Origin of the sequence: Pseudomonas sp. GV071, from assembly GCF_003050835.1 — a bacterium.
Taxonomy (GTDB): domain Bacteria; phylum Pseudomonadota; class Gammaproteobacteria; order Pseudomonadales; family Pseudomonadaceae; genus Aquipseudomonas.
The window spans coordinates 57,672-114,519 of sequence record NZ_QAOJ01000002.1 but is presented as its reverse complement, the minus strand read 5'-3'; the positions used below and the strand labels follow the sequence as shown (position 1 = coordinate 114,519).

49 protein-coding genes, 1 pseudogene and 1 riboswitch (2 of these 51 only partly in view) are annotated in these 56,848 nt (G+C 61.6%); of the genes and pseudogenes, 27 read left to right on the top strand and 23 right to left on the bottom strand.

The features are described 5' to 3' along the window. Positions 1–935 carry the 3' portion of a PilT/PilU family type 4a pilus ATPase gene (locus tag C8K61_RS04425; RefSeq protein WP_108094991.1) on the top strand. Its footprint begins 211 nt before the window's first position, so 935 of the gene's 1,146 nt are visible here — the last part of the coding sequence; its start codon lies beyond the left edge, outside the window; it ends in the stop codon at positions 933–935. 49 nt (positions 936–984) lie between these two features. Here C8K61_RS04425 and C8K61_RS04420 read toward each other — a convergent pair whose 3' ends face one another. Further along, entirely contained in the window at positions 985–1,587 is a 603-nt protein-coding gene (locus C8K61_RS04420) for a C40 family peptidase (RefSeq protein ID WP_108094990.1), read from the bottom strand. A gap of 285 nt (positions 1,588–1,872) precedes the next feature. Between C8K61_RS04420 and C8K61_RS04415 the strand changes: the two genes are divergently transcribed. After that, the gene (locus tag C8K61_RS04415; RefSeq protein WP_108094989.1) at positions 1,873–2,277 is read left to right on the top strand and encodes a TM2 domain-containing protein; all 405 of its coding nucleotides are present in this window, start codon (positions 1,873–1,875) and stop codon (positions 2,275–2,277) included. A 61-nt stretch (positions 2,278–2,338) separates the two neighbouring features. On the opposite strand, the gene C8K61_RS04410 is transcribed toward C8K61_RS04415, so the two are convergent. The 7 genes from C8K61_RS04410 to gshB all read right to left on the bottom strand — a co-directional run bounded on the left by C8K61_RS04410 (position 2,339) and on the right by gshB (position 8,281). Continuing rightward, positions 2,339–3,610 (bottom strand): dihydroorotase, encoded by a 1,272-nt coding sequence (locus C8K61_RS04410; protein WP_108094988.1) that lies wholly within the window; start codon positions 3,608–3,610, stop codon positions 2,339–2,341. Continuing rightward, positions 3,610–4,638 (bottom strand): aspartate carbamoyltransferase catalytic subunit, encoded by a 1,029-nt coding sequence (locus C8K61_RS04405; protein ID WP_108094987.1) that lies wholly within the window; start codon positions 4,636–4,638, stop codon positions 3,610–3,612. The genes C8K61_RS04410 and C8K61_RS04405 overlap by 1 nt, the downstream gene beginning before the upstream one ends. Before the next feature lie 10 nt (positions 4,639–4,648). Beyond that, a complete protein-coding gene (gene pyrR / locus C8K61_RS04400) occupies positions 4,649–5,164 on the bottom strand; it encodes a bifunctional pyr operon transcriptional regulator/uracil phosphoribosyltransferase PyrR (RefSeq protein WP_108094986.1) in 516 nt (171 codons plus the stop codon). 32 nt (positions 5,165–5,196) lie between these two features. Beyond that, entirely contained in the window at positions 5,197–5,634 is a 438-nt protein-coding gene (ruvX, locus tag C8K61_RS04395) for a Holliday junction resolvase RuvX (RefSeq protein ID WP_108094985.1), read from the bottom strand. Continuing rightward, a complete protein-coding gene (locus C8K61_RS04390; protein WP_108094984.1) occupies positions 5,631–6,200 on the bottom strand; it encodes a YqgE/AlgH family protein in 570 nt (189 codons plus the stop codon). The genes ruvX and C8K61_RS04390 overlap by 4 nt, the downstream gene beginning before the upstream one ends. A gap of 64 nt (positions 6,201–6,264) precedes the next feature. After that, positions 6,265–7,158, bottom strand: a complete 894-nt coding sequence (locus tag C8K61_RS04385) for an energy transducer TonB (RefSeq protein WP_108094983.1) — start codon at positions 7,156–7,158, stop codon at positions 6,265–6,267. Between the two features lie 169 nt (positions 7,159–7,327). Then, complete coding sequence (gene gshB, locus C8K61_RS04380; RefSeq protein WP_108094982.1) at positions 7,328–8,281, bottom strand: glutathione synthase; 954 nt, start codon at positions 8,279–8,281, stop codon at positions 7,328–7,330. 245 nt (positions 8,282–8,526) lie between these two features. On the opposite strand from gshB, the gene pilG reads away from it, so the two are divergent. From pilG to C8K61_RS04335, 9 genes are all read left to right on the top strand, one after another. Next, complete coding sequence (pilG, locus tag C8K61_RS04375) at positions 8,527–8,934, top strand: twitching motility response regulator PilG (RefSeq protein WP_108094981.1); 408 nt, start codon at positions 8,527–8,529, stop codon at positions 8,932–8,934. A gap of 46 nt (positions 8,935–8,980) precedes the next feature. Then, entirely contained in the window at positions 8,981–9,346 is a 366-nt protein-coding gene (gene pilH, locus C8K61_RS04370; RefSeq protein WP_108094980.1) for a twitching motility response regulator PilH, read from the top strand. A gap of 41 nt (positions 9,347–9,387) precedes the next feature. Continuing rightward, positions 9,388–9,924 carry a chemotaxis protein CheW gene (locus C8K61_RS04365; RefSeq protein WP_108094979.1) on the top strand — a complete coding sequence of 179 codons (537 nt, stop codon included), beginning with the start codon at positions 9,388–9,390 and terminating at the stop codon, positions 9,922–9,924. Between the two features lie 84 nt (positions 9,925–10,008). After that, positions 10,009–12,057, top strand: coding sequence for a methyl-accepting chemotaxis protein (locus C8K61_RS04360; RefSeq protein WP_108094978.1), 2,049 nt, complete (start codon positions 10,009–10,011; stop codon positions 12,055–12,057). Positions 12,058–12,101: 44 nt separating this feature from the next. Next, positions 12,102–12,998, top strand: a complete 897-nt coding sequence (locus C8K61_RS04355) for a protein-glutamate O-methyltransferase CheR (protein WP_371919967.1) — start codon at positions 12,102–12,104, stop codon at positions 12,996–12,998. A 25-nt stretch (positions 12,999–13,023) separates the two neighbouring features. Further along, positions 13,024–20,838 carry an Hpt domain-containing protein gene (locus C8K61_RS04350; protein ID WP_108094977.1) on the top strand — a complete coding sequence of 2,605 codons (7,815 nt, stop codon included), beginning with the start codon at positions 13,024–13,026 and terminating at the stop codon, positions 20,836–20,838. Further along, positions 20,835–21,854 carry a chemotaxis protein CheB gene (locus tag C8K61_RS04345; protein ID WP_108094976.1) on the top strand — a complete coding sequence of 340 codons (1,020 nt, stop codon included), beginning with the start codon at positions 20,835–20,837 and terminating at the stop codon, positions 21,852–21,854. Before C8K61_RS04350 ends, C8K61_RS04345 begins: the two co-directional genes overlap by 4 nt. Before the next feature lie 21 nt (positions 21,855–21,875). Next, positions 21,876–22,352: a chemotaxis protein CheW gene (locus tag C8K61_RS04340; protein ID WP_108094975.1), complete on the top strand. Its 477-nt coding sequence runs from the start codon at positions 21,876–21,878 to the stop codon at positions 22,350–22,352. Between the two features lie 177 nt (positions 22,353–22,529). Next, positions 22,530–23,060 (top strand): bacterioferritin, encoded by a 531-nt coding sequence (locus C8K61_RS04335; protein WP_108094974.1) that lies wholly within the window; start codon positions 22,530–22,532, stop codon positions 23,058–23,060. A gap of 143 nt (positions 23,061–23,203) precedes the next feature. Here the strand turns inward: C8K61_RS04335 and C8K61_RS04330 are convergent, their stop codons facing one another. Further along, complete coding sequence (locus C8K61_RS04330) at positions 23,204–23,923, bottom strand: 16S rRNA (uracil(1498)-N(3))-methyltransferase (RefSeq protein ID WP_108094973.1); 720 nt, start codon at positions 23,921–23,923, stop codon at positions 23,204–23,206. 687 nt (positions 23,924–24,610) lie between these two features. Here C8K61_RS04330 and C8K61_RS04325 point away from each other — a divergent pair. Beyond that, the gene (locus tag C8K61_RS04325) at positions 24,611–25,915 is read left to right on the top strand and encodes an OprD family porin (RefSeq protein ID WP_108094972.1); all 1,305 of its coding nucleotides are present in this window, start codon (positions 24,611–24,613) and stop codon (positions 25,913–25,915) included. Between the two features lie 91 nt (positions 25,916–26,006). On the opposite strand, the gene C8K61_RS04320 is transcribed toward C8K61_RS04325, so the two are convergent. Next, on the bottom strand, positions 26,007–27,410 hold the full coding sequence (locus C8K61_RS04320; protein WP_108094971.1) for an adenosylmethionine--8-amino-7-oxononanoate transaminase: 1,404 nt from the start codon (positions 27,408–27,410) through the stop codon (positions 26,007–26,009). 216 nt (positions 27,411–27,626) lie between these two features. Between C8K61_RS04320 and C8K61_RS04315 the strand changes: the two are divergent. From C8K61_RS04315 to C8K61_RS04305, 3 genes and pseudogenes are all read left to right on the top strand, one after another. Beyond that, positions 27,627–29,114 (top strand): annotated as a pseudogene (locus tag C8K61_RS04315) (flavin monoamine oxidase family protein); the annotation flags it as partial. A gap of 219 nt (positions 29,115–29,333) precedes the next feature. Further along, entirely contained in the window at positions 29,334–29,888 is a 555-nt protein-coding gene (locus tag C8K61_RS04310) for a cytochrome b (protein ID WP_108094969.1), read from the top strand. 30 nt (positions 29,889–29,918) lie between these two features. Then, positions 29,919–30,503 carry a YceI family protein gene (locus tag C8K61_RS04305; protein ID WP_108094968.1) on the top strand — a complete coding sequence of 195 codons (585 nt, stop codon included), beginning with the start codon at positions 29,919–29,921 and terminating at the stop codon, positions 30,501–30,503. Between the two features lie 193 nt (positions 30,504–30,696). Here C8K61_RS04305 and C8K61_RS04300 read toward each other — a convergent pair whose 3' ends face one another. From C8K61_RS04300 to ahcY, 5 genes are all read right to left on the bottom strand, one after another. Then, positions 30,697–32,655: a DEAD/DEAH box helicase gene (locus tag C8K61_RS04300; protein WP_108094967.1), complete on the bottom strand. Its 1,959-nt coding sequence runs from the start codon at positions 32,653–32,655 to the stop codon at positions 30,697–30,699. A 166-nt stretch (positions 32,656–32,821) separates the two neighbouring features. After that, positions 32,822–33,553 carry a DUF3142 domain-containing protein gene (locus C8K61_RS04295; RefSeq protein WP_108094966.1) on the bottom strand — a complete coding sequence of 244 codons (732 nt, stop codon included), beginning with the start codon at positions 33,551–33,553 and terminating at the stop codon, positions 32,822–32,824. 4 nt (positions 33,554–33,557) lie between these two features. Next, positions 33,558–35,657, bottom strand: a complete 2,100-nt coding sequence (locus C8K61_RS04290) for an outer membrane assembly lipoprotein YfiO (RefSeq protein ID WP_108094965.1) — start codon at positions 35,655–35,657, stop codon at positions 33,558–33,560. Between the two features lie 81 nt (positions 35,658–35,738). After that, a complete protein-coding gene (gene metF / locus C8K61_RS04285; RefSeq protein ID WP_108094964.1) occupies positions 35,739–36,584 on the bottom strand; it encodes a methylenetetrahydrofolate reductase [NAD(P)H] in 846 nt (281 codons plus the stop codon). Between the two features lie 114 nt (positions 36,585–36,698). Beyond that, a complete protein-coding gene (ahcY, locus tag C8K61_RS04280; RefSeq protein WP_108094963.1) occupies positions 36,699–38,093 on the bottom strand; it encodes an adenosylhomocysteinase in 1,395 nt (464 codons plus the stop codon). Between the two features lie 21 nt (positions 38,094–38,114). Further along, a riboswitch (S-adenosyl-L-homocysteine riboswitch) is annotated at positions 38,115–38,249 on the bottom strand. Positions 38,250–38,435: 186 nt separating this feature from the next. On the opposite strand from ahcY, the gene C8K61_RS04275 reads away from it, so the two are divergent. From C8K61_RS04275 to C8K61_RS04265, 3 genes are all read left to right on the top strand, one after another. After that, positions 38,436–38,840: an acyl-CoA thioesterase gene (locus tag C8K61_RS04275; protein WP_108094962.1), complete on the top strand. Its 405-nt coding sequence runs from the start codon at positions 38,436–38,438 to the stop codon at positions 38,838–38,840. A gap of 103 nt (positions 38,841–38,943) precedes the next feature. Then, positions 38,944–39,330, top strand: coding sequence for an MAPEG family protein (locus C8K61_RS04270; protein ID WP_108094961.1), 387 nt, complete (start codon positions 38,944–38,946; stop codon positions 39,328–39,330). A 112-nt stretch (positions 39,331–39,442) separates the two neighbouring features. Next, the gene (locus C8K61_RS04265; RefSeq protein ID WP_108094960.1) at positions 39,443–39,892 is read left to right on the top strand and encodes a cytochrome c; all 450 of its coding nucleotides are present in this window, start codon (positions 39,443–39,445) and stop codon (positions 39,890–39,892) included. Here the strand turns inward: C8K61_RS04265 and C8K61_RS04260 are convergent, their stop codons facing one another. The 5 genes from C8K61_RS04260 to C8K61_RS04240 form a co-directional block, all read right to left on the bottom strand. After that, a complete protein-coding gene (locus C8K61_RS04260; protein WP_108094959.1) occupies positions 39,893–40,297 on the bottom strand; it encodes a DUF1090 domain-containing protein in 405 nt (134 codons plus the stop codon). A gap of 109 nt (positions 40,298–40,406) precedes the next feature. Continuing rightward, entirely contained in the window at positions 40,407–42,092 is a 1,686-nt protein-coding gene (gene ligB / locus C8K61_RS04255) for an NAD-dependent DNA ligase LigB (RefSeq protein WP_108094958.1), read from the bottom strand. Positions 42,093–42,217: 125 nt separating this feature from the next. Next, positions 42,218–43,624 (bottom strand): ATP-binding protein, encoded by a 1,407-nt coding sequence (locus tag C8K61_RS04250; RefSeq protein WP_108094957.1) that lies wholly within the window; start codon positions 43,622–43,624, stop codon positions 42,218–42,220. Positions 43,625–43,795: 171 nt separating this feature from the next. Next, positions 43,796–44,986 carry a methionine adenosyltransferase gene (gene metK / locus C8K61_RS04245; protein WP_108094956.1) on the bottom strand — a complete coding sequence of 397 codons (1,191 nt, stop codon included), beginning with the start codon at positions 44,984–44,986 and terminating at the stop codon, positions 43,796–43,798. A gap of 19 nt (positions 44,987–45,005) precedes the next feature. Further along, the gene (locus C8K61_RS04240; RefSeq protein ID WP_108094955.1) at positions 45,006–46,031 is read right to left on the bottom strand and encodes a metalloregulator ArsR/SmtB family transcription factor; all 1,026 of its coding nucleotides are present in this window, start codon (positions 46,029–46,031) and stop codon (positions 45,006–45,008) included. Positions 46,032–46,218: 187 nt separating this feature from the next. Between C8K61_RS04240 and tkt the strand changes: the two genes are divergently transcribed. The 7 genes from tkt to fba all read left to right on the top strand — a co-directional run bounded on the left by tkt (position 46,219) and on the right by fba (position 52,754). Further along, a complete protein-coding gene (gene tkt / locus C8K61_RS04235; RefSeq protein WP_108094954.1) occupies positions 46,219–48,216 on the top strand; it encodes a transketolase in 1,998 nt (665 codons plus the stop codon). Between the two features lie 95 nt (positions 48,217–48,311). Beyond that, on the top strand, positions 48,312–49,370 hold the full coding sequence (epd, locus tag C8K61_RS04230) for an erythrose-4-phosphate dehydrogenase (protein WP_108094953.1): 1,059 nt from the start codon (positions 48,312–48,314) through the stop codon (positions 49,368–49,370). A 26-nt stretch (positions 49,371–49,396) separates the two neighbouring features. Beyond that, positions 49,397–50,569 carry a phosphoglycerate kinase gene (locus C8K61_RS04225; protein ID WP_108094952.1) on the top strand — a complete coding sequence of 391 codons (1,173 nt, stop codon included), beginning with the start codon at positions 49,397–49,399 and terminating at the stop codon, positions 50,567–50,569. An 8-nt stretch (positions 50,570–50,577) separates the two neighbouring features. Continuing rightward, entirely contained in the window at positions 50,578–50,832 is a 255-nt protein-coding gene (locus C8K61_RS04220) for a hypothetical protein (protein WP_108094951.1), read from the top strand. A 157-nt stretch (positions 50,833–50,989) separates the two neighbouring features. Continuing rightward, positions 50,990–51,190: a hypothetical protein gene (locus C8K61_RS04215; RefSeq protein ID WP_108094950.1), complete on the top strand. Its 201-nt coding sequence runs from the start codon at positions 50,990–50,992 to the stop codon at positions 51,188–51,190. 61 nt (positions 51,191–51,251) lie between these two features. Beyond that, positions 51,252–51,584, top strand: coding sequence for an MliC family protein (locus C8K61_RS04210; RefSeq protein ID WP_108094949.1), 333 nt, complete (start codon positions 51,252–51,254; stop codon positions 51,582–51,584). A 105-nt stretch (positions 51,585–51,689) separates the two neighbouring features. Further along, entirely contained in the window at positions 51,690–52,754 is a 1,065-nt protein-coding gene (fba, locus tag C8K61_RS04205) for a class II fructose-bisphosphate aldolase (protein WP_108094948.1), read from the top strand. A 105-nt stretch (positions 52,755–52,859) separates the two neighbouring features. On the opposite strand, the gene C8K61_RS04200 is transcribed toward fba, so the two are convergent. Next, a complete protein-coding gene (locus C8K61_RS04200; RefSeq protein WP_108094947.1) occupies positions 52,860–53,570 on the bottom strand; it encodes a polysaccharide lyase family 7 protein in 711 nt (236 codons plus the stop codon). Positions 53,571–53,835: 265 nt separating this feature from the next. On the opposite strand from C8K61_RS04200, the gene C8K61_RS04195 reads away from it, so the two are divergent. Then, positions 53,836–54,363: a M48 family metallopeptidase gene (locus C8K61_RS04195; protein ID WP_108095386.1), complete on the top strand. Its 528-nt coding sequence runs from the start codon at positions 53,836–53,838 to the stop codon at positions 54,361–54,363. On the opposite strand, the gene C8K61_RS04190 is transcribed toward C8K61_RS04195, so the two are convergent. After that, positions 54,360–54,602 carry a DUF2789 domain-containing protein gene (locus C8K61_RS04190; protein ID WP_108094946.1) on the bottom strand — a complete coding sequence of 81 codons (243 nt, stop codon included), beginning with the start codon at positions 54,600–54,602 and terminating at the stop codon, positions 54,360–54,362. The genes C8K61_RS04195 and C8K61_RS04190 overlap by 4 nt on opposite strands. Positions 54,603–54,845: 243 nt before the next feature. Between C8K61_RS04190 and C8K61_RS04185 the strand changes: the two genes are divergently transcribed. Further along, the gene (locus tag C8K61_RS04185) at positions 54,846–55,703 is read left to right on the top strand and encodes an HDOD domain-containing protein (RefSeq protein WP_108094945.1); all 858 of its coding nucleotides are present in this window, start codon (positions 54,846–54,848) and stop codon (positions 55,701–55,703) included. A gap of 147 nt (positions 55,704–55,850) precedes the next feature. On the opposite strand, the gene yccS is transcribed toward C8K61_RS04185, so the two are convergent. Continuing rightward, positions 55,851–56,848, bottom strand: the end of a protein-coding gene (gene yccS / locus C8K61_RS04180) for a YccS family putative transporter (protein ID WP_108094944.1). The gene runs 1,198 nt beyond the window's last position; only the last 998 of its 2,196 coding nucleotides appear in the window; its start codon lies off the right edge, out of view; it ends in the stop codon at positions 55,851–55,853.

The following is a 56,848-nucleotide window of genomic DNA, read 5'->3' as shown; positions in this document are numbered from 1 at the left end:
TCGCCATCAGCGCCCGTGGCATCGGCCGTTTCCGCGTCAGCGCCTTCTACCAGCGCAACCTGGCCGGCATGGTGCTGCGGCGCATCGAAACCAATATCCCGACCCTCGAAGACCTCAAGCTGCCGGAGATTCTCAAGAAGCTGGCGCTGACCAAACGCGGTCTGGTGCTGTTCGTGGGCGCGACCGGTACCGGTAAGTCCACCTCGCTGGCGGCGATGATCGGCTACCGCAACAAGAACAGCAGCGGCCACATCATCTCCATCGAAGACCCGATCGAATACATCCACCAGCACCAGAGCTGCATCGTCACCCAGCGCGAAGTGGGGATCGACACCGAGTCGTTTGAAGTGGCGCTGAAGAACACCCTGCGTCAGGCTCCCGATGTGATCCTCATCGGCGAGGTGCGGACCCGCGAAACCATGGACCACGCCGTGGCCTTCGCCGAAACCGGGCACTTGTGCCTGGCCACCCTGCACGCCAACAACGCCAACCAGGCGCTGGACCGGATCATCAACTTCTTCCCCGCCGACCGTCAGCAGCAGGTGTGGATGGACTTGTCCCTGAACCTCAAGGCCATCGTCGCCCAGCAACTGATTCCGACCCCGGACGGCAAAGGCCGCCGCGCGGTGATCGAGGTGTTGATCAACACCCCGCTGGCCGCCGACCTGATCCGCAAAGGTGAAGTGCACGAGCTGAAAGCGCTGATGAAGCGCTCCACCGAGCAAGGCATGCAGACCTTCGACCAGGCGCTTTACCAGCTCTACAGCCAGGGCGAGATCACCTACGAGGATTCGCTGGCCTACGCCGACTCGGCGAACGACCTGCGTCTGATGATCAAACTGGGCTCGGAAACTGACGGTGATCACCTGACTACAATGTCCCAAGGCCTGTCGCTGGAAACCAGCGAAGAAGACAGCGGCCGGCGGTTTCGCTAAACGTTTTCGCGGGACAAAAAAAGGGCTGCCGTTGGCAGCCCTTTTTCATTTAGCGGGCGGTCACCCGTAGCTGTGGCTCGGTGCTGGGCAGCACGCGTTTGGCCAGGGCGTAACGGGTTTTCCAGTAAGGCTTGTCCAGGGTGTCGATGGTCACGGCCTTGCCGCGCCGTGGCGCGTGGATGAAACGGTCATTGCCCAGGTAGATCGCCACGTGATTTACCCGCCCACCGCGGATATTGAAAAACAGCAGATCACCTGGCTTCAGCGCATTGCGCGCGACTTTTTTGCCGTCGGTGCGGGCCATGGCGTTAGAGGTGCGGGAGAGGTCGACCGAGTCGATATCGTCGAAGGCATAACGCACCAGACCGCTGCAATCGAAGCCCTTCTCCGGCGAACTGCCGCCCCAGCGATAGCGCACACCGAGGGTGTTCACCGCACGGCCAAGGACTGTGCTGCTGTTTTTCGCCGCTTCACTGTGAACCGCCGGCGTGGTGCTGGAAACGCTGCCGGACGTGACGCCAGAGGCGGCGGTGTGCCCGCTGGCATGGGCGGGCAACGGCTGGTAACGGGTGCTCGCCACGCTGTGGGAGGCGGCGACTGCAAGGGGTAAACACAGGCAGATGGAAAGCCAGGTTTGCTGGATGGAACGCATACGGCAAAGCTCTTGTTTTCACGAATGCGCAACTTTATAACAGCTTTTTTGTTCATTTTTTGACCATTGGTCGATTGGAACTCTGGTCCGACGAACGAAAGGCAGTGATAAACACCTGCTTTTTGCAGCTTTGTAGTGACTAATCCTGAGCGTTTCGCTGCCCTGAAAAAGCCCCGAGTGGCCTTCGATACCTGCCGTAACGATTGCGCCAGGGTTTAGCTGGGCGAGCCGGCAACCCTTGGCTCAAGTCCGGGTCCAATCAGCCATCGTTACCTGGAGGCACACATGAACGTACGTCAGGACACCCACAGCAAATTCATGGGCTATCTGCTGTGGATATTCGGCTTTCTCGGCTCCCACCGCTTCTACTACGGCAAGCCCGTAACCGGGACCATCTGGTTCTTCACCTTCGGTCTGTTTTTCATCGGCTGGATCATCGACCTGTTTCTAATTCCAGCCATGGATGACGAGGCTGATCTGCGGTTTACCGCGGGTGAGCTGGATTACAACATCGCCTGGATCCTGCTGACCTTCCTGGGCGTCTTCGGCGTGCACCGCATGTATCAGGGCAAATGGATTTCCGGCTTGCTCTATCTGTGTACCGGCGGCCTGTTGTTTGTGGGAGTGCTCTACGACTTCTGGACCCTTAACGATCAAGTGTCGGTACGCAACGCTGTGCAGCGCCTTTGAGGTAAGCCCAGCCAATAAAAAGCCCCGCCAATTGGCGGGGCTTTTTATTGGGCGACACGCATCAAGCCTGGTAGCTGATATGCCCATCCACCAGGGTGTAGCGCACCGCGCCCGGCAGGCAATGGCCAATGAACGGGCTGTTCTGGCCTTTGGAGAACCAGGTTTCGCCGGCCAGGGTCGAGGCTTGCGGGTCGAACAGCAGCACATCTGCCGGGGCGTCTACGGCCAGTTGGCCGGCCGGCAAACGCAAGGCTGCAGCGGGCCCGGCGCTGAGGCGGGCGAGCAGGGTGGGCAGGTCGAGCAAGCCGTCCTGCACCAGGCTCATGGCCAGCGGCAGCAACAACTCGACGCTGCTGATACCCGGCTCGGTGGCACCAAACGGCGCCAGCTTGGCGTCGGCTTCGTGGGGCTGGTGGTGGCTGGCGATTGCCTGGATCACCCCGGCCTTCACTGCGGCGCGCAGGCCGTCGCGGTCGGCGGCGGTGCGTAGCGGCGGTTGCACGTGGTAGAGGCTGGAGAAGTCGATCAGCGCTTCATCGGTGAGAATCAGCTGATACAGCGCCACATCGGCGGTCACCGGCAGGCCGCGCGCCTGGGCGTCGGCGATCAACTGCGCGCCACGGGCGCTGGTGAGCTGGCTGAAGTGCGCACGTACGCCGGTCTGTTCCACCAGCAGCAGGTCACGGGCCACTGCCACCGTTTCTGCGCTTTCCGGAATGCCCGACAGGCCAAGGAAGCTGGCGGTAGCGCCTTCATGGGCCAGGCCGCCTTCGGCCAGGTCGTGGTCTTGCGACTGCAGCACCACGGTCAGGTCGAAGGTGGCGGCATATTCGAAGGCGCGGCGGCGGGTGCGGTTGTTGCGGAAACTCTCCAGGCCGTCGCCGAAGGCCACGCAGCCGGCGTCGCGCAGGGCTACCAGCTCGGCCAACTGTTCGCCGGCCAGGCCTTTGCTCAGGGCGCCAATCGGGAACACCTTGGTATGCCCGGCGCTGCGGGCGCGGTCGAGGATCAGCTCGGCGACTGCCGGGGTGTCCAGGATCGGTTTGGTGAACGGTGGGCAGCACAGGCTGGTGATGCCTCCAGCCGCAGCGGCCAGGGTTTCGCTGGCGATGCTGCCTTTGCGGCTGTAGCCCGGCTCGCGCAGGGCTACGTTGAGGTCGACCAGGCCTGGGCTGGCGATCAGGCCCTTGGCGTCGATGCTTTTGTCAGCGGCAAAGCCCGCTGGTTTGCTGCCGATGCCGGCGATCTTGCCGTCAGCGATAAACAGGTCGCAGACCTGGTCCAGGCCGCTGTTCGGGTCGATCACGCGGGCGCCGAGGATTTCGATGCGCATCAGTTTTGCTCCTCAGCAGCAGTGTTCGCTTGGGCTTCCTGGTTCAGCAGGCGCTGGGTGGTCTGGCCGCTCATGGCCATCGACAACACGGCCATGCGGATGGCGATGCCATAAGTGACCTGGTTGAGAATCACTGATTGCGGGCCGTCGGCCACTGCCGATTCGATTTCCACGCCGCGATTGATCGGCCCCGGGTGCATCACCAGGGCATCGGGTTTGGCCAGTTTCAGCCGTTCGCTGGTCAGGCCGTACAGGCGGTAGAACTCGCCTTCGCTGGGTAGCAGGCCGCCGGTCATGCGCTCACGCTGCAGGCGCAGCATGATCACCACGTCGACGTCTTTCAGGCCTTCGGCGAGGTCGGTATAGATGTTTACCCCGTACTGCTCAATGCCCACCGGCAACAGGGTTTTCGGACCGATCACGCGGATATCCGGGCAGCCCAGGGTTTTCAGCGCGAGCATGTTCGAGCGCGCCACCCGTGAGTGCAGAATGTCGCCAACAATGGCCACCGAGAGGTTTTCGAAGCTGCCCTTGTGGCGGCGGATGGTGAGCATGTCGAGCATGCCCTGGGTCGGGTGCGAGTGACGGCCGTCGCCACCGTTAATGATCGCCATGTCCGGGCACACGTGCTCGGCAATGAAGTGCGCGGCACCGGAGTCGGCGTGGCGCACGACGAAAATGTCGGCGGCCATGGCTTCGAGGTTGCGCAGGGTGTCGAGCAGGGTTTCGCCCTTGCTGGTGGAGGAGGTCGACACGTTCAGGGTGATGACGTCCGCCGACAACCGCTGGGCCGCCAGTTCGAAGGTGGTGCGGGTGCGCGTGGAGTTCTCGAAGAACACGTTGCACACGGTCTTGCCGCGCAACAGTGGGACCTTTTTCACCGCGCGGGCGCCGACTTCGAGGAAGGAGTCGGCGGTGTCGAGGATTTCAGTCAGCAACTCGCGAGGCAGGCCATCGAGCGAGAGGAAGTGGCGCAGTTGGCCCTGATCGTTGAGCTGCAGCGGGCGCTTGGCGTCGGTCGGCGTCATGGGGGAAGTCTCAGTGGGCGGCGGAGGCGGGAGCCTGGTGCTCAAGGGTGAGCGGCGCAGGGCCGAGCAATTTTACCCGCTCGTTGGGCGCAAGCTCCAGGGTGGCGCCGACCACATCCGGACGAATCGGCAGTTCGCGCGAGTTGAGGTCGAGCAGGCTGACCAGGGTCACGCTGGCCGGGCGGCCGTAGTCGAACAGCTCATTGAGCGCGGCGCGGATGGTGCGCCCGCTCATCAGCACGTCATCCACCAGCACCAGGTGCTGGCCTTCGATTTCGAAAGGCAGCGCCGAGGGGCGCACTTGCGGGTGCAGGCCGTTCTGGGTGAAGTCATCGCGATAGAACGAAACGTCGAGAATGCCCAGCTCGGTGTCGCGTGCCAGCTCTTTCAGCAGGGCCTGAGCGACCCACACGCCGCCGGTGTGAATACCGATGAAACGTGGCTCACTGATCTGCCGCTTGGCCAGGTGCTCGGTCAGCGCGGCGGCCATTTGTGGCAGCAGCTCGGCGGGGTTGGGTAGCTTCATGGTCTCTCCTTGAATCGCAAAAACGCAGAACGTCAGGCGCCGCTGTGTTCGGCCAGCCAGCCTTCGAGCAGCAGCGCGGCGGCGAGGGCGTCCACCGGATTGTCTTTGTAGCCGCCGCGTTGGCCTTGTTGCAGGCGCTCGCCTTTGGCGGCGTAAGTGGTCAGGCGTTCGTCGTGGGTGTGCACCGGCAGGTTGAAGCGGCCATTGAGGCGGCGGGCGAATTTTTCCGCGCGCTCGCTCATTTCGCTGGGGCTGCCGTCCATGTTCAGCGGCAGGCCGACGACAATGGCGTCCGGCTGCCATTCGCGCACTAGGGCTTCGACTTTCTGCCAGTCCGGTACGCCGTTTTGCGCTTTTAGTACGCACAGCTCGCGGGCCTGGCCGGTGATCACCTGGCCGACGGCGACGCCGATCTGCTTGGTGCCGTAATCGAAGCCCAGCAGCAGGCGCAGGGGTTTGTCGGCCATCAGGCGTGCCCGGCTTGTGAAGTCAGCAGGCTGAGGTTGACCCCCAGGCGCGCAGCGGCAGCCGCCAGCCGCTGGTCGTAAGGCACGTCAAAGAGGATGTGCGCGTCGGCTGGGCAGGTCAGCCAGGTGTTGCTGATCAGCTCGTCTTCCAACTGGCCGGCTTCCCAGCCGGCATAGCCGAGGGCGATCACGTGTTTGTCCGGGCCATGGCCGTCGGCGATGGCGAACAGCACGTCTTGCGACGTGGAGAGTGCCAACTCGCCGAGCTCCAGGGTGGCTTGGAATTGCAGGCCGGTCGGGTGCAGAACAAAACCGCGATCGGTCTGCACCGGGCCGCCGGAAAAGATCGGCAGGCTCTGGCAGAGGGCGGGCGGCAGGGTGTCGGGGCGCAGTTGCTCGAGCACGTCGGCGAGGTTCAGGCCGTTGGGGCGGTTGATTACCAGGCCCATGGCGCCTTCTGCGTTGTGCTCGATGAGGAAAGTGACGGTCTGCGCGAAGTTCGGATCGGCCATGTGCGGCATGGCAATCAGAAAGTGGTTTTTCAGGTAGCTGGGGTTGGCGTCTTTCATGGCGCGTAGTGTCGCCGCTGGTTGGTGGCCCTGACAAGCCGAGCGGGCCAATTGCTGGTGCCGGCTACTTGCTCGACAGCTTGTCGCCGCGCTCGAAGCGCCAGGTGCGGATGATTTCCAGGCGATCGATGTCCGACAGGTCGCCGGTGAACGGCGAGAACGGCGCTGCCAGCCGCACGATGCGCAGCGCCGCCTGGTCCAGCAGCGGCTGGCCGGACGACTCCAGCACCTGAACTTCATACAGGCTGCCGTCGCGGTTGATCGATACCAGCAGACGCAGGCTGCCGTAGATGCGCTGGCGGCGGGCTTCGTCCGGGTAATTGAGGTTGCCGACGCGCTCGACCTTCTTGCGCCACTCGTCTTTGTACCAGGCGCCCTTGTCGCGCATGGTCGAGGCAGCGTTCAAACGGTGGATTTTCGGCCGCTTGGCGTATAGCTGTTGTTCCTGGGCGAGCTCGGCTTCCAGGCCGGAGATCTCCGCCGACAGCTGTTCGCTATCAAAGGCCGGGGCCTTGCGGGCATCGGGCTGCGGCTTGGCTTCTTCGCGTTTGACCGGGGTTTTCTGCTGCTTGGGTGCAGTGGTGGCCACCGCCGCCTTCGGCGCTTCCTGCTTGGTGGCGGGTGCCGGAGCGGTGGGCAGGGTGATGCGTTTGACTTCTTTGTCCTGGAACAGCGCCTGTTCGGTGGTTTTTGGCGCCGCTTTTTTATCCAGGGTGCCGCTGCCTTGCTGGTTGTCCTGAGCCAGGTAGTCCGCCTCTTTGGGCGCCTCCTTGCTCTTGAACGTCGACAGGGTGATTTCCAGGGTCTTGCTGATCTGGCTGGGTGGCACCAGGGTGAAGCTGACGCCGAGAATCAGTGCCGCGTGCAGGGCGGCGGCGAGGAACAGGGTAAAGCCCAGCCTGTCCGCAGGGCGGACGCCGTAATCAGCGAGTTCGGGCGGAAGGGCGGGTGAGTTCATCGCACAAATGGGGTCGGTTCAGGTTGCCGCGCAGTCTGCCGAGGGCTCAGGCAAAAGTCCATGAAGCACTACGCGCCTTGGTGACGCACTGGGCATTTCTGCGCTGTGGGTCTCGTGCCGCTCTGCTACGCCGGTTTTTATTGCCAGGCATAGCAAAGCGGCCGAAGCCTTAGCGGGCGTCGAGTTGCGCGGCGATGGCGGCCATCAGTTGCTCGCCGATGCCGGTGTTGAAGGCATTGTCGATTTCACGGATGCAGGTCGGGCTGGTGACGTTGATTTCCGTCAGGTAGTCGCCGATCACGTCCAGGCCAACGAACAGCAGGCCCTTCTCGCGCAGGGTCGGGCCGACTTGGGCAGCGATCCAGCGGTCACGCTCGGTCAGTGGGCGGGCTTCGCCGCGGCCACCGGCGGCGAGGTTGCCACGGGTCTCGCCGGCTGCCGGAATGCGTGCCAGGCAGTAAGGCACCGGCTCGCCATTGATCATCAGGATGCGTTTGTCGCCGTCCTTGATCGCCGGCAGGTAAGCCTGCGCCATGATCTGCTGCTGGCCGAGGTTGGTCAGGGTCTCGAGGATCACCGACAGGTTCGGGTCGCCTTCGCGGTGGCGAAAGATCGAGGTTCCGCCCATGCCATCCAAGGGTTTGAGAATGATGTCACGGTGCTCTTTGGCAAACTCGCGCAGAATATCGGCGCGGCGGCTGACCAGTGTCGGCGGCGTGCAGTGCGGGAATTGCGTGGCAAACAACTTTTCGTTGCAGTCGCGCAGGCTCTGGGGGCGGTTGACGATCAACACCCCGGCGCGCTCGGCTTGCTCCAGCAGGTAGGTGCTGTAGACAAACTCCATATCGAAGGGCGGATCCTTGCGCATCAGGATCACATCCAGTTCGGTCAGAGGCGCGTCAGCTTCATCGCCCAGCTCGAACCAGTGTTGCGGATCAGCGAAAACTTTAAGGGGGCGCATGCGCGCCTTGGCAACTCCGGCGACCTGGTACAGATCGTGCTGTTCCATATAGAACAATGACCAACCACGGGCCTGAGCGGCCAGTAGCATGGCCAACGAGCTGTCCTTCTTATAGGAAATGCCCGCAATTGGGTCCATGACTATGCCGAGGCGAACGCTCATGGGGTGAATCCTCCGCAAAACGAATGCGACAGCTGAAATGTGTCGCGACTAGACTGTGTGGCGGCAGAGTGGCGCTGGCGACCACTTCGGTCAAGGAAAAACCTTACGCTTCTGGGGCTTATAGATTGCTTCTAGAGAGTGTGCTAAAAAGGCCTACGATTGGGTCGCAGCCCGTAGCTGGTAGGCCTCAGGCGCACTGAAAACGTAGAAAAATAACGACTCATCGAGGCGATGGTAGGGCGAACATGGAACAGCATTCCGAAGGATTAAGGGTCATGGTCATCGACGATTCGAAAACGATTCGTCGCACTGCTGAGACCCTGCTGAAAAAGGTGGGTTGTGAGGTGATCACGGCCGTCGATGGTTTCGACGCGCTGGCGAAGATCGCTGATACACACCCCAATATCATTTTTGTCGACATCATGATGCCGCGGTTAGATGGCTATCAGACCTGCGCCCTGATCAAAAATAACAGTGCTTTCAAGTCCACCCCGGTAATCATGTTGTCCTCTAAGGACGGTCTGTTCGATAAGGCCAAGGGCCGTATCGTGGGTTCCGATCAGTACCTCACCAAACCTTTTAGTAAGGAAGAGCTGCTCGGCGCCATCAAGGCCCATGTCCCAGATTTCACCCCGGTGGAACAAGCATCTTGACGTTCGACCGCTAGGGCGGTGACGCAAACTTCCATAGGGATACACCATGGCTCGCATTCTGATTGTTGATGACTCCCCCACCGAGATGTACAAGCTGACCGCCATGCTCGAAAAGCACGGTCACCAGGTACTCAAGGCGGAAAACGGCGCTGATGGCGTGGCACTTGCCCGTCAGGAAAAGCCCGACGCAGTGTTGATGGATATCGTGATGCCGGGCCTCAATGGCTTCCAGGCCACCCGTCAACTCACCAAAGATGCTGATACCAATCACATTCCGGTGATTATCGTCACCACTAAAGACCAGGAAACCGATAAGGTCTGGGGCAAGCGCCAGGGCGCGCGCGACTACCTGACCAAACCGGTGGACGAAGACACGCTGCTGAAAACCTTGAATGCGGTGCTGGCGGGCTAAGCCGCCACCACGCACATAAAAACTAGAAGGTTCAGGCCGACATGTCGGATGTACAGACTCCCTTTCAGCTCCTCCTCGAAATCGACCAGCGTTGTCGACTGCTGGCTGCCGGCTTGCCGTCGCAGCGGGCCGTGGTGCAGACCTGGAGTGGAATCGGCTTTCGCATGGGCGAGCGCCTGTTCGTAGCACCGATGGGTGAAATCGGCGAAGTGCTGCACGAACCACGGTTCACCTTGTTGCCTGGCGTGAAAAGCTGGGTCAAGGGTGTAGCCAACGTACGTGGACGCTTGCTGCCGGTAATGGATATGTGTGGCTACTTCGGTACCGAGCTCTCGCCTTTGCGCAAGCAGCGGCGGGTGCTGGTCGTAGACCATCAAGATGTTTTCGCTGGCCTGACCGTCGATGAAGTGTTTGGTATGCAGCACTTCCCGGTGGACAGCTTTACCGAGCAGTTGCCAGCGCTCGAAGCGGCTATTGAGCCCTTCATACATGGGGTTTTTCAACGCGAACAGCCTTGGCTTGTGTTCAGTCCTCACGCACTGGCACAACATCCGGGCTTCCTCGACGTTGCGTTCTGATTGATTAGGTTGGGTCGGCATTTGCCGGCCCTTTGGCGTTACACGGGAAAACGTAGTGCGGTGGGTCCAGGCGGGGGCCAAATAATGAAAAAATTGAACGCAGGCAATCTATTGGCTGGAGTGCGTAGTAGCTCGTTGATCGCGGGACTGTTTATCGTCCTGATCGTTTCGATCGTGTTGCTCTTCGCCAACTTCGCCTACATCAACACCCAGTCGAACTACGACAAGGAATACATCAGCCACTCCGGTGAGCTGCGTGTACTGTCCCAGCGTATTGCGAAGAACGCCACGGAAGCGGCCGCGGGTAAGACAGAGGCCTTCGCCCTGTTGAAAGACGCGCGCAACGACTTCGAAAAGCGTTGGAGCTTCCTGGTCAGTGGTGACAACACCACCGGCCTGCCGCCTGCGCCAGCCATCGTCAAACCAGAAATGGACGCGGTGCAGCAAGACTGGGACAGCCTGCGTAAAAACGCCGACGCCATTCTCGCCAGCGAACAAACCGTACTGTCCCTGCACCAGGTAGCCGCCACACTGGCCGAAACCATTCCGCAACTGCAGGTGGAGTACGAAGAGGTCGTCGACATTCTGCTGGAAAGCGGTGCGACCGCTGCCCAGGTATCGGTTGCCCAGCGTCAGTCGCTGTTGGCCGAACGTATCCTCGGTTCGGTGAACAAGGTACTGGCCGGTGACGAAGACTCGGTACAAGCCGCCGACATGTTCGGTCGTGACGCCAGCCTGTTCGGTCGCGTACTTAAAGCGATGATCGAAGGCAACGCTGCCATGAAGATCACCAAGGTCAGCGACCAGGAAGCCCTGGAGCGTCTGTCCGAGATTTCCGAGCTGTTCGAATTCGTCTCCGGTTCGGTGGACGAGATTCTCGAAACCTCGCCTGAACTGTTCCAGGTACGTGAATCGGCCAGCAGCATCTTCACCGTTTCGCAGACCCTGTTGGACAAGGCCTCGCAACTGGCTTCCGGTTTCGAAAACCTGGTCGGTTCGCGTTCGATGAACACCCTGGCCGGTTATGTACTGGGCCTGCTGGCCATCGCCTCGATCGTTCTGATCGGTCTGGTAATGGTCCAGAGCACCCGCAGCCGATTGGCTGAAACCGCCGAGAAAAACGAACGTAACCAGGCGGCGATTCTGCGACTGCTCGATGAAATCGCCGACCTCGCGGACGGTGACTTGACCGTAGCCGCGACCGTAACCGAAGACTTCACCGGCGCCATCGCTGACTCGATCAACTACTCGATCGACCAACTGCGCGACCTGGTAGCCACGATCAACTTGACTGCCGTACAGGTGGCCGCCGCCGCCCAGGAAACGCAGGCAACGGCAATGCACCTGGCCGAAGCATCCGAACACCAAGCGCAAGAAATTGCCGGTGCATCGGCGGCGATCAACGAAATGGCCGTGTCCATTGACCAGGTATCGGCGAACGCCTCGGAATCGTCCGCGGTAGCAGAACGTTCCGTAGCCATCGCCAACAAGGGTAACGAGGTGGTGCATAACACCATCACCGGCATGGATAACATCCGTGAGCAGATCCAGGACACCTCGAAACGTATTAAACGTCTCGGTGAATCGTCCCAGGAGATCGGTGACATCGTTAGCCTGATTAACGACATCGCCGACCAAACGAACATCCTCGCACTGAACGCCGCGATCCAGGCCTCCATGGCTGGTGACGCCGGTCGAGGCTTCGCCGTGGTAGCGGACGAGGTACAACGCCTCGCAGAACGTTCCTCCGCTGCAACCAAGCAGATCGAGGCGCTGGTTAAAACGATTCAGACCGACACCAACGAAGCGGTTATCTCCATGGAGCAGACCACTTCCGAAGTAGTGCGCGGTGCGCGCCTGGCGCAAGACGCCGGTGTGGCACTGGAAGAGATTGAAAAGGTATCCAAGACCCTCGCGGCCTTGATCCAGAACATCTCCAACGCCGCCCGTCAGCAAGCCTCCTCCGCTGGCCATATCTCCAACACCATGAACGTGATCCAGGAGATCACCTCGCAGACGTCCTCGGGTACCACCGCTACCGCCAAGAGCATTGGTAACCTGGCCAAGATGGCCAGTGAGATGCGTCGTTCGGTTTCTGGTTTTACCCTGCCAGAAGCAGCGGACCAGGCCTGATCGAGGGGAGCGCGATGACCTGTTAGGGTCATCGCCACTGGGCCATGAGCGAGGGCGACGGCATGCAACCGAGCGGGGCGCCGGGTGGGGCTTGGTCTCTCAAGCCTCTCGTGGACATGACACCGGCGGAATTCCACGACTGGCAAGCGCTGCTCGAAGAGCGCACCGGCGTGGTGATCAACGAACAGCGCCAGGCTTTTTTGCAGACCAACCTCAGCGCGCGCATGCGTGAGCTGGAGGTGCCGGACTATGCCAGCTATTACCGGCAAGTTACCGATGGTCCGCGTGGCGCGGTGGAGTGGTCGACCCTGCTGGATCGTTTGACCGTTCAAGAAACCCGTTTTTTCCGCCATCGCCCTTCGTTCGAAGTGCTTGAGCAATACCTGGCGCTGCGCCTGGCGCGCGCCCAACCCGGCGAGCAGCCGTGGGCGCTGTGGAGTGTGGGTTGCTCCAGTGGTGAAGAACCGTACTCCCTGGCGATCAGTGCCGCGGAGGTGTTGCGTGATAGCGAGATGCCCGACCACTTCGGTGTGACCGGTACCGATATCAGCATGAATGCCCTGAGCAAGGCGCGAGAGGCCGAATACGCCGCGCGCAAGTTCGAGCAGATGGATATAGACCTGTGCGAGCGCTACTTCGACGCGCAGGACGATGGTCGTTTGAAAGTAATACCGAGTCTGGCGGCGCGTGTGTGCGTGGCCAGGCTCAACGTGCTGGAGTTGGCGAAAGCGCCGATGGCCGGCATGGATGTCATTTTCTGTCAGAACTTGCTGATCTATTTTCGTCGCTGGCGTCGCCGCGAGATCCTCAACCGCCTGGCTGAACGCCTTGCGCCCGGTGGTCTGTTGGTAGTCGGTGTCGGTGAAGTGGTCGGTTGGCAGCACCCGGACCTGGAGCCGGTGGCCGACGAGCGAGTGCTGGCTTTTACCCGAAAGGGGTAACGTGCGGTTTATGAGTGGAGTTGCTATGGGTGATCGGCACGATTATGTCGCCCTGGAGTGGGTTAAAGGCGAGATCGCAGAAACCCTGAAACAGGCACGGCAGGCCCTTGAGGCGTTCGTTGAGAACCCCGAGGACTCGACGCGCATGCGTTTCTGCCTGACCTATGCGCACCAGGTACACGGCACTCTGCAGATGGTGGAGTTCTACGGCGCAGCCTTGCTCGCCGAAGAGATGGAACACCTCGCCCAGGCGTTGATGGAAAACCGCGTGAGCAACCAGGGCGAAGCTCTGGAAGTGCTGATGCAGGCCATTCTGCAACTGCCGGTTTACCTCGACCGCATTCAGACTGCCCGCCGCGACCTGCCGATGGTGGTGTTGCCGCTACTGAACGACCTGCGTTCGGCCCGTGGCGAAAAACTCCTGTCGGAAACCAGCCTGTTCTCCCCGGACATGACCGTGCGTCAGCCGGCGTTGTCGGCTGATTCCCTGGCACAACTGCGTACCGCCGAACTGCCGGTACTGCTGCGCAAACTGCGGCAGATGTTGCAGATGGCCCTGATCGGGGTGATCCGCAACCAGGACCTGGGCACCAACCTCGGCTACATGGCGCGTGTTTTCGCCCGCCTTGAAGTGCTGTGCAAAGACGCCCCGCTGGGCCCGCTGTGGCAAATCGCGTCGGGCATTGTTGAAGGCCTGTCCAACGGCAGCGTGCTCAACGGCGCGTCCGTGCGCACCCTGCTGCGCCAGGTCGACAAAGAACTCAAGCGCCTGCTGGAACAAGGTGCCGACGGCATCAACCAGGCGGCGCCGGATGAGCTGACCAAGAACCTGCTGTTCTACGTCGCCAAGTCCACCACCCAATCGCCACGCATCCGCCATCTGAAGGAACAGTACCGCCTTGATGAAGCGCTGCCCGACGACGATATCGTCGACGAAGAGCGCGCTCGCCTGGCCGGCCCTGACCGTGACGCCATGCGTTCGGTGGTTGCTGCCCTGTGCGAAGAGTTGGTGCGGGTCAAAGACAGCCTTGATCTGTTCGTGCGCAGCGACCGTAGCAAGGTGGCCGAGCTCGACAGCCAGTTGGCCCCGCTCAAGCAGATCGCCGACACCCTGGCGGTATTGGGTTTCGGCCAGCCGCGCAAAGTTATCCTCGACCAGATCGACGTGGTCCATGGCCTGTCCCTCGGCCAGCGTGAGCCAAGCGATGCGGTGCTGATGGATGTTGCCGGTGCCCTGCTGTATGTAGAGGCCACCCTGGCCGGCATGGTCGGCCCCGCCGACGATGGCCGCCGCGAGGAAAGCCACCTGCCGACCACCGACGTCGGCCAGATCCACCAGTTGGTGATCAAGGAAGCGCGTAACGGCCTGGAACAGGCCAAAGACGCGATCATCGAATTCATTGCCTCGCAGTGGAACCACGAGCACCTGGCCCGCGTGCCAGAGCTGCTGACCCAGGCCCGTGGTGGCCTGGCGATGATTCCGCTGGAGCGTGCCGCAGCCTTGCTGCAGGCCTGCAACCGTTATATCCAGGAACAACTGCTGGCGCGCAAAGCCGTGCCGAACTGGCAGAGCCTGGACACCCTGGCCGACGCCATCACCAGCGTCGAGTACTACCTCGAGCGCCTGAGTGAAGACCACGCTGCCCAAGGCGACCTGATTCTCGACGTCGCCGAGGAAAGCCTGGAAACCCTGGGTTACCCGCTGAAAGAAAAGCCGTCGATCCTTGATCGCGTTGAGCCTGAGGCGGAAACCTTCGCGCCGCTGGCCGACCCGATGCACGAGATCGAAGTGCTGGCCGACGAGCCTGAAGTGGCTGCTGAGCCTGCCTTTGAAGCCGAGCCATCGTCGTTCGAATCCGACTTCGGCGTGATCGAAGAAAGCTTCAGCCTCGAGGACCTGCCGGTCGCTGACACCCAGCCTGTGGCTGACAGCGGTGACGTGGGTGGCATCGAATTCTCCCTCGACGATCTGCCAGTCCCCCAGCCCGCTGATGAAAGCGAACTGAGCCTGGAGTTCGGCGAGCTGCAAAGCGCCGAGCCGCTCGCCGCCGACGGTGACGAGCTGCTGAGTCTTGAAGACAGCTGGACCCTGGAAGAGCTGCCCGCTGCGCCGGGCGACGTGGTCGAGTTGAGCGCATTTGACGAGGTGCAGGATCTCTCAGCATTGCCGAGCCTGGACCTCAACGACGAGCCGCTGACCGTCAGCGAAACGGCTACCGAGTGGAACCTCGACAACAGCCTGGAGCTACGTGATCTCCAACAGGAAGTGCCGGAAACCCCGACCTTCTCGCTGGAAGACGCCGGCCTCGAAGAGCTGAGCCTCGACGACCTGAACGAAGATTTGAACGACAACCCAGCTGACTGGAACGAAGCCGAACTGGCCGAGCTGGAATTGCCCGAAGTCGACCTGCCGGGCGTAGAGCCGGAAGCTCCGGTTGCTGCTCCGGTAGAAAAACCGCTGTCGATGGCCGACGTCATGGCCGCTCCGGTGCAAGCGATCAACCCGCCTGCCCAGGACGTACCGCCCAGCCTGTTGCCGCCACCGGAAGGTGAAGAACCGATCGACGAAGACCTGTTGGAGGTCTTTATCGAAGAAGTTGGCGAGGTGCTGGAAACCATCGCCGAGTACCTGCCGCAATGGCGCGCAGATACCGACAACAAAACAGCTCTGGCCGAAGTACGTCGTGCCTTCCACACCCTCAAGGGCAGTGGTCGCATGGTTCGCGCGTTGATCATCGGCGAGCTCGGCTGGGCCATCGAAAACCTGCTCAACCGGGTGCTCGACCGCAGCATTCAGCCAGGCGAAGAAGTGCAGCAAGTGATCGCCGACGTGGTCGCGCTGATGCCGGCCTTGGTCGACGAGTTCGCCGCCAAGGCGCAGCGCCAGCGTGATGATGTCGACGCCCTGGCCGCAACCGCCCATGCCCTGGCGCGAGGCCAACTGAGCCCAAAACCTGAAGCCCCGGTGCCCGCGCCAGTCGCTGACGCCGTGGGCGCACCTGTTGCGAGCGCGCCTGCTGCTTCGGCGGCAGCCGACGTTGAGGCGCTGGACCCGCAGTTGATCGAGATTTTCCGCAACGAAGCGGAAACCCACCTGGACACCCTGGTCGGTTTCCTCGCCGATTGCGCCCAGGAACTGCCGCAGGAAATCACCGATAACCTGCAGCGCGCCTTGCACACCCTCAAGGGCAGCGCGCACATGGCCGGCATTCTGCCGATTGCCGAAATCGCTACCCCGCTGGAAAAGCTGGCGAAGGAATTCAAGACCAACCTGATCCCGATGGACCTGGCTGAAGCGGAGCTGCTGCATACCGCCGAGCAATTGTTCCGTCGTGGTCTGGAACAGCTGGAGACCAGCCCGCTGGCTCCGATTGATGGCGCTGCCGAGTTCCTCGAACGCGTCAACAAGCTGCACCAGGAACGTTTGGACAGTGCCCAGGCGGCCCGTCAGGACCTGCAAGGCAGTGACCAGCGCGACCCGCAACTGATCGGTATCTTCCTCTCTGAAGGCATGGACATCCTCCTGGATGCCGAAGACCTGCTGCGCAAATGGCGTGAGCACCCGTCCGAGCGCCAGGAGCTGAGTGCCCTGCTGGACGAGCTGACCACCCTTGGCCGTGGCGCCGAGATGGCCGAACTGCCGCAAATCGATGAGCTGTGCGAGGCCTTGCTGGACCTCTACGGTGCCGTCGAAGAAGGCAGCCTGGCCGTTAGCGAGCGTTTCTTCAGTGAGGCCGAAAGCGCCCACGAAGCGTTGATCAGCATGATGGACCAGGTGGCTGCCGGCCTGCAGGTGACTGCCGAGCCGCAACGTGTCGAAGCCCTGCGCCAACTGCTGGGCGAAGCCCTCGACCCGCAAACCCTGGCGCTGTTGAGCCCTGGCGGTGAAGCCGGGTTGAACATCGTTGAACTGGACGCCGCCACCTCTGACCTGCAGATGGCCGAGTGGGACAACCAGCCGGCCAACGACGAGCCTGAGCACGAGTACGACCTGTCGGCCTTCGATTCCTTGCCGAACGTCGAAGAGCTGCCAGCCATTGAAGAGCTGCAGGTGGACGACGTGTTGCCGGCGGTCGAAGATCTGGCCGCTATCGAGCCGGCACCAGAACCGCTGGCGCCTGCTCCTGAGCCGGTACCGGCAGCGGTGGTCGACGCCGACCCGTTGGATGCCGAGATGGTGGAAATCTTCCTCGAAGAGGCGGTGGATATCCTCGAAAGCTCCGGCCAGGCCCTGGATCGTTGGCTCGGTGAGCCGGACAACAACCTGGCGCTGTCCTCCCTGCTGCGCGATTTGCACACCCTCAAAGGTGGCGCGCGCATGGCCGCCATTCGCCCCATCGGCGACCTGGCCCACGAGCTGGAAACCCTTTACGAAGGCCTGGTAGACCGCCGCTACAGCTACTCGCCGGTACTCGCCGGGCTGCTGCAGCGTAGCCACGACAAACTGGCGGTGTTGCTCGACCAGTTGCAGGCCAACCAGCCGCTGCATGACCCGGCTGCGTTGATCCAAGACATTCGCAGCTTCCGCCAGGGCGGTGCGCAGAGCCTGTCCGCCGCCGCGGTGATTCTCGACGACTTCGAAGAACCACTGGAGTTGGTTGAGCTCGAGCTGCCCAGTGCAACGCCGAGCGCCGAAGCCGAGCTGATTGCAGCCGAAGACGAACTGGAAGCGCTGCCGCTGGTTGAGCCGGTCGAAGACCAGCTGGACCCGGAAGAGATCAGCTTCGAAGACGTGGCTGCCACCCCGGAACTCAGTGCTGAACAACTGCACGACGCGTTGCCCGAAGCCGAAGGGTTCGAGCTGGACGCAGCATTGCCTGAGCTGGAGATCGACGAGCCAACGTTCGAGGAACTCGCGCCAGAAGCACAAAGCGTCGAGCTGAGCGACCTTGAAGTCGAGCCGAGCGTTGCGCCAGAACCTGAACCAGAGCCGGTTGTTTACACCGCGCCTGAGCCGGTGGTCTATGAAGCGCCAGCGCCGACAGCGTTGGATGACGAGCGCGACCCGGAACTGGTGGAGATCTTCCTCGAAGAAGGTTTCGACATTATCGACAGCTCCAGCGCCGCCCTGCAGCGTTGGAAAGATGACCTCGACAACAGCCTCGAGCTGGAGTCCCTGCAGCGTGACCTGCACACCCTCAAGGGTGGCGCACGGATGGCCGAGATCCGCGAAATCGGTGACCTGGCCCACGAGCTGGAATTCCTCTACGAAGGTTTGGGCGACGGCCGCCTGCGCGCCAGCCCGGGTCTGTTCGGCTTGCTGCAAAGCTGCCATGACCGCCTGGCTGAGATGCTCGAAGCGGTGCGCGACAAGCGCCACGTGCCGAGCGGCGAAGACCTGATCGAAACGATCAAACGCTTCCGCGCCAACCCCGATGAGCAACTGAGCATGCCGTCCAGCGTGCATCTGGTCGCCGCGGCTGATGAGCCGTCGGTGGACGACGCTGAAGACGACGACATTCTGGATATCTTCCTGGAAGAGGCCGACGACCTGCTGGAAAGCATGGAAAGCGCCATCGGCCGTTGGGAAGAAAAGCGCGATGACGGCGACGCGGTCGACGACATGCTGCGCATCCTCCACACCCTCAAAGGCGGTGCGCGCCTGGCCGGGCAGAAGACCCTTGGCGACCTGACCCACAACCTCGAACAGCACCTGACCGAAGCGCAGCAACAAGGCGCGCCGTGGCCGGAAAGCCTGTTCCTCGATGTGCAGTCCGGTTTCGAAGGCCTGCAAGGCGAGCTCGACCAACTGCGTCAGCGGGTCAACGACAGCATTGCCGCTGATCTGGCCGATGCCGAAGCCCGTCACGACGTGCCGGCGCCAGAAGCCCCGGTGGCCAACAAGTTGCCGGCGGTGCACACCCTGGCCAACCCGATTGTGGCCGCCAGTGAGTTCTCCTCGGCACCCGCTGCGGCCAAAGTGCTGCCGTTCGTGCGCCGTGCCCAGGAAGCAGCGCTGGACGCTGCATCGCGCCGTGCCCCGCAAGAACTGGTTAAAGTGCCGGCGGACTTGCTCGAAGGCCTGGTCAACCTGGCCGGTGAGACGTCGATCTTCCGTGGTCGCGTCGAGCAACAGGTGAGTGACTTCGGTTTCACCCTCGGTGAGATGGAAGCGACCATCGACCGGGTGCGCGACCAGTTGCGCCGCCTCGACATCGAAACCCAGTCGCAGATCATCAGCCGCATCCAGCTCGAAGCCGAGCGTGTGGGTTACGAAGACTTCGACCCGTTGGAAATGGACCGTCACTCGCAACTGCAGCAGCTCTCGCGTGCGCTGTTCGAGTCGGCCTCCGACTTGCTGGAACTGAAAGAAACCCTGGCCGCGCGCAACCGCGATGCGGAAACCCTGTTGCTGCAACAGGCGCGGGTAAACACCGAACTGCAAGAAGGCCTGATGCGTACGCGCATGGTGCCGTTCGATCGTCTGGTGCCGCGTCTGCGCCGGATCGTCCGCCAGGTGGCGAGTGAGCTGGGCAAGCAGGTCGACTTCGTGGTCGGCAACGCCGATGGCGAGATGGACCGTACCGTTCTCGAACGTATCGTTGCGCCGCTGGAACACATGCTGCGTAACGCGGTGGACCACGGTATCGAGCCGAGCGATGTGCGTCGTGCTGCGGGCAAGAGCGAGCAGGGCAACATTCGCCTGAGCCTGGGCCGTGAGGGTGGCGATATCGTCCTTACCCTGGCCGACGACGGTGGCGGCATCAAGCTTGAAGCGGTGCGCCGTAAGGCCATCGAGCGCGGCATGATGGACGCCGGTTCGGACCTGACCGATTACGAAGTGCTGCAGTTCATTCTGGAAGCCGGCTTCTCCACCGCCGAGAAGGTCACGCAGATCTCCGGCCGTGGCGTCGGCATGGACGTGGTGCACTCGGAAGTGAAGCAACTGGGCGGTTCGATGAGCATCGAATCGACCCCGGGCGAGGGCACCACCTTCCGTATCCGCCTGCCGTTCACCGTGTCGGTGAACCGCGCGCTGATGGTGCTTTCCGGTGAAGACCTGTACGCCATTCCGTTGAACACCATCGAAGGTATCGTGCGGGTTTCGCCGTACGAGCTGGAAGCCTATTACGCACCTGACGCGCCGCGTTTCGAATACGCCGGTCAAGCTTACGAGCTGCGTTACCTGGGTGACCTGCTGAACAACGGCCAGCAACCAAAACTGGTTGGCCAGAGCCTGCCGTTGCCGGTGATTCTGGTGCGTTCCAGCGACCACGCCGTGGCGGTGCAAGTGGACTCCCTCGCCGGTTCGCGCGAGATCGTGGTGAAGAGCCTCGGCCCGCAGTTCGCCGGTGTGCACGGAATTTCCGGCGCCACCATCCTCGGTGACGGTCGCGTGGTGGTGATTCTCGACCTGCTGGCAACCATCCGGGTTCGCCACGCGCACCTGCTCAACCAGTTGCAGACCCGCTCCGTCAGCCGTACCGCGCTGCCAGCCGAGCTGGAAGTGGAACGTCCGACCCTGGTGATGGTGGTCGACGACTCGGTAACTGTACGTAAGGTCACCAGCCGTCTGCTGGAACGTAACGGCATGAACGTGCTGACGGCCAAGGACGGGGTGGATGCCATCTCGCTGCTGCAAGAACACAAGCCGGACATCATGCTGCTGGACATCGAAATGCCGCGCATGGACGGTTTCGAAGTGGCCAACCTGGTGCGCCACGACGAGAACCTCAAAGACCTGCCGATCATCATGATCACCTCGCGTACCGGTGAAAAACACCGTGAGCGGGCGATGAACATCGGCGTTAATGACTACCTCGGCAAGCCGTACCAAGAGTCGCTGCTGTTGGAAACCATCACCAAACTGGTGGCTGAACACCCGGTTAAACGCATATGACCGATAAAGTCACCGCGCGCATCGCCGTCCTCGCCGACACCTCGCTGCAGCGCCATGTGCTGCAGCAGGCGCTGACTGGCAGTGGCTACAACGTGGTGCTCAATACCGATCCGGCGCGTCTCGACGCCGAAGCCCTGGCCGCCTGCGAAGCCGACCTGTGGCTGGTGGACCTGGCGCAGTCGGACGACTCGCCGCTGGTCGACACCCTGCTGGAGCACGCCAACGTGCCGGTGCTGTTTGGCGAAGGCCATGCCCCGGAACGGCATTCGGAAAACTACCCGCGCTGGGAACGGCGTCTGGTGGGCAAGCTCAAGCGTCTGGTCGGCGATCCGACTCAGGCGGTGGGCCCCAGCCTGCAGGCCTTGTTTGACGAAGCGCAGCGCCCGGCGCGGCTGGATCTGCCGTCCGCCTTGGCCAACACGCCATTGGCGGCCGGTGCGCCGGCCCGCCAGGTGTGGTTGCTGGCGGCTTCCCTCGGTGGCCCTGCGGCGGTGAAGGCATTTCTCGATGCCTTGCCCGGTGGCCTGCCGATCGGTTTTATTTATGCCCAACACATCGATGCCAGCTTTGAAGCAACCTTGCCTCAGGCCGTCGGCCGCCACAGCCAATGGCATGTGAACCCGGCACGCCAGGGCGACCCGGTGCGCTGCGGTGAGGTGGTGGTGGCGCCGATCCAGTACGAACTCGGCTTTGCCGACGACGGTGCAATGCAGATTGCCGACCGCGGCTGGCCAGAACCCTACAGCCCGTCCATCGACCAGATGATGCTCAACCTGGCCCAGCATTTTGGTGCCATGAGCGGCGTGATCGCCTTCAGTGGTATGGGCAGCGACGGCAGCGCCGCCGCCGCCTATGTGCGTCGTCAGGGCGGCGAGATCTGGACCCAGCGTGCCGAAAGCTGTGCCTGCGCTAGCATGCCCGACAGCCTGCGCGAAGGTGGCTACAGCGCCTACAGCGGCGACCCGCGTGAGCTGGCGGAAACGCTGGTCAATCATTTAGCTGCGCAGTGCGCCTGATAGCGCCGACAGGATTTCCCCATGAGCCAAGCCGTCACCACCACTAACACCGCCACCGCGACCAGCATCACCGGTCTGCTGGTGCCGTTGGCCGACCGTACCCTGCTGCTGCCCAACGTGGCGGTGGCCGAGCTGATTCCCTACCGCGCGCCGCAAGTAACACCGGGCATGCCGGCCTGGTTCCTCGGGCAGATGGCCTGGCGTGACCTGAGCCTGCCGCTGCTGTCGTTCGAAGCGGCCTCCGATGGCCAGCCACAGATCCGCCCCGGCGCCCGTGTGGCGGTGATCAACGCCTTGGGCGGTCGTCCCAACGTGAAATTCCTCGCTCTGCTGGTGCAGGGTATTCCGCGCTCGCTGAAAGTTGGCACCGACCTGGCCCGTGCCGATGTGCCGTTGGCGCCGCTGGAGCTGGATGCGGTGAGCTTTGGTGAAGCCGTGGCAAAGATTCCGGACCTGCTCGCTCTGGAGCAAATGCTCGCCGATGCAGGGCTCATCTAAGCCTTCACTCTGGTAAATCCCAGCGGGCGCCCATGTGGCGCCCGCTGCGTTTCCAGGCCCTGGCCAGAGCCAGCGAAAGATCAAACTTTTCTCCTCCTCGCTACTCCCAACTCAGTACACCGAGACGCTGGCCGCCAGAGCCCGCGCGACTGACCGATTAGCTGATGGAGAACTGATATGACCGCTGCACAATTGACTGACGTTGCCACGCTGCGCCAACGCGCTCGCCAGCATATTGAAGAAGGGGCGATCACCGAGGGTTACTCGGCCGATCGCGAAGAAGTCCTCAAGCTGCTGAATGCGTCCCTGGCCACCGAGCTGGTCTGCTACCTGCGCTATAAGCGCCACTACTTCATGGCGACCGGCCTCAAGGCCAGCGTGGCCGCAGCGGAGTTTCTCGAGCATGCCCAGCAGGAACTGGCCCATTCGGATCAACTGGCGGAGCGCATCATGCAGCTGGGCGGCGAGCCGGACTTCAATCCTGAGGGCCTGACGAGTCGCTCCCACGCCGAGTACGTGGAAGGTGAGACGCTCAAAGAGATGATCACTGAAGACCTGGTGGCCGAGCGCATCGCCATTGATAGCTACCGCGAGATCATCACTTTTCTTGGCAACGACGATCCGACCACCCGCCGTCTGTTCGAAGAGATTCTTGCCCAGGAAGAAGAGCACGCCGACGACTTAGCGGACCTGCTCAAAGATTCTTGAGGTTAGGCGTGCGCCGTACCCCTCTCCTCTAGCCCCTCTCCCCAAGGGGAGAGGAGGACCGATTGGCGTACAGGGTCAAGCTCCCCTCGCCCGCGTGCGGGAGAGGGGCTGGGGGAGAGGGCCGGGGCAAACAACATGCTTACTCAGAAATCCCCCCACAACTGCTGCGCCACGCTGAGTGCCACCACCGGCGCCGTCTCCGTGCGCAACACCCGCGGGCCTAACCGGGCGGCGTGAAAACCCTTGCCCTGTGCCTGGGTCACTTCCGCGTCCGATAGCCCACCTTCCGGCCCGATCAGAAACGCCAGCGACTGCGGCTTGGCATGGCTGGTCAACGGCTCGGCCACCGGGTGCAGCACCAGCTTCAGCTCGGCCTGGCATTGCTCCAGCCACTGCGCCAGCAGCGTGGGCGGATGAATCACCGGCAACACCGAACGACCACATTGCTCGCAGGCGCTGATCGCCACTTGCCGCCAGTGCTCCAGGCGTTTGTCTTCACGCTCACCTTTGAGCCGCACCTCGCAGCGCTCGCTGACGATCGGGGTGATTTCCGTGGCGCCCAGCTCGGTGGCCTTTTGGATGGCCCAGTCCATCCGCTCGCCGCGCGACAAACCCTGACCCAGATGGATATGCAGCGTCGAGGGCGGTTGCCCGGCCAGCGCTTCGCGCAGTTCAACGCGCACGTTCTTTTTGCCCACCTCGATCAACTCACCGAGAAACTCCTGACCGCTGCCATCGAACAACTGCACGGCATCGCCCACGGCATGGCGCAACACGCGGCCGATGTAGTGAGCTTGGGTTTCCGGCAGCTCGTGCTGACCGATGGAAAGAGGGGCGTCGATAAAGAAGCGGGAGAGGCGCATGGCGAATACAGGAGCTGGCTGCAGGGGCGCCAAGCATAACGTAGAGCGTGGGCGAAATTCTCCTGTGCGCTGTTTGGGTTCTCTCGATCAACAGGAAGAGTGTGGTTCGAAAGTTGGCTGTTACGTTTTTTTATGCGTTGGATAACACCTGCTTATACGAGCCAGTTATCCGGATCAAGTTGAGCGATAAATGGAAGATTGCCCTCGGGTAGTTGCGGGTAAATATGAGAATTGAAAGTTGGCCGGAATTATCTCATTACGTCCTTATATGTGCTTTGGCTGCTCTATTACGGGCGTTATGGTGGGGTTTGCCAAGTTGGATAACAGGCAAAAAAGGCCGTGTTCAACCCGTGATTATCGTCATGCTAACTAGCTGTCGAGGTGGACAAGTTATGTGTGTAGAGGCAGTTTTTCACTGCGCTATATATGGCGTAAATAAATGTGGAAGTGTCGTGGGTTGAACATTGGCAAAGAACTAAACGTGGGAGAACTTGCCGCGGGCTTTTGTTTTAACGCCCCTGGGTAACTCAGCATGCAGTGCGGATTGCATCTCCTGCTGCAACAGAACTGAGCGAGCGGGTCGCCAGCGTTGGCTGCGAAATGATGGTGGCCCGGCTCAACCCGGTTGATGGTCCCGCGCGCGGGCGCGGGCATATGCCGACACATTCATTTCAATGGGGAATACAGATGAAACTGAAACACAGCGGATTAGCCCTGGCCGTCGCCAGCGCCAGCGTTTTCTCGATGGCCGCACACGCAAGTCAGGCCGATGCCAAAGGTTTTCTCGAAGGCGATACGCTCGACCTGATTGCCCGCAACCTGTACTGGAACATGGATCGCCATGACCGCGGCTATGGCGATAACCGCGAGTGGGGCCAGGGCTTTCAACTGGACTATGTGTCCGGCTTTACCGAAGGCACCGTCGGTTTTGGCGTTGATCTGAGCGCCTATACCGGGATCAAACTGGACAGCGGCCGTGGTCGTTCCGGCTCGCAAATGTTGCCCGTGGACTCCGATGGCCGTGCCGAAGATAGCTTTGGCTCCCTGGGAGGGGCGGTGAAACTGCAGGTTTCCAGCAGCGTCCTCAAATACGGCGACCTGCGTCCCTACAACCCGGTAATCGCCCTGGCCGACGCCCGTCTGGTGCCGGCCACCGCCACTGGCTTCCAACTCGACAGTGCTGAAATCGAAGGCCTGAAAATCGACGCGGGTCATTTCACCTCGGCCAAGGACATGAACATGTCCGGTCACGATGGTGGTTTCCGTGCCGGTTATGCGGCCGGTGTTGAGGGCGGCGATGTCGACTATCTCGGCGGCGCTTACAGCATCAGCGACAACTTCAGCGTGACCGCCTATGCCTCGCGTTATGAGGACCTGTGGAACCAGTATTACGGCAACGCCAACTACGTGCTGGCGCTGAGCGACGACCAGTCGCTGAGCTTTGACTTCAACCTCTACCGCACGCTGGATGAAGGCAAGTCCCTCGCCGGCACCATCAACAACACCTCCTGGTCGTTCGCCACCGGCTACAGCATTGGCGCGCACACCGTGACCCTGGCGTTTCAGAAGATCGATGGTGACCAGCCATTCGACTACCTGGTATTGGGCGGCGGCGTGTTCCAGGACTCCATCTACCTGGCCAACTCCATGCAACTGGTCGACTTTAACGGCCCACGTGAAGAGTCATGGCGCCTGGGTTACAACCTGAACATGGCCACCTATGGCGTGCCGGGTCTGACCTTCTATGCCGGTTACACCCGTGGCGACAATGTCGACGGCACCAAGATCGAAGCGGGTAGCCCGTATGACTACTACGCCGATAAAGAGAAGCACTGGGAGCGCGACCTTTCGGTTAAATACGTGGTGCAGGAAGGCCCGGCCAAAGACCTGTCGTTCCGTATCCGCCAGGCGACCCATCGCATGTCGGGCGATTCGGACTCCAGCTCTGATCAGGTACGGTTGATCATCGAATATCCGCTCTCGATTCTGTAAGCGCTTCAACAGCATCGCAGCTGAAGTCGCTCCTACGGATTACACCACCTGTAGGAGCAGCTTTAGCCGCGATGTTTTTTTGCTAAAAGCTTTAACCCGGATCACGGAAGTTCGGGTGACGGCCACTCACGGGTACTGATGTTTTTGTCGCTGTCGCAATATCAATCCCCTCACTGGCCACCTCGGCCAGAAAATCGATCTGCTCCGGCGTAATCACGTACGGCGGCAGGAAGTACACCACGCTGCCCAGCGGGCGTAGCAACGCCCCGCGGTCCAGCGCGTGCTGGAACACCTTCAGGCCACGCCGCTCCTGCCATGGGTAAGGGGTTTTGCTGGCTTTGTCCTGGACCATTTCAATCGCCAGGACCATGCCGGTCTGCCGCACTTCGGCCACATGCGGATGGTCGACCAGGTGCGCCGTAGCGCTGGCCATACGGGCGCTCAAGGCTTTGTTGGCCTCAATGACGTTGTCCTGTTCGAAGATATCCAAAGTCGCCAATGCCGCCGCACAGGCCAGCGGGTTGCCGGTGTAGGTGTGCGAGTGGAGGAAGGCGCGCAGGGTCTGGTAGTCGTCGTAGAAGCCCTGGTAAATCGTTTCGCTGGTGAGCACTGCCGCCATCGGCAGGTAGCCGCCAGTGAGCGCTTTGGACAGGCAGAGGAAGTCCGGGGCGATACCGGCCTGTTCGCAGGCGAACATGGTGCCGGTGCGACCGAAGCCGACGGCGATTTCATCGTGGATCAGGTGCACGCCATACCGGTCGCAGGCCTCGCGCAGCAGTTTCAGGTACACCGGGTGGTACATGCGCATGCCGCCGGCGCCCTGGATCAGCGGCTCGATGATCACCGCGGCAACGTCCTGATGGTTCTCGGCCAGGGCCTGCTCCATGGCGCCAAACATCATCCGCGAATGCTCCTCCCAACTCACCCCTTCAGGGCGCAGGTAGCAGTCCGGGCTGGGCACCTTGATGGTGTCCATCAGCAGCGATTTATAGGTCTCGGTGAATAGCGCGACATCGCCCACCGACATCGCCGCGATGGTTTCGCCGTGGTAGCTGTTGGTCAGGGTGACAAAGCGTTTTTTGCGCTCCTGGCCGCTGTTGCGCCAGAAGTGGAAGCTCATCTTCAGCGCCACTTCGATGCCTGACGAGCCGTTGTCAGCGTAGAACACCCGGTCCAGTCCGGCGGGGGTGAGCTTGACCAGGCGCTCGGACAGTTCGATCACCGGCTGGTGGCTGAAGCCAGCGAGGATAACGTGTTCGAGCTGGTCGACCTGGTCCTTGATGCGCTGGTTGATGCGCGGGTTGGCGTGGCCGAACACGTTCACCCACCAGGAGCTGACGGCGTCGAGGTAGCGCTTGCCGTCGAAGTCTTCGAGCCACACGCCTTCGCCACGTTTGATCGGCACCAGCGGCAATTGCTCGTGGTCCTTCATCTGCGTACAGGGGTGCCAGAGCACCGCCAGGTCGCGTTGCATCCACTGATTATTCAGGCTCATTCGAAACTCCCAGGCAATCGAGACAGCTGTACAGACGCGGCCAGGTTCGAGCCGGGCACGCAAAGCAGGGGTGCAGCCTATGCAATGGCTGACCCTGTAACAACCCAAACACCATTTACCCGACGGGCCTGGCTGGCTGCTATTCCAGTGGCGGCGTATTCTGCGCGCCATCTAAGAGCGTTCCGCTGCCTGCGGAACGGGTGTAAGGAGTCGTTCATGTTACGGACCGGTTTGCGCGCCTTGGCGCTGCTGGCAATGGGTGTGTTCAGCGTGGCTGCGCAGGCGGCCGATAAACCCGCAGCGAGCAAGCAACCTACGGCGATTGTGGTGGGTGGCGGGCTGTCGGGTTTGACTGCTGCCTTTGAGCTGCAACAGAAGGGCTGGCAGGTCACCCTGCTGGAAGCCAAGCCGAGCATCGGCGGCCGCTCCGGCCTGGCCACCAGCGAGTGGATCGGCGGCAAGAAGATTCAACCCACGCTGAATAGCTACATCGACGCCTTCAAACTGCAGACCCTGGCCGCTCCGGAGTTTGTGCGTAACCCCAGCTACCTGATCAATGGCGAATACTTCACCGCTACTGAACTGGCCACCAAGCAACCGGAAACCGCCGAAGCGCTCAAGCGTTTCGACAAGAGCCTGGATGATCTGGCCGCCTCGATCAGCGATCCGCTGAACCCGGCCGCCAACAACACCCTGTTCGCCCTCGACCAGATGACCGTGGCCAAGTGGCTGGACAAGCTGGCCCTGCCGCCGACTGCGCGTCTGCTGGTGAACCAGCGCATCCGTTCCCGCTATGACGAGCCCTCGCGACTGTCACTGCTCTACCTGGCGCAACAAAGCCGGGTGTACCGCGGTGTCGACGACCGCGATCTGCGCGCCGCCCGTTTGCCCGGTGGCAGCCAGGTGCTGGCAGCGGCGTTCCTCAAGCAGCTGAAAACCATCAAGACCAACTCCAAGGTCTCGGCCATCAGCCAGGACAAAGACGGCGTTACCGTCAAAGTCGGCGCCGTCGGTTACAGCGCCGACTACGTGGTGTTGGCTGTGCCGCTCAAAGCGCTGGCGCAGATCCAACTGACCCCGGCGTTGGACGCCGCCCATACCGCCGCCATCAAAGGCACCAACTACGGCTGGCGTGACCAGATCATGCTCAAGTTCAAAACCCCGGTGTGGGAGAGCAAGGCGCGTCTGTCTGGAGAGATCTTCACTGATCAGGGCCTGGGCATGCTGTGGATCGAACCCGCAGCCAAGGGCGGCGCCAATGTGGTGATCAACCTCTCCGGCGACAACGCCCGTGTGCTGCAGGCATTCGGCGACAAGCAGATGGTCGACCAGGTGCTGATCCGCCTGCACGCCTTCTACCCGAAAGCACGTGGCGCCTTTACCGGCTATGAAATCAAACGCTACAGCACCGACCCGTCCACCGGCGGTTCGTACCTGGCCTATGGCCCGGGCCAGCTGACACGTAACTGGCGCCTGTGGGAAAAACCGCTGCAACGGGTAGTGTTCGCCGGTGAGCACACCGATGCGCTGTACCCGGGCACCCTCGAAGGCGCTCTGCGCAGCGGCCAGCGTGCCGCCAGCCAGGCGCAGGATCTGTTGGCCGGTAAAGAAGTCGACCCGGCCAAGAAGCAGGTGGTCGCCGAAGCGGCGCCCGCGAAGAAAGACCAGGGTGACGACAAGCCTGGGTTCTTCTCCAAGCTGTTCAATTGACTTGATGTGTCAAACGCCCGCGCAACGTGGGCGTTTTTTACTCTGCGACGTTAAGTTCCCGCCTTCCTCGACCACTCGGTCATCCGTTATTTCCTCCCGTCTGCGCCGCTGAAAGCATCGTATTTCCCGATATTTCAAAGCAGAATTTTTCGCTTTAACTCGATAGATTTATCGCTAGTCTTAGCCCACTGCTTTTTTACGGAAACCACCTACATGCAGCTTCGCAACTCCTCTTCCCGGTATGGCCTGGTCAGCATCGTCTTGCACTGGGGCATCGCGTTGGCGGTTTTTGGGTTGTTCGGCCTTGGCCTGTGGATGGTCACCCTCGACTACTACAGCCCCTACAACCATTCCGCCCCGGCGCTGCATAAAAGCATCGGCCTGACCTTGCTCGGCCTGATGCTGGTGCGTGTGCTCTGGCGCTTCGTCAGCCCGCCGCCACCCACCCTCAGCAGCTACAGCAAGGCCACCCGGCTGGGTGCCAAGTTGGGCCATGGTGCGTTGTACCTGTTGCTGTTCGCCGTGCTGATTGCCGGCTACCTGATTTCCACCGCCGATGGCCGGCCGATCGAAGTGTTCGGTCTGTTTGCCGTGCCGGCGACCCTGACCGCGATTCCTGACCAGGAAGACGTGGCCGGTGCCTTTCACCTGTACCTGGCCTGGGCCCTGGTAATTTTCGCCGGCCTTCACGCGTTAGCAGCTTTAAAGCATCACTTTATTGACCACGATGTAACCCTGACCCGCATGTTTGGCCGTCGCGCCGACTAACCCCCTCACTGCACTAGAAGGACTTACGCAATGCTCAACCTGAAAAAATCCCTGGCGGCCCTGGCCCTCGGTACTGCCCTGCTCAGCGCTGGCCAAGCCATGGCTGACGACTACACGATCGACAAGCAAGGCCAGCACGCCTTCATCGATTTCAAGATCAGCCACCTGGGCTTCAGCTACATCTACGGCACCTTTAAAGATTGGGAAGGTACCTTCAGCTTCGACGCCAAGAAGCCAGAAGCCAGCAAGATCGACGTGACCCTGAAAACCACCAGCGTCGACACCAACCACGCCGAGCGCGACAAGCACATCCGCACCGCCGACTTCCTCGACGTGGCGAAATTCCCGGAAGCCAAGTTCGTTTCCACCTCGGTTAAATCCACTGGCGAAGGCACTGCGGACGTGACCGGTAACCTGACCCTGCACGGCGTCACCAAGCCAGTCGTCATCGCCGCCAAGTTCATCGGCGAAGGCAAGGACCCATGGGGCGGCTACCGTGCCGGCTTCGAAGGCACCACCACCATCAAGCTGAAAGACTTCGACATCCAGAAAGACCTGGGCCCTAAATCCCAAGAGCTGGAACTGAGCATTTCGTTTGAAGGTGTGAAGAAGTAAATAACGCAGAATGCCGGCGTAGGTTGGGCTGAGCCAAAGGCGAAGCCCAACATGCCGCCCATGGGGCGGCGCGTATCGGTCTTCGCAGGTACGCTGTTGGGCTTCGCTGCGCTCAACCCAACCTACTAGGCGCCAAACCGCACAAACAAAAACACCGGCACTAGGCCGGTGTTTTTGTTCAAACCGCTGAGGCTTAACCCTCGCGGTTGCGCGTCAGCAAGGCAGGCTTCTCACCACGATTGCGGCTCGGCAGCTTGTCCAGTTGCTCCAGCTGCTCGGGCGTCAAGGTACGGTCGATTTTCGACTCCTTGTGCACGATCACCGGGGTGTGCTGCGGCTCACGTGGGCCACGCACCGCGGGTTCCTGGCGCAGCGAGTCGTCGCGGCCACGGTTGCGCGAGTCATCACGGCGCGGCTGGCCGGAACCACTGCGGCCGGGAGCGCGTTTGCCCTGACCAGCATTGGCGCCGCCATTACGTTGACCGCCACCGGCTGGTTTGCCTTGGCCTTGTGGGCGAGGCGATTGGCCGCGCGGCGCCTGGCCGGCCGGACGCGGCGCGCCTTGGCCCACACCATTGCTGGCGCTTGGGCCGGTTGGTGCGGCTGGGCGGCGGCCACGGTTCTGCTGACGACCCTGGTTCGGGCTGACGTAATCAGCACGGTTACCGAAGTTGTCGATTTCGTCGTCGAGGAACTCGTCCGGCGCGCGATCAGCAGGCAACGGCGGAATCGCCGCAGCGGCGCTGCTGGTGCGTGGTTGACGCGGTTCGTTGCTGCGCGGTTGGCCCTGACGTGGCTGCTGTTGACGACCTTGGCCAGCCGGCTTGTCACGGCCCTGGGCGGCAGGTTTGTCTTTGCCGTCCTTGCCTTTGTCCTTACGGCCGCTGCCACGGCGTTCACCGCCGCCGCCACCGCCTGGTTTGTTCGGATCACGCGGGGCACCACGGCCACGGTTCTGGCCTTCAGGGCGCTCGCGCACTTCCGGTTTTTCCGCTTCCACGGTGCTGGCATCAAAGCCCATCAGGTCGCCGTCGGCAATCTTCTGCTTGGTCATGCGCTCGATGCCTTTGAGCAGCTTCTCTTCGTCGGGTGCTACCAGCGAGATGGCTTCGCCGCTGCGACCGGCACGGCCAGTACGGCCGATGCGGTGAACGTAGTCTTCTTCCACGTTCGGCAGCTCGAAGTTGACCACGTGCGGCAACTGGTCGATATCCAGGCCGCGGGCGGCGATATCGGTAGCCACCAGAATGCGTACGGCATTCGCCTTGAAGTCGGCCAGGGCCTTGGTGCGGGCGTTCTGGCTCTTGTTGCCGTGAATTGCTACCGCCGGCAAACCGTGCTTGTCGAGGTACTCGGCCAGGCGGTTGGCGCCATGTTTGGTACGGGTGAACACCAGCACCTGTTCCCAGGCACCGGCGGTGATCAGGTGAGCGAGCAGGGCGCGCTTGTGGTTGGCCTGCAGGCGGAACACCCGTTGCTCGATGCGCTCGACCGTGGTGTTCGGTGGCGTCACTTCGATGCGTTCCGGGTTGTGCAGCAGCTTGCCGGCGAGATCGGTGATGTCTTTGGAGAAGGTCGCCGAGAACAGCAGGTTCTGGCGTTTGCTCGGCAGGCGCGCGAGGACCTTCTTCACGTCATGGATAAAGCCCATGTCGAGCATGCGGTCGGCTTCGTCGAGCACCAGGATTTCCACGTGGGACAAATCCACGCTGCCCTGGCCGGCGAGGTCGAGCAGGCGGCCGGGGCAGGCGACGAGTACGTCGACACCGCGGGCCATGGCCTGCACCTGGGGGTTCATGCCAACACCGCCGAAGATGCAGGTACTGACGAATTTAAGATCGCGGGCATACAGCTTGAAGCTGTCATGCACTTGCGCAGCCAGCTCGCGGGTCGGTGTCAGCACCAGTACGCGCGGCTGTTTCGGGCCATGGCGGTGTTCGCGGTCCGGGTGACCATTGGGGAACAGACGCTCAAGGATCGGCAAGGCGAAGCCACCGGTTTTACCGGTGCCCGTCTGGGCGGCAACCATCAGATCGCGACCTTGCAACACGGCGGGGATAGCCCGCTGTTGCACTGGAGTGGGCTCGGTGTAGCCAGCAGCCTCGACGGCACTGACTAAAGCCTCGGAGAGACCGAGGGAAGCAAAGGACATGAGTAATCCTGTTTAGTTAGGGCGTGGCCCATAGGGAAAGTCTGCCGTGCATGAAACGCGCTGAGGGCGCGCTCCCGTCCGGTCCTGCGGGCCTCTAGGAGGGCCGGCGTCCGGGCGTAAGCCAAGCGGGGAAGCCGGAGTATAACAGAGCATTTCCACAATGCGCCTAGTGCGGCGACGCAGGGGCATTGAGGAGGAAAACCACGTAGCCGCGAAATAGCGGCAAGTCGTGCAGATAGTCGGGTGCCTGCCAGTCGCCGTGCTGCACCAGGCCGATCTTGAACGGCAGCTGCAGGCGTTTGGTCGGTGGCAGGTAAGCGCTGTAATTGGCAATGCTGTGGCGGCCCTGATACGTCTGGATGACGATTTCGTCCACCACACCGACCAATTGGTTCAATACGCCGGTCTCGGCATTCGGTGCCCAGTCGAGCAAACCGGTGATGCTCAGGCGGTAGTTTTTCGGCAGGCGTTCACGCAAGTCGCGCAGAAACTGCGCGTAGCGGTGCAACTCGCGGGTGCGGGCATCAAAGTCGATCTGGATGCCCACCACTGGATTGCCGGCGAGCTGCCAGCGGCGCACTTGCGAGAGCACCACGGCGTAGGCCTCGGGCGGCCAGTCCAGCGTTTGCGCGCGGTACACCAGCCAGATCTCGCCGGGATGGTTGGCCAGCCTGGGTACGGAAATCCCCTGAGCCAAAAAACGCACGGCGCCCCCTTGGCTAAGCGGCACGCGTTCAACCTGGCCTTGCAGGATATACAGGCTTTTCGCCTGGGCCAGCACCGGCTGCGGTTGCACGCCACTCCATAACCAGAAGGCGTCGTACTGGCTGGCATCCACCTCGGCAGCTGCCGGACTGCTGAGCAAGACCAGCAGCACGGCGAGCCAGAAACCCTTCATCGACTCACCAGTAATACTTCAGCGACTGTGCCCAGGTGCTGTTGGCGTACTGACGTTTGAGTGTCGAGAACCACTGCTTGCGCACGGACTTGTCGATGTCGTCGCCGTTGCAGTGGTTGTAGCCGCTGGTGGCGTAGCAGTTGATCGCGCGATACAGCGCATAGGCGCGATCGTCTGCCGGCGCCTGGTCGTTGGCGATGATCTGCTGGTAGCCGTGCAGCGGGTCGAAGCGCTCGCCTGGGAACTGGGTTTTGCTACCGCTCAAGGCGAACTCGCCGGGTGAGCCGTCGTAGACCAGTGAGTGTGTGCGAGTGAACTCGCCGAGGCAGTTGAGGGCGTTGGCGTTGGCCGGTTGTTTTTCCAGTACCTCGGCGGTTTCCTTGGGAGTTGGGCAGGCATAACCATCGTCGTTGGTGCCCTGAGAGACAACGAACTGCTTGAGCGCCTCAGGGGCTGGCTCAGGAACCAGGGCCAGGTCGTCGCTGAAGGCTTGGTAATGGCCTTGCAGCAAGTCCTTGTAGAGCAGCACCGAAAGCGCGGTGATCGATTCCTCGGTAGCGGCCTTGCCGTCTTTGGCCAACTGCCGAAGCAGCTCAGGCGAGGCAACGCGGCCGAGCACTTGCGCCCGCCAGTTGCTGTTGGTGACCAGCGAATCGGCGGCGAAAATCTTCTCCACCTGGTTGCTGTGTTCGTAGTTCAGCGCGAGTGCCAGTTGCAGCTGCTGCAGCTGGATCGGCTGATCGGTCAGTTTGAACAGCTTCAGCCAATGGGCCTGTGCCGCGGGCCACTGGCCGTCTTCTTCGAGAGCCAGGCCGCGCACGATCTGCTGGCTGAAATGCAGGTGGTCGAGCACGCTGTCGTCGGTAGCTTCGGGCAGAAACTTCAAGGCTTCGGCCGGGACTTCGCCGACGTAGTAGTGCCAGGCGCCCTGAAGGTAGGCGTACAGGTCCGGCTCATCGGCAAACAGAGGCTTTTGCGCCAGTAGCTGGTCCTTGCTGATCGGCTCGCCCGAGCGCATGCCCTTGAGGTCGATGACGGCCAGCAGCATGGGATTGGTCACGCCTTGCGCGCTGGTGAACAGCTTGTTGTCCACTTCGTCGGTCAACTGCTGCAGGCTGCTGTCGCGCTTGTCCAGATCCTGTTCGGCCAACTGCTCGGCGTAGGCGGCGGCCAGCTTGACGTTGTCTTGTTGCAGCCAGTACACCCGACGCAGCAAGCCCTTGGCCGACAACGCGTAGTCGCCCTGCGGGTAGCTGGCGAGGTACTGCTGAAGGTCGGTTTCGGTTTGGACCAGCGCGGGTTGGTCAGCCTTGCTCAGGTCGGGGTAGCCGTACTCGTCAAACGCATTGGCCTGGGCAGCATTCAGCTGACTGCGGGCCACCATGTAGCTGGCGGTCTCTTTCAGCCACGCTTGCTCGCTGCTGAGCAACTCGGTAAAGCGTGCACTCGCGGCGGCGAAGTCACCGTCGTAAAAAGCGCTGGCACCTTGCAAGTAGGTGGCGAACTGCCGGCCGAGGATCGATTGCACACCGGTGAAGTTCAGTGGCTGTGGTTCGCTGGCCGGGTGCTCCTGTTGCAACAGCGTCAGGCGTTGTCTGGCCAGCCTTTTGCGTTCCGGGTCCGGCAGGTCGCTGGTCAGTAACTGAGCGAGAAAGGTGGCGGCGGTATCGGTGTTGTTGCTGCTTTGTCGGCTGCCTTCGCCGCTGGCATAGGACGGCGCTTGGCTCAGGTCCGGGTAGTCCGCGCTCAGGCCGAGTTTTTCTATCTGCGCGGAAAGCGAGTTGGCATCTGCTTCGGTCGGCGTGTCGGTCGGTGCGGCGTCAGGCGTTGCCACCGTGAACAGTTGCTCCAGGGCGAAAGGCACCAACGCGTTCTGGTCTTCGGCTTTTTCCGGATTACCGGCCAGGCTCGGTTGGCCAGCGTCAGACAGTAGCCACTGCAGGTTGGCGCGGGTGTCATTTCCCGGGCTGAGGAAGGCTTGGGTGGAGCAGCTATCCAGACCGCTGGATTGCAGCAACAGGCTCGGTGCGCACTCGCTGTCGTCGAAGCTGGCGTGGGCCAGAGGAGTGCCGAGCACGAGGAGGGCGAGGGCTAAACGGTTCATCGAGGATCTTCCTTGTCGATCGATTGTTACGGCGGGTCATTAAAAAAGCCGCTTGAAAAAGCGGCTTTTGCACACGGGGTATTAACGCGGCAGCTTGAGGTTGTTCCAGATCGCCAGGCTAGGCTCGGCCTGGTTCAGGGTATAGAAGTGCAACCCCGGTGCGCCGCCTTGCAGCAGGCGTTCGCACATCTCGCTGATCACCTGTTCGCCGTAGCTCTGGATGCTGTCGATGTCGTCGGCATAAGCCTCCAACTGCTTGCGAATCCAGCGTGGAATTTCCGCGCCGCAGGCGTCGGAAAAGCGCGCCAGTTTGCTGTAGTTGGTGATCGGCATGATGCCCGGCACGATCGGAATGGTGACGCCCATCTTGCGTACGCGTTCGACGAAGTAGAAGTAGCTGTCGGCGTTGAAGAAGTACTGGGTGATCGCGCTGTCGGCGCCGGCCTTGGCCTTGCGAACGAAATTGGCGATGTCGTCTTCGAAGTTGCGCGCTTGCGGGTGCATCTCCGGGTAGGCGGCGACTTCGATGTGGAAGTGGCTGCCGGTTTCTTCACGAATGAAGCTCACCAGGTCATTGGCGTGACGCAGCTCGCCGCTGGCCATGCCCATGCCGGATGGCAGGTCGCCACGCAAGGCGACGATGCGCTTGATACCTGCTTCCTGGTATTGCTTGAGCAGGGCGCGCAACTCGGCCTTGCTATCGCCCACGCAGGACAGGTGAGGTGCGGTTGGCACCTTCACTTCGCTGTCCAGTTGCAGCACGGTGTTGATCGTGCGGTCGCGGGTGGAACCCCCGGCACCGTAGGTGCAGGAGAAAAAATCGGGGTTGTAGCCGGCCAGCACACGGGCGGTGGCCATCAGTTTTTCATGCCCAGCGTCGGTCTTGGTCGGGAAGAACTCGAAGCTGTAGCGACGTTCTTTGCTCATTTAAAAGTGCTCTCGGAAACGCTGGCGAATGGTCGACAAGCCCGGCTTTCCTGAGGAAAAGCGCGAGCCTGTACTTCGCGGCAAGGCGCGCGCACGAGGCGCGCGCCGGGCACATCAGTAGCGGTAAGCGTGTGGCTTGAACGGACCTTCTTGCGGCACGCCGATGTAGTCGGCTTGCGTTTTGGTCAGCTGAGTCACAACGCCGCCGAAACCCTTGACCATTTCCAGGGCCACTTCTTCGTCGAGTTTCTTCGGCAGCACTTCCACGGTCAGACGCTCGGCTTTTTGTGCCGGTGCCAGGTCGGCGTACTTCTGGCCGAACAGGAAGATCTGCGCCAGTACCTGGTTGGCGAACGAGCCGTCCATGATGCGGCTCGGGTGACCGGTGGCGTTGCCCAGGTTAACCAGGCGGCCTTCGGCGAGCAGAATCAGGTAGTCATCGTTGTGCGGATCGAAGCTGCCGGCGCCGGTGCGGTGAACCTTGTGCACCTGTGGCTTCACTTCTTCCCATGCCCAGTTCTTGCGCATGAAAGCGGTGTCGATCTCGTTGTCGAAGTGACCGATGTTGCAGACCACCGCGCGCTTTTTCAGGGCGGTGAGCATGTTGCTGTCGCAGACGTTGACGTTACCGGTGGTGGTAACGATCAGGTCGATCTTGCCCAGCAGCAGTTTGTCGATGCTGGCAGCGGTGCCGTCGTTGATGCCGTCGATGAACGGCGAAACCACTTCGAAACCGTCCATGCAGGCTTGCATGGCGCAGATCGGGTCAACTTCGGTGACTTTAACGATCATGCCTTCCTGACGCAGGGACTGAGCCGAGCCCTTGCCCACGTCACCGTAGCCGATCACCAGGGCTTGTTTGCCCGACAGCAGGTGGTCGGTGCCGCGCTTGATGGCATCGTTCAGGCTGTGACGGCAGCCGTATTTGTTGTCGTTTTTGGACTTGGTCACCGAGTCGTTGACGTTGATGGCCGGGATCTTCAGCTCGCCCTTGGCCAGCATGTCCAGCAGACGGTGTACGCCGGTGGTGGTTTCTTCGGTCACGCCGTGGATCTTGTCGAGCATGGCCGGGTATTTCTTGTGGATGATCTCGGTCAGGTCGCCGCCGTCGTCGAGAATCATGTTGGCATCCCATGGCTGGCCATCTTTGAGGATGGTCTGCTCGATGCACCACTCGTACTCTTGCTCGGTCTCGCCTTTCCAGGCGAATACCGGAATGCCGGCAGCAGCGATGGCAGCAGCGGCCTGGTCTTGGGTGGAGAAAATGTTGCAGGACGACCAACGCACTTCGGCACCCAGGACAACCAGGGTTTCGATCAGCACGGCAGTCTGAATGGTCATGTGGATGCAGCCGATGATTTTCGCGCCTTTGAGCGGCTGCTCACCGGCGTACTTGTGGCGCAGGCCCATCAGGGCGGGCATTTCGGATTCGGCGATGATGGTTTCGCGACGGCCCCAAGCGGCCAGGGAAATATCGGCGACTTTATAGTCGGTAAAAGCAGCGCTCATGCTGTAACTCCATTCGTGGTGTGCGAATGGGCGCCGTTGATGCGTTTTAACAACCGGGAACCACCGAGGTGATTCGACCCGTTGTTCGATACGCCCTGTTCGAGCCTGACAGGAAACTTCATGGTGGAAGACCCTGCTGCAGCGCCCCTCGAACAGGTGGCGGGAGCGGCCATACATACAGCAGGCCACTTTGAAGCTGGGGGATTATAGCCAAGCAGCGCGCCTTGCCCAAGGCTTTCCGTCTACTTATGCGCACGGGCTATGAGCACTATTGATAGCCATGGTGCGACAGGCTCAGGTGGTGTCTGCCATGCTCCACCCGTCCCAACATGAGGAGCAGGTATGAACTTCCACACACGCAAATGGGTGAAGCCCGAAGACCTCAACCCCAATGGCACGCTGTTCGGCGGCAGCCTGTTGAAGTGGATTGATGAGGAAGCGGCGATCTACGCGATCATCCAACTGGGCAGCCAACGGGTGGTGACCAAACTGATTTCCGAAATCAACTTCGTCGCCTCGGCGCGCCAGAGCGACATCATCGAACTGGGCATCACCGCCACCGAATTCGGCCGCACCTCGCTGACCATGCGCGCCGAGGTGCGCAACAAGATCACCCGCAAGAGCATCCTCACCATCGACAAGATGGTCTTCGTCAACGTCGACATAGAAGGCAACCCGGCGCCCCACGGCAAGACCGAGATCACCTATATCCGCGACCAGTTCAAGGAAGAGGGCGGCTCGGCCTGAGCCGGCTGATTGACTGATATGCCATGGGCCAGCGCATCGCTGGCCATGGATTGTGGGCGCAGTTATAGGCAAGCTGCTCGGACAATAAAACCGAGGAGTTGCCATGACCATCGCTTACTGGTGCGTACTGATCGCGCTGTTTCTTCCCTACGCTGCCACCGTCGCGGCCAAAGCCCTGGGTGGTGGCTTCACACCCAAGCACAACCACGACCCACGGGCGCTGCAGGCCACCCTCACCGGGCCGGCCAAACGTGCCAACAATGCCCAGCTGAACGCCTTTGAAGTGACCCCGGCCTTTGCCGTGGCAGTGATCATTGCCCACCAGGTTGGTCATGCCGCGCAGACCACCATCGACCTGCTGGCCATCTGGTTTGTGGTCAGCCGTGTGCTCTACCTGATCTGCTACCTGGCCGATTGGGCACCGGTGCGTTCGTTGGTATGGGGGATTGGCATGGCGTTGATCGCCAGCTTCTTCTTCGTCAGCGTCTAACCAGAGTACCTGCGGCGCAATGGCGCACGGGCGCCGCGTCGCAACGGTTGGTAAACCGCGCCCAGGCGAGGATACTGGCGGCCGCCGTCGAACAGCCAAAAGTAGCCTCGTCATGATTCTGAAAAAATTCCTTCTCGTTGCCCTGGCCTGCGTGGCCCTCACCGCCTGCGGCGGCGTTGACCCCAATTCGCCGCAAGGCAAGCGCCAGGCGGTGTTCAAGCAGATGCTGAAAACCGGCGAAGACCTGGGCGGCATGTTGCGTGGTCGGGTGCAGTTCGACAGCGCCCGTTTCGCCACCGATGCGGTGAAACTTGACGAGCTGTCCAAGCAGCCTTGGCAGTATTTCCCGCAGGTGCAGGAAACCGACAAGAGCAGCGCCAAGCCTGAGGTCTGGGAAAACCAGGCGCGCTTCCAGGAACTGGCGAAGAACCTGGAAACCGCTACTGCCGCCCTCGTGGTGGCGAGTAAAGATCAGCCCCTGGACGCGAAGAAACTCGACGCGCCGGTGCAAGCTGTAGAAGACGCCTGCGAAACCTGCCACAAGGCGTTCCGCAACCACTGATCAGCGTTCAAGCTGCTTCTTTGCCTCGTCGAGTTCTTTGCGGGCCTCGGCGAGTTTGTTTTTGCGCGAGTCGATCTTTTCCGGGTCGCCCTTGCTCATGGCTTTTTGCAGCTCGTTCTCACGCTTTTTCACTTCGTGCTGAGCGTCGAGCACCTTCTGCTCGCGGGATTTTTCCAGTTGCTCGTCAGTGCAGTTGCTCTTCACCTGACTCAGCGCCGTTTCCAGGCCATCCTGCTGCGCGCTGTTGCCTGCGGCCTTGGCTTGCTCGATCTGCTGCTGAATTTCATCACGCTTGGCGGCGCAGCCGGTCAGGGTTTTGGTGGTTTCGGCCGCGACTGCGGTGCTTGCCAGCAGGCTCAGCAGGGTCGCGGAAATGAGGTGACGGACAGCGTTATGGGAAAACATTGCAGCGCTCCTTGGCAGTGAAAAGACCGCAGGCGGCAGGCCGCTGCGGGGTCGCAATGGCCTGAAGTCTATCCGATGAAAACCGCATTGCGGTTTTCCAGGCGTGCCGTCAGAAGCCAGCCACACCGCTGGCGCGCAATTTTTCCCGCAGCGCCAGCACCTGCGGATCACGAAAAAACGCCTCCAGTTGCTGGGCGCGGGTTTTACCGATGCCGGGCTCGGCCAGCCAATCGAGTTGTTTGCGGTTGGCCAGGGTGTCCCAGCTATGTTCCAGGTTGGCAGCGCCGGTGGGAGGCAACCCCAGTGCTTTTAACCAGGTCACGAAAGGCACCTTCAAGGTGCCGCGAAAGCTGCCGTACAGAGTGCTCGCGCTGCGCTGACCAAAGCCCGGCAGGCTGGCGAGCTCCGTCTGGCTGAGATCCAGCCAATCGAGCAAGCCTTCAATACGCCGGGCACTGAGCAACTTGTCCCACGTGCCGGGGCCGACCCCTGCCATGGCCAGGCCCTTTTTGCTGCTCAACCATTGCAACCGTGCGCGGAACTGGCTGGCGCAACCTTCGACCGGTTTCCAACAGCTCAGCAGGCCGTAGGCGTTGGCATCGGGTACCTCAAGGGGCGCGCGCACCTGGGTATGCCAGGCGACATTGTCCAGGCGTGGAATGGTCAGGCCGGCCAGGGCAATCGCTACCTGATCGCCGGGGCGGATATCCAGCCGTTGCCAGCGGCTTAACGAGCCGGCACTGACGCGGCGAATCGTGCGGTCGTCCAGGCGCACCGGCTGCACATGCAGCAGCGGCGTGATACGCCCGGTTCGCCCGATTTTGAACTCCACTCGCCGCACTTCGGCCAAGGCCTGGGCATAGGGATACTTCCATGCCATCGCTGTGGCCGGAGGCTCGGCGCGCCAACGGCTGCCAACTGCTCGCGTGCCCTGGCGGATGACCACACCATCTGTGGCAAACGGCAGGGCGTTTTTATGCCAGTGCTGACGCCAGTGCTCCACCTCAGCCAGGCCGCTGACCGCTTTGCTGTAATCGGTGGTTGCGCTGAAGCCCAGCGCCTTCAAACGCTGCAAACGCTCCGGCATGCTCGGCGGACCGTCCGGCAACTCCCAGACAAACAGGCCGATACGCAGACCATCGACCGCGCTCAATGCATCCCGATTAAGCAACCCGGCCACGGTAGCTCGCGCCCCAAGTCCGCCCTGTTTGGCTTGAATGTGCGCGGGCAGGCGCAGATACAGCTCGCCTTGCACCACCGTTTGCGCTTCTGCCGTCGGCAGGTTCGCCGGTATGGCCGGGATAAGGCGGGCCTGCTTCGTCCAATCTTGCCCACTGAGCCCGTTGCCCCTGCTGATCGCCTGCGCGAGAAGGCCGTGGCGATAGATCAGGCTTACTGCCACGCCATCGACCTTGGGTTGTACCCATAGATCGCTGCGCGGCTGCAGCCAGGCCGCAACCGCCGCGGCGTCGGCCAGTTTGTTCAAACCAGTGTGGGCAAAAGGGTGTTTAGCGGTGCGGCCGGCGGCCGGCTGCGGTTGCGGCCGCAGTTCGGCGACCTCGCTACCTGGAAAGCAGTCGCGCCACTCACGCAGGCGCAGCACCGCCTGGTCGTACAGCTCATCAGCAATCAGCGTTTGGCCCTGTTGGTAATAGTGCCGGTCCCATTGCACGATCTGCGTGGCGAGAGCGTTGAGTTCGATCGTCGCCTGTTCTGCCGGCCAGGTGGGGCAGGGCGTGGCGAGCGAGGGTAGGGAGATGGCGCAGCAAAGCAGCAAGGCGATCCGTCGCAGCATGGTGAACGTCCTGTTCCTGAGGGGGCTTGGAGGCAGGGTACGGATTACAGGGCGTTCGCCAATCGGACGCGGAGGGCGGGGTTGTAGGTTGCGGTGGACCCTTGAGGCTGAAGAAGGCGCAGTACTTAGGTGTTCCCGAGTACCTCCCAGCGCCCGCCCTTGGTGGGGCCGACGTGGCGGATCGTTCCGGCGGCCCGTAGCTTGTTCAGGTGGTACTTGATCCCGTCGGATGTCAGGCCCAATTGTTCCGCCAGTTCTGTTCGGGTAGCGGTGGGTTGTTGGATCAGTAGGGCTACTACTCTCGCGGACACCGATCGCATGCTGATTTCTTGGGTAGTTTCTTGGGTAGTTTCTTGGGTAGTTTCTTGGGTAGTACCCCTCTGTTCCAGCTGTTCCAGAGCGATTTCCTGCCGGGCCTCCAGCACCTGTTCCGGTGCCGCACGGAACGTCAGCATCAACCCCGAAACACCCGTGTCAAAGGTTGGCTTAGGTATGCCGTGCTGGCGGCATTCACTGAAGATTTTCTCGATACCTCGCCCCCACGACTCCACATAGCCTGCGCGAAAGAACGCCGAGGCCAGCAACGGATTGAATGGATGTGACGGGTGCTTGGCGAGCAAGTGTTGCTGGGTCCATTGCTCAGGGAGCTGACCAGGATTCCAGATCACGATCTGGTGGTCATACACGCTGATCTGAATCGGAATGCCGCTGGCGTAGTCCTTGTGGATCACTGCGTTGAGTAGCGCTTCGCGCAACGCCTGGAGTGGGAACAAATAGCGCTCGATTCGCTGGATGCCCTCATAGCGAATATAGGCTTTGAGGTATTTGCTGTGTAACAGGGCCAAGGCGCGTTCCACTTGGGAAAACAGATCACCGTGAATTTCGTCCTGATAGCGCAGATCGTCATCGGTGACGAAGAAGCCGATTTTGATTGAGTTCCCCGGTACGAATCGTTCTGGCTGAAACGCGAACAAGAGTGCCGCGGCACGTTTCAGATATTGGCCTTCTTCCAGAAGCAGACTGGCGAGCAACGCGTGATCGCTATCGATCAAAACGCCTTCATTCACTCGCCCGCTTCTGGCAGCACGGGCACGAAAAGCCTGGAGGGCGGCTGGATTACAGTCAGCCAAACTCAGGTTGGGAAGCGGTACGCCGTCCCAATGCAGGCCCTGTCGGCGCAGGAGGAAGCGGGCCAGTGCCGGTCCTTTCAGTTCCTGCTTGGTGCTGCCGCTGCGGTAGTGATATTCGCCCTTGTAGCTGACTGGACTGGGGTACGCCGGTACTACGATCTCCAACAGCGAGCAGCCGGCTTCTTCATGCAGATTTACATCGACCATGATGCCCAGTACGTCGCGTATCTTGTTCGGCAGTTCTTCCAGCAGGCGCGCTGCTTGCGCCACCCCCACCGGTACCCCGGCGTCATCGCGACCAATCTCCAGCACGCCACCTTCGGCGTTGGCAAAGCCGCATATCCACTTCAAATATTCATCACGCCATGCGGCTTTCCATTCCCGCTGCTGGTGTTCGCTCATGCCCGTCGCGTCCCTGTTGAAAACGGTCTGGGCATCTTGCGCGGATCCTGCAGGTAGCGAGTCGAGCTGCCTGAATTGGGCGTCCGGTTATTTGGCAGGCAATTGCTGACGAATGCGCAGGAACAAAAAAGCCCCGCACTAGGCGGGGCTTTTTGTGGAACGACGTAGCTTTTACAGACCAGCAGCTTTGCGCAGCTGTTCGGCTTTGTCGGTTTTTTCCCAGGTGAAGGTGCTGAAGGTGTCGTCGCCAACAGTCACTTGCTCCGGGGTACGGCCGAAGTGGCCGTAGGCCGCGGTGGCCTGGTACATCGGGTGCAGCAGGTCGAGCATTTTGGTGATCGCGTACGGGCGCAGGTCGAAGGTGTCGCGGACCAGTTTGATGATGGTCTCTTCGCTGACTTTGTTGGTACCGAAGGTGTTGATCGAAACCGAAGTCGGCTGGGCTACGCCGATGGCGTAGGACACCTGGATTTCGCAACGGTCGGCCAGGCCGGCAGCCACGATGTTCTTCGCCACGTAACGACCAGCGTAGGCGGCGGAACGGTCAACCTTGGATGGATCTTTACCGGAGAACGCGCCACCACCGTGACGGGCCATGCCGCCGTAGGAGTCGACGATGATCTTGCGACCGGTCAGGCCGCAGTCGCCAACCGGGCCGCCGATCACGAAGTTGCCGGTCGGGTTGATGTGGAACTGGGTGTCTTTGTGCAGCCACTCAGCTGGCAGCACGTGCTTGACGATCAGTTCCATCACGCCTTCGCGCAGGTCTTTGTAGCTGACGTCCGGGTTGTGCTGGGTCGACAGTACAACGGCGTCGACGGCAACCGGCTTGCCGTTTTCGTAGCGGAAGGTCACTTGCGATTTGGCATCCGGGCGCAGCCACGGCAGCAGGCCGGACTTGCGCGCTTCAGCCTGGCGCTCAACCAGACGGTGGGCGTAGCAGATAGGGGCGGGCATCAACACGTCGGTGTCGTTGCTGGCGTAGCCGAACATCAGGCCCTGGTCGCCAGCGCCTTGGTCTTCTGGCTTGCTGCGGTCAACGCCCTGGTTGATGTCGGGGGACTGCTTGCCAATGATGTTCATCACGCCGCAGGTCGCGCCGTCGAAGCCGACGTCGGAGCTGGTGTAACCGATGTCGGTGATGACGTTACGCACGATCTCTTCCAGATCGACCCAGGCGTTGGTGGTGACTTCACCTGCGATGATCGCTACGCCGGTTTTCACCAGGGTTTCGCAGGCAACGCGCGCGAATTTGTCCTGGGCAATGATGGCGTCGAGGACGGCATCGGAAATCTGGTCGGCGATTTTGTCTGGGTGTCCTTCAGACACGGACTCAGAGGTGAAAAGAGAGTATTCGCTCATCTCGACGGGTTCCTGTTTATCAAGTGTTCGGCAGCGTTACGGCTGCTGATGGGGCCGGGCTACCAGGGGCGCGCTGAAAATGGCGCACCTGAATCTGGAAACCATTGCGTAAACCAATGTAGAGGCTTTCTCCGGGTGTCAGCCCTGCGGCTGTCGCCCAGTGGGCCAGGTCGTCCTGTTCAAAGCCTAGCCAGAGATCACCACAGGCCTCCCTGGCCCAGCTCTGGTTGTGGCGGCATAACTCGGTAATCAACAGGCTGCCGCCGGGTTTGACCCGCTGCGCCAGCTGTTTCAGCGCGTCGGCCGGGGCGGCCAGGTGGTGCAACACCATATTCAGCACCACGCAGTCGGCACTCAGGCCCGCGCCTTCTTCATTAAGGGCATCGGCCAATTGCAGGACGACGTTGCCCAGGCCTTCCTGTTCGCAGCGCATGCGCGCCAGTTCGAGCATCGCTGGGCTGTTGTCCAGTGCGGTGACCTGGCTGAAGCGGCGCGCCAGCTCCGGCAGAAAGCCGCCGTCACCGGGGCCGACTTCCAGGGCTGTGGCGCCTGGGCCAAAACCTAGTGCATCGAGCAGGGCCAGCACGCTGTCGCGGTACTGCGGCAGGCCGGCGATCAAATCCTGTTGGGCCTGGAAGTTTTCCGCCATGCGGCTGAAAAAGTCCTGACTGGCCGCCGCCCGTTGCCCATGTACGGCAGCGATGCGGGTTTGCACGTCGGCCGGTAATTCCAGGCCATCGACTTCATCGAGCAGAGCGTTGTGCAGCAAACCGCCGAGACGCTCGGCCGGGGCCAGGGCACGGCGGTAGAAAATTGCATTGCCTTCACGCCGTGTAGCCACCAGGCCGGCCTGGGCCAGCACCTTTAAATGGTGGCTCATGCCGGATTGCCCGGTGGCGAATATTTGCGCCAGTTCCAGCACCCCGAACGAGTCGTTGCTCAGCGCTCGCAGCACATTCAGGCGCAACGGATCACCGCCGGCCTTGCACAGGGCGGCCAGTTCATCGGCGGGCTCGAAGCGGAGCTGAGGGACGCGCATATTCATAGGCTGCGCAGTCTAGTCGGTCATTTTTTATCCAGCAAGACCAATATCAAAAAGTTTTGATATTGCGTGATGAAGGGTCGAGCAGGGGACAAAAGCACCCGGCACGACCATCTGTGATTGCCCCGCACCCGCTGCCTGGGCGAAAATGGCCGCCTTTTTGTGATCAGCCCTACCCAGGAGATTAGCGATGCCCAGCCGTCGTGAGCGTGCCAATGCCATTCGTGCCCTCAGCATGGATGCCGTGCAGAAAGCCAACAGCGGCCACCCCGGTGCACCGATGGGTATGGCGGATATCGCCGAAGTGCTGTGGCGTGACTACCTCAAGCACAACCCGAGCAACCCCAGCTTCGCCGACCGTGACCGCTTCATTCTGTCCAACGGCCACGGCTCGATGTTGATCTACTCGTTGCTGCACCTGACCGGCTACGACCTGTCCATCGACGACCTGAAAAACTTCCGCCAACTGCACAGCCGCACCCCGGGCCACCCGGAATACGGCTACACCCCGGGTGTGGAAACCACCACTGGCCCATTGGGTCAAGGCCTGGCGAATGCCGTTGGTTTCGCCCTGGCAGAGAAAGTGCTGGGCGCGCAGTTCAACCGTCCTGGCCACAACATCGTCGACCACCACACCTACGTGTTCCTGGGTGACGGTTGCATGATGGAAGGCATTTCCCACGAAGTGAGCTCGCTGGCCGGCACCCTGGAGCTGGGCAAGCTGATCGCCTTCTACGACGACAACGGCATCTCCATCGACGGCGAAGTCGAAGGCTGGTTCACCGACGACACCCCGAAACGCTTCGAAGCCTACGGCTGGCAAGTGATCCGCAATGTCGACGGCCACGACGCCGAAGAAATCAAGATTGCCATCGACACTGCGCGTAAAAGCGCACAGCCGACCCTGATCTGCTGCAAAACCGTGATCGGATTCGGCTCGCCGAACAAGCAAGGTAAAGAAGACTGCCACGGCGCCCCGCTGGGAGCCGACGAAATTGCCCTGACCCGCGCCTCGCTGGGCTGGAACCACGGCCCGTTCGAAGTACCGGCCGACATCTATGCCGAGTGGGACGCCAAAGCTGCTGGTGCTGCTGCCGAAGCCGAGTGGAACAAGCGTTTCGACGCTTACGCCGCCGCGCACCCGGAACTGGCCAGCGAACTGAAACGCCGCCTGGCCGGCGACCTGCCTGCCGACTTCGCTGACAAGGCCGCTGCCTATATCAATGAAGTGGCGAGCAAAGGCGAGACCATCGCCAGCCGCAAAGCCAGCCAGAACGCCCTGAACGCCTTCGGCCCGCTGCTGCCGGAATTCCTCGGCGGCTCGGCTGACCTCGCCGGTTCCAACCTGACCCTGTGGAAAGGCTGCAAAGGCGTCAGCGCCGAAGACGCGGCCGGCAACTACATGTTCTACGGCGTGCGCGAGTTCGGCATGAGCGCGATCATGAACGGGGTCGCCCTGCACGGCGGCTTCGTGCCATACGGCGCGACCTTCCTGATCTTCATGGAATACGCCCGCAACGCCGTGCGCATGTCGGCACTGATGAAGCAGCGCGTGCTGTACGTGTTCACCCACGACTCCATCGGTCTGGGCGAAGACGGCCCGACGCATCAGCCAATCGAGCAACTGACCAGCCTGCGCACCACGCCGAACCTCGACACCTGGCGCCCAGCCGATGCCGTTGAATCGGCCGTCGCCTGGAAGCACGCGGTAGAGCGCAAGGACGGCCCGACAGCCCTGATCTTCTCCCGTCAGAACCTGCCGCACCAAGCACGCGACGCCGAGCAATTGGCCAACGTGGAGCGCGGTGGTTATGTGCTCAAAGACTGCGCTGGCGAGCCTGAGCTGATCCTGATCGCCACCGGTTCGGAAATCGGTCTGGCCGTAGCCGCCTACGACAAGCTGACCGAGCAGGGCCGCAACGTGCGCGTGGTGTCCATCCCGTGTACCAGCGTATTCGAAGCTCAGGACGCCGATTACAAGCAGTCGGTTCTGCCGCTGCAGGTTGGTGCGCGTATCGCTATCGAAGCGGCTCACGCTGACTACTGGTACAAGTACGTGGGCCTGGAAGGCCGCGTAATCGGCATGACCAGCTTCGGCGAATCGGCTCCGGCACCGGCGCTGTTCGAACACTTCGGCTTTACCGTGGAGAACATCCTCGAGCAAGCCGGCGAGTTGCTGGAAGGCTAAGCGTTTCGGTGAATCAACCGGTTGGGCGCAAAGCCCAACCGGTTACCGACCAGCCCCTTGTTCCTCTCACGTTGACCTCGCACAACGAGACCTCCATGTCCCAACGCCCTTACAAAGTTGCCCTTAACGGTTATGGCCGCATTGGCCGTTGCGTGCTGCGCGCGTTGTATGAGCGTGGCGCCAAGGCTGGGTTTCAGGTGGTGGCGGTGAATGACGTGGCGGATCTCGCCAGCATCGAATACCTCACCCGCTTCGACTCCACCCACGGCCGGTTCCCGGGCGAGGTGCGCATCGAAGGCGAGTACCTGCATATCAATGGCGACAACCTGCAAGTGCTGCGCAGCGCCACGCCGGAAGGCGTCGACTGGGCCGCGCTGGGTGTCGACCTGGTGCTGGAATGCTCCGGTGCCTACAACAGCCGCGCCGATGGCCAGCGCTTTCTCGACGCCGGTGCGCCGCGCGTGCTGTTCTCGCAGCCGATGGCCAGTGAGGCGGATATCGACGCCACCATCGTTTACGGCGTCAACCAGCAGAACCTGAGCGGCCGCGAAACCCTGGTCTCCAATGCCTCCTGCACCACCAACTGCGGCGTGCCGTTGTTGAAGCTGCTCAACGAGGCGGTGGGTCTGGAATATGCATCGATCACCACCATTCACTCGGCAATGAACGACCAGCCGGTGATCGATGCGTACCACCATGAAGACCTGCGGCGGACGCGTTCGGCGTTCCAGTCGGTGATTCCGGTGTCCACCGGCCTGGCCCGCGGTATCGAGCGCTTGTTGCCGGAACTTGCCGGGCGAATTCAGGCCAAAGCCGTGCGGGTGCCGACGGTGAATGTCTCGTGCCTGGACATCACCCTGCAAACTGCACGTGATACCGATGCCACCGAGATCAACCGCGTGCTGCGCCAGGCGGCGGAAAGCGGGCCATTGAAGGGCTTGCTGGCCTACACCGAATTGCCGCACGCCAGCTGTGATTTCAACCATGACCCGCATTCGGCGATTGTCGATGGCAGTCAGACCCGCGTTTCCGGCCCACGGCTGGTGAACCTGCTGGCCTGGTTCGACAATGAATGGGGTTTCGCCAATCGCATGCTCGATGTGGCTCAGCATTATCTCGACGTTTCAGCTTCAACCGATTTTAAGACCCTTTGATCACCCAGCCCGGGAAGGACTGCGCCATGACCACCCCTCTTGTACAAAAAATGAGCGATCTCGACCTCAAAGGTAAGCGCGTGCTGATTCGCGAAGACCTCAACGTGCCCGTCAAGGATGGCGTGGTCACCAGCGATGCGCGCATTCTCGCTTCCCTGCCGACCATCAAGCTGGCCCTGGAAAAAGGCGCCGCCGTGATGGTCTGCTCCCACCTGGGGCGCCCGACCGAGGGTGAGTTCAGCGCGGAAAACAGCCTGAAGCCAGTTGCCGATTACCTGAGCAAAGCCCTTGGCCGTGAAGTGCCGCTGGTAGCTGACTACCTCGGCGGCGTCGATGTGGCCCCAGGCGACATCGTTCTGTTCGAAAACGTGCGCTTCAACAAAGGCGAGAAAAAGAACGCCGACGACCTGGCCCAGCAATACGCCGCCCTGTGCGACGTGTTCGTGATGGACGCCTTCGGCACCGCGCACCGCGCCGAGGGTTCGACCCACGGCGTAGCCAAGTTCGCCAAAGTCGCCGCTGCCGGCCCGCTGCTGGCCGCTGAGCTGGACGCGCTGGGCAAAGCCTTGGGTGCCCCGGCCAAACCAATGGCAGCCATCGTCGCCGGCTCGAAAGTGTCGACCAAACTCGACGTGCTCAACAGCCTGAGCCAGATCTGCGACCAACTGATCGTTGGTGGCGGCATCGCCAACACCTTCCTTGCTGCTGCCGGCTACCCGGTGGGCAAGTCGCTGTACGAGCCAGACCTGCTGGACACCGCCAAAGCCATCGCCGCCAAGGTCAGCGTGCCGTTGCCGGTCGACGTGGTGGTGGCCAAGGAATTCGCCCAGACCGCTGAAGCCACCGTCAAAGCCATCAGTGACGTGGCGGACGACGACATGATCCTCGACATCGGCCCACAGACTGCGGCGTTGTTCGCCGATCTGTTGAAGTCGTCGAAAACCATTCTGTGGAACGGTCCGGTGGGCGTGTTCGAGTTCGACCAGTTCGGCGAAGGCACCAAGGCCCTGGCCCTGGCCATCGCGGAAAGCTCGGCGTTCTCCATTGCTGGCGGTGGCGACACCCTGGCGGCCATCGACAAATACGGCGTGGGCGACAAGATTTCCTACATCTCCACCGGTGGTGGCGCATTCCTCGAGTTCGTCGAGGGCAAAGTGCTGCCGGCCGTGGAAGTGCTCGAACAGCGCGCCAAGGCTTGAGCCCAGCCATGCACCGCTACGGCCGGTTGAGTGCTCCCGCTGCTGCCACCCTGCTGATGCTGGGCTGCAGCAGCGCCGAGCCACAAAAGGTCACGCCCACGGCGTCCACTCAGGCGCAACAGGCGGGCGAGCAGGGCTGTTATCAAACCAGCTGGTGGGCAGAAACCTCAGCGGTGATCTACCGTCGTTTCGACGAAGAACATCGGCCGCAGCCGGCGCAGGGCGATAACCAGCCCGCGGCGGCCACGGAGGAATGCCCGTAAGCAGTGCAATTCGCGAGCAAGCTCGCTCCTACGGTGCAAAACATGACCTGTAGGGGCGAGCTTGCTCGCGAAGCGGTTGAGGCGGTCACGCAGGAGCAACTATTTCAGCGGCCAATAGGTCACTGCTAATAACCTCCCGCGTAAAGGAAGACCTGCCATGAACCGCTCTTGCGTTGCCCTGCTGTCCGCTTCGTTGTTAGTGCTACTGACCGGCTGTGCCGGCGGTGGCTCACCGAGTACCTGCGAGGTGATGAGCCCCGCGCAGATCAGCCTGCCGACCAATCAGAATGATCAGCGGGTGGAAGCGCAGAGCACTGGCGAACCAATGTCTGACAGTCACGAGCAAAATTGCCCCTGACTGAGCCGCCCTTGATTGAGGCAAAGCCGGGCAAGCCAACGCTGGCCCATTAGGAGTGTGGATGAAAGGCGTAATGGGCCGGATGGCCCTCGTATTGCTTGCTGCTGGTGGCGTGCTGACTGGCTGTGCCAGCTCGCAACCCACTGAGCAGTGGACCACCTGGACCTGCGACAGCCAGGCCAAGGTCCTGTGGCGTTATGCCGAGTCGGACCAACGCGCGGTGGATGTCCGCCTGGGCGGTGGCGACATCGTTTATCGGCTCAAACAGGAACCTGTAGAGACCGGGGCTTTCTATAGCAGCGATGTTCTGGCCTTTCACATAAAAGGACAGGAAGGCCTGCTTTACTGGGTTGCCAACAACGACCTGATTGGCCGGGGCTGCAAAGCCCACTGAGTATTCACACGGCAGAGGGCCTAACGCAGCGCCTTCTTCGCCTATACAATGCCCGCAGTTGCAGGCTTGCACGATTAACTAGCGAAACCGGGAGATAGTTAAACCATGGCACTTATCAGCATGCGCCAGATGCTGGACCACGCCGCCGAATTCGGCTACGGCGTTCCAGCTTTCAACGTCAACAACCTGGAACAGATGCGCGCCATCATGGAAGCGGCTGACAAGACCGACTCCCCGGTGATCGTGCAGGCTTCGGCCGGTGCACGGAAATACGCGGGCGCACCGTTCCTGCGTCACCTGATCCTCGCGGCAATCGAAGAATTCCCGCACATCCCGGTGTGCATGCACCAGGACCACGGCACCAGCCCTGACGTCTGCCAGCGCTCGATCCAACTGGGCTTCAGCTCGGTGATGATGGACGGCTCGCTGGGCGAAGACGGCAAAACCCCAACCGACTACGACTACAACGTCCGCGTTACCCAACAGACCGTGGCCATGGCCCACGCCTGCGGCGTGTCGGTAGAAGGCGAGCTGGGTTGCCTGGGTTCGCTGGAAACCGGCATGGCCGGTGAAGAAGACGGCATCGGCGCCGAAGGCGTGCTCGACCACAGCCAGATGCTCACCGACCCGGAAGAAGCTGCTGACTTCGTCAAGAAGACCCAGGTTGATGCCCTGGCCATCGCCATCGGCACCAGCCACGGCGCTTACAAGTTCACCAAGCCGCCTACCGGCGACGTGCTGGCCATCGACCGCATCAAGGAAATCCACAAGCGCATCCCCAACACCCACCTGGTGATGCACGGTTCTTCCTCGGTACCGCAAGAGTGGCTGGCGATCATCAACCAGTACGGCGGCGACATCAAAGAAACCTACGGCGTACCGGTTGAAGAAATCGTCGAAGGCATCAAGCACGGCGTGCGCAAGGTCAACATCGACACCGACCTGCGTCTGGCGTCTACCGGTGCCATGCGCCGCCTGATGGCCACCAACCCAAGCGAATTCGACCCACGCAAATTCTTTGGCGAAACCGTCAAAGCCATGCGCGACGTCTGCATCGCCCGCTACGAAGCCTTCGGCACCGCCGGCAACGCCTCGAAGATCAAACCGATCTCCCTCGAAGCGATGTTCCAGCGTTATGCCAAGGGTGAGCTGAACGCCAAGGTGAACTAAGTTCGCTGGCGTTAGCCGCTCAAAAGCCCGCCTATATGGCGGGCTTTTTATTTTCCAAACCAAACACCGGTCATTCCCGCCTGCGCGGGAATGACCGGTGTTTGGTTATTTTGTGGTTTTTGCGGCAGTAGTCGCAGTGGTCGCCGCCACCGCCGTATGGTCAATCTTCAGCACATAAAACGTCGCCGCACCGGCTTCGGTTTCGTTGCCTTCGTTGTCCTGGGTGTACACCCCCGCCTTGAAGTACAGCGGCTTGGGTGCCCAGCTCGGATCCATCACGGTCGACCACTGCGCGCTGTTGACGTTGATCACCAGCGAGCCCTTGGGCGTCAGGTGCAGGGTGTAGGTGAAGCGCTGGTTGAGCTTCATCCCGCTGAGCACGGTGATCACCTGGCCTTCTTCGTCCAGCGGCGTGGTGCGGACCTTGGCGACGATGTTGGCGGTGGCGGTCTTGGTTTTGTACTGGAACTCGAGCTTCACCATCGGTTTGGAACTGCCGTAGGCGTGAATCTGGCCGATCACCACTTTGCCGGTCGAGGGCACTTGGTTGACGGCCACGGCGGCGCGCAGGAAGTTGTCGGCGCTGGGGTAGGTCCAGTTGCGCAGTTTGCTGTCGGCGAAGGTTTCACGCAGTTCGCTGCGCGGGTAGCTGGCGCTGTCGGTGGTGGTGCCGTTGACGGGCGCCCAGAAAAAGATCGAACCGTTGTCCGCCTTGAAGTAGTAATCCTGATAACCGCCCACCAGCACAGGGGTCTGAATGGTCGTGGCCGGTACGCCAACAGGGATGGACAGGTTCCAAGTAGCAAGGTCGATCATCAAAGTCTCTCCGCGGGAGAGGTAGTTACGGTGCAACCCAACGGTGTTGCCCAAGTGTCCCGCGGCCTGGTTATCGTGCTGTGTCTAGCGCCCTTGAATGCCTTTCGTCGCCCTTGCGCTGTCATGAAAACGACGGCCGTTGCGCTGTTTTTGCCGGTGAATTACGCAAGTGCTTGATGTGCTTCATCGGGCGAAAAAAGCTGGCGTTTTGCCCGGTGGGCTGCCTTGGTTAAACTGGCCGCCCGATGCCGACGACTGGCTGCCCATGCCTCCGCTGCTTTCTCCCTTGAAGTATCTGCAAGCTTACCCGCCCGCCCTGCAAGAGCAGGTGCGGCAACTGATCGCCAGCAATCGTCTGGGGGAGTATTTGCAGCAGCGTTATCCGGACAAGCACGCAGTCCAGAGCGACAAGGCGCTGTACAGCTACACCCTGGAGCTGAAGCAGGAGCACCTGCGTAATGCGCCGGCCATCGACAAGGTGCTGTTCGACAACCGCCTGGACCTGACACACCGCGCGCTCGGGCTGCACACCGCTATCTCGCGGGTGCAAGGCGGCAAGCTCAAAGCCAAGAAAGAGATTCGCGTGGCGGCGCTATTCAAGGAGGCGGCGCCGGAGTTTCTGCGCATGATCGTGGTGCACGAACTGGCACACCTGAAAGAGTCCGACCACAACAAGGCCTTCTACAAACTCTGCGAGTACATGCTGCCGGGCTACCACCAACTGGAGTTCGACCTGCGCGTGTACCTCACCTGGCGCGACCTGGCCAAGCTAGAAGGCAAAGCTGAGGGCTAAGGCACCTTCTTGCGCAGCAGCACGTTGAGCTGATCGACCACCGGCGCCCAGTCGGAGTCATCGAGAATTTCGTCCTGCAAAAAAGCTTGCTGTGACGGCGACCAGAAGCTGGCCTTGGATACCTTGATTTCATCCGGCAGCGGCGAATGGCTGGCAATGAACTGGGCAATCTCATCGGGCTCGGACGGCAAACCCAACTGTTGAAACAGGGCGGGCAGATCGTGCTTGTTGCGTTCCATGGTGAGTCCTCAGTGGGCGAGCAGGCATAAGGGTGGGACTGTCGGGCTTTGCACAGGGTTCAACCTGCCTGCGTCCATCCCGTAGGAGCGGCTTTAGCCGCGATGCTTTTTGATTTAACAGCATCTCGCCTAAAGCAGCTCCTACAGGTCACTGCCTGCGACTTCAGACGGGCGGCCAATGGGCAAATGCGGTGATAGCGATTAGCCTGTACTGCATCACGGTTTCGCGCTGGAGTGGGTTTCATGTCGGCAGTGTTGAGCGGCTACGCGCGCTATCGCCAGGTGGTAACGCAGTTGATGTCTGGCGCGGAGCAGCTGCCCAGCTTGCCGGCGCTGACCCTGGAAATTCGCAAAGCCTTGCGCAGCCCGGATATCAGCCTGGAGGTTCTGAGCAAGCTGATCAGCCGCGACCCGGCCCTGGCCGCGCTGCTGATCAAGTACTGTTCCAGCCCCCTCAACCGCACCCGCCGCGGTCCGAAAACCCTCAAGGACGTGATGCAGGTGCTGGGCGTCGGCCAGGTCGACCGCATCACCATGGTCCACAGCATCCAAAGCCTGTTCACCCTGCACAGTGCCACCCACAAGAAGCTCTTTATGGAAGCCTGGGAGCGCCTGATTCTGCAGGCCTGCATCTGCGGGTTTCTGGCGGCCAAGGTCAGCCATGTGCAGCCCGAACAAGCGCTGCTGGCCAGCTTGATGAGTGAGTTGGGTTCGTTGGCGCTGTTATCCGCCTTCAAGGACGACGAGGTGCCGTCGCGCGAGCTGTACCTGGCGCTGTGCAATGAATACAGCAAGTCCCTGGGCATCATCCTGCTGCGCAAGTGGGCGGTGGATGAGGAATTGGTGGATATCGTGCGCAACAGCGGCGCTTGGGAAACCCGCAGCGTCGGTTATCACATGGAGTTGATCGACCTGGTCAACCTGGCGCGCTACCACCGCCTCAAAGGCTTCGACCACGCCGCCGACCTGCCGCCGCTGCAAAGCCTGAGTGGCTTCGGCAAATTGCTACCGCCCTACAACCAGCTCGATATCAATGGCGGCCTGCAACTGATCACCGTGCACCGCGAAGAGATTGATGCGCTGGCGGATATGCTGCGCTAGAGCCCGGTATTGGCCCCCACTCCGTCGTCCCGAATCGTCGGACCGCAGCGCAGGCTGGGACCCAGAATGCCCCGGCAAACGTAGTTACCTGAACAATTCTGGATTCCGGCCTGCGCCGGAATGACGGAGTGTGATGGGCGATTTTTATCAACCCGGGGCGTTGATACTCACCGGGTCGCGCAACACGTGCGCGGCCAGCGTCCGCAACGGGCTCAGCTGACGGCAGATCAAGGCCAGTTCGCTTTGCACCAGCCGTTCGCGGTCGTCCATTTCTTCCGGCAGTTGCTCAAGTTCCTTGGCGAGGTTTTCCTCGGCGTCGCTGTGGATCACCACCGGGGTTTTCTGCGCCAGGTTCTGCGCCACTTCATCCAGCGAGTTGGCCAGGGTAGCGGCGGCCTGGCTGATCAGCCCAGGCTCGGCGGCGCCGGGCAGCGGTTCGCCACGGTGGGCGCCGAGGGCCGACAGGTAGCTCAACAAGGTGTGCGATAGCACCAGGAAACGGAAGCCAACGTCCGCTTCTTTGCGGAAGTGCCCAGGCTCCATGAGCATATTGGCCAGGGTGCTCGACAACGCCGCATCGGCGTTGTGCGCATTGCGCCGGGCCAGGCGGTAGGCCAGGTCGTCACGCTTGCCGGCGGCGTACTGCAGCATGATCTGCTTGAGGTAATGGCTGTTGCAGCTAAGGGTGTTGGCCACTACCTGATTCAGCCGCCGACCTTGCCAGTCCGGCAGGATCAGGAACACCGCCAGGCCGGCGATCAGCGCGCCGAGCAGGGTGTCGACCAGGCGCGGCACGATCAGCCCGTAACCGTCGCCCACCTGGTTGAAGCAGAACATCACCATCAGGGTGATGGCTGCCGTCGACAGCATGTAGCGCGTGGCCCGGTTGGCGAAGAACACCACCCCGGCCACCACCGCAAACATCGCCTGAATCAGCGCGCCGGGGAACAGGTCGAACAGCGCCCAGCCGAGAACCAGGCCGATCACCGTGCCGCCAATCCGCTGCATGAGTTTTTTGCGCGTGGCGCCGTAGTTGGGCTGGCAGACAAACAGGGTGGTGAGGATGATCCAGTAGCCTTCCTCGGGGTGAATCAGGTGCAGCATGCCGTAGCCCACGCTCAGCGCGATGGCCAGGCGCAGGGCGT

What these genes read in the sequence shown, in the direction of transcription:
- C8K61_RS04420 (WP_108094990.1), bottom strand. Translation starts at nt 1,587, where the DNA reads ATGCGTTCCATCCAGCAAACCTGGCTTTCCATCTGCCTGTGTTTACCC.
- C8K61_RS04415 (WP_108094989.1), top strand. Translation starts at nt 1,873, where the DNA reads ATGAACGTACGTCAGGACACCCACAGCAAATTCATGGGCTATCTGCTG.
- C8K61_RS04410 (WP_108094988.1), bottom strand. Translation starts at nt 3,610, where the DNA reads ATGCGCATCGAAATCCTCGGCGCCCGCGTGATCGACCCGAACAGCGGC.
- C8K61_RS04405 (WP_108094987.1), bottom strand. Translation starts at nt 4,638, where the DNA reads ATGACGCCGACCGACGCCAAGCGCCCGCTGCAGCTCAACGATCAGGGC.
- pyrR (WP_108094986.1), bottom strand. Translation starts at nt 5,164, where the DNA reads ATGAAGCTACCCAACCCCGCCGAGCTGCTGCCACAAATGGCCGCCGCG.
- C8K61_RS04390 (WP_108094984.1), bottom strand. Translation starts at nt 6,200, where the DNA reads ATGAAAGACGCCAACCCCAGCTACCTGAAAAACCACTTTCTGATTGCC.
- C8K61_RS04385 (WP_108094983.1), bottom strand. Translation starts at nt 7,158, where the DNA reads ATGAACTCACCCGCCCTTCCGCCCGAACTCGCTGATTACGGCGTCCGC.
- gshB (WP_108094982.1), bottom strand. Translation starts at nt 8,281, where the DNA reads ATGAGCGTTCGCCTCGGCATAGTCATGGACCCAATTGCGGGCATTTCC.
- pilG (WP_108094981.1), top strand. Translation starts at nt 8,527, where the DNA reads ATGGAACAGCATTCCGAAGGATTAAGGGTCATGGTCATCGACGATTCG.
- pilH (WP_108094980.1), top strand. Translation starts at nt 8,981, where the DNA reads ATGGCTCGCATTCTGATTGTTGATGACTCCCCCACCGAGATGTACAAG.
- C8K61_RS04365 (WP_108094979.1), top strand. Translation starts at nt 9,388, where the DNA reads ATGTCGGATGTACAGACTCCCTTTCAGCTCCTCCTCGAAATCGACCAG.
- C8K61_RS04360 (WP_108094978.1), top strand. Translation starts at nt 10,009, where the DNA reads ATGAAAAAATTGAACGCAGGCAATCTATTGGCTGGAGTGCGTAGTAGC.
- C8K61_RS04355 (WP_371919967.1), top strand. Translation starts at nt 12,102, where the DNA reads ATGAGCGAGGGCGACGGCATGCAACCGAGCGGGGCGCCGGGTGGGGCT.
- C8K61_RS04350 (WP_108094977.1), top strand. Translation starts at nt 13,024, where the DNA reads ATGGGTGATCGGCACGATTATGTCGCCCTGGAGTGGGTTAAAGGCGAG.
- C8K61_RS04345 (WP_108094976.1), top strand. Translation starts at nt 20,835, where the DNA reads ATGACCGATAAAGTCACCGCGCGCATCGCCGTCCTCGCCGACACCTCG.
- C8K61_RS04340 (WP_108094975.1), top strand. Translation starts at nt 21,876, where the DNA reads ATGAGCCAAGCCGTCACCACCACTAACACCGCCACCGCGACCAGCATC.
- C8K61_RS04335 (WP_108094974.1), top strand. Translation starts at nt 22,530, where the DNA reads ATGACCGCTGCACAATTGACTGACGTTGCCACGCTGCGCCAACGCGCT.
- C8K61_RS04330 (WP_108094973.1), bottom strand. Translation starts at nt 23,923, where the DNA reads ATGCGCCTCTCCCGCTTCTTTATCGACGCCCCTCTTTCCATCGGTCAG.
- C8K61_RS04325 (WP_108094972.1), top strand. Translation starts at nt 24,611, where the DNA reads ATGAAACTGAAACACAGCGGATTAGCCCTGGCCGTCGCCAGCGCCAGC.
- C8K61_RS04320 (WP_108094971.1), bottom strand. Translation starts at nt 27,410, where the DNA reads ATGAGCCTGAATAATCAGTGGATGCAACGCGACCTGGCGGTGCTCTGG.
- C8K61_RS04310 (WP_108094969.1), top strand. Translation starts at nt 29,334, where the DNA reads ATGCAGCTTCGCAACTCCTCTTCCCGGTATGGCCTGGTCAGCATCGTC.
- C8K61_RS04305 (WP_108094968.1), top strand. Translation starts at nt 29,919, where the DNA reads ATGCTCAACCTGAAAAAATCCCTGGCGGCCCTGGCCCTCGGTACTGCC.
- C8K61_RS04300 (WP_108094967.1), bottom strand. Translation starts at nt 32,655, where the DNA reads ATGTCCTTTGCTTCCCTCGGTCTCTCCGAGGCTTTAGTCAGTGCCGTC.
- C8K61_RS04295 (WP_108094966.1), bottom strand. Translation starts at nt 33,553, where the DNA reads ATGAAGGGTTTCTGGCTCGCCGTGCTGCTGGTCTTGCTCAGCAGTCCG.
- C8K61_RS04290 (WP_108094965.1), bottom strand. Translation starts at nt 35,657, where the DNA reads ATGAACCGTTTAGCCCTCGCCCTCCTCGTGCTCGGCACTCCTCTGGCC.
- metF (WP_108094964.1), bottom strand. Translation starts at nt 36,584, where the DNA reads ATGAGCAAAGAACGTCGCTACAGCTTCGAGTTCTTCCCGACCAAGACC.
- ahcY (WP_108094963.1), bottom strand. Translation starts at nt 38,093, where the DNA reads ATGAGCGCTGCTTTTACCGACTATAAAGTCGCCGATATTTCCCTGGCC.
- C8K61_RS04275 (WP_108094962.1), top strand. Translation starts at nt 38,436, where the DNA reads ATGAACTTCCACACACGCAAATGGGTGAAGCCCGAAGACCTCAACCCC.
- C8K61_RS04270 (WP_108094961.1), top strand. Translation starts at nt 38,944, where the DNA reads ATGACCATCGCTTACTGGTGCGTACTGATCGCGCTGTTTCTTCCCTAC.
- C8K61_RS04265 (WP_108094960.1), top strand. Translation starts at nt 39,443, where the DNA reads ATGATTCTGAAAAAATTCCTTCTCGTTGCCCTGGCCTGCGTGGCCCTC.
- C8K61_RS04260 (WP_108094959.1), bottom strand. Translation starts at nt 40,297, where the DNA reads ATGTTTTCCCATAACGCTGTCCGTCACCTCATTTCCGCGACCCTGCTG.
- ligB (WP_108094958.1), bottom strand. Translation starts at nt 42,092, where the DNA reads ATGCTGCGACGGATCGCCTTGCTGCTTTGCTGCGCCATCTCCCTACCC.
- C8K61_RS04250 (WP_108094957.1), bottom strand. Translation starts at nt 43,624, where the DNA reads ATGAGCGAACACCAGCAGCGGGAATGGAAAGCCGCATGGCGTGATGAA.
- metK (WP_108094956.1), bottom strand. Translation starts at nt 44,986, where the DNA reads ATGAGCGAATACTCTCTTTTCACCTCTGAGTCCGTGTCTGAAGGACAC.
- C8K61_RS04240 (WP_108094955.1), bottom strand. Translation starts at nt 46,031, where the DNA reads ATGAATATGCGCGTCCCTCAGCTCCGCTTCGAGCCCGCCGATGAACTG.
- tkt (WP_108094954.1), top strand. Translation starts at nt 46,219, where the DNA reads ATGCCCAGCCGTCGTGAGCGTGCCAATGCCATTCGTGCCCTCAGCATG.
- epd (WP_108094953.1), top strand. Translation starts at nt 48,312, where the DNA reads ATGTCCCAACGCCCTTACAAAGTTGCCCTTAACGGTTATGGCCGCATT.
- C8K61_RS04225 (WP_108094952.1), top strand. Translation starts at nt 49,397, where the DNA reads ATGACCACCCCTCTTGTACAAAAAATGAGCGATCTCGACCTCAAAGGT.
- C8K61_RS04220 (WP_108094951.1), top strand. Translation starts at nt 50,578, where the DNA reads ATGCACCGCTACGGCCGGTTGAGTGCTCCCGCTGCTGCCACCCTGCTG.
- C8K61_RS04215 (WP_108094950.1), top strand. Translation starts at nt 50,990, where the DNA reads ATGAACCGCTCTTGCGTTGCCCTGCTGTCCGCTTCGTTGTTAGTGCTA.
- C8K61_RS04210 (WP_108094949.1), top strand. Translation starts at nt 51,252, where the DNA reads ATGAAAGGCGTAATGGGCCGGATGGCCCTCGTATTGCTTGCTGCTGGT.
- fba (WP_108094948.1), top strand. Translation starts at nt 51,690, where the DNA reads ATGGCACTTATCAGCATGCGCCAGATGCTGGACCACGCCGCCGAATTC.
- C8K61_RS04200 (WP_108094947.1), bottom strand. Translation starts at nt 53,570, where the DNA reads ATGATCGACCTTGCTACTTGGAACCTGTCCATCCCTGTTGGCGTACCG.
- C8K61_RS04195 (WP_108095386.1), top strand. Translation starts at nt 53,836, where the DNA reads ATGCCTCCGCTGCTTTCTCCCTTGAAGTATCTGCAAGCTTACCCGCCC.
- C8K61_RS04190 (WP_108094946.1), bottom strand. Translation starts at nt 54,602, where the DNA reads ATGGAACGCAACAAGCACGATCTGCCCGCCCTGTTTCAACAGTTGGGT.
- C8K61_RS04185 (WP_108094945.1), top strand. Translation starts at nt 54,846, where the DNA reads ATGTCGGCAGTGTTGAGCGGCTACGCGCGCTATCGCCAGGTGGTAACG.